This window comes from Corynebacterium sp. AOP12-C2-36 (assembly GCF_052379185.1).
GTDB lineage: Bacteria > Actinomycetota > Actinomycetes > Mycobacteriales > Mycobacteriaceae > Corynebacterium.
In genome coordinates, this window is sequence record NZ_JBQSYJ010000010.1 from 57466 (window position 1) to 113579 (window position 56114).

The 56114-nt window shown below is 67.2% G+C and carries 55 protein-coding genes, 4 tRNA genes and 1 pseudogene (2 of these 60 only partly in view); 18 read left to right on the forward strand and 42 right to left on the reverse strand.

Annotation, left to right across the window (positions count from 1 at the left end; genetic code table 11):
• From ACT3UN_RS10110 to ACT3UN_RS10160, 11 genes are all read right to left on the reverse strand, one after another.
• Positions 1-132: the 5' portion of an MFS transporter gene (locus tag ACT3UN_RS10110; protein WP_441578884.1), read on the reverse strand. It extends 1191 nt beyond the left edge of the window; 132 of the gene's 1323 nt are visible here — the first part of the coding sequence; it begins with the start codon at positions 130-132; its stop codon lies beyond the left edge, outside the window.
• A gap of 135 nt (positions 133-267) precedes the next feature.
• The gene (locus tag ACT3UN_RS10115; RefSeq protein ID WP_301442109.1) at positions 268-1602 is read right to left on the reverse strand and encodes an MFS transporter; all 1335 of its coding nucleotides are present in this window, start codon (positions 1600-1602) and stop codon (positions 268-270) included.
• Between the two features lie 3 nt (positions 1603-1605).
• Entirely contained in the window at positions 1606-2820 is a 1215-nt protein-coding gene (locus ACT3UN_RS10120; protein WP_441578870.1) for a 4-hydroxybenzoate 3-monooxygenase, read from the reverse strand.
• Positions 2817-3212, reverse strand: coding sequence for a 4-carboxymuconolactone decarboxylase (pcaC, locus tag ACT3UN_RS10125; RefSeq protein WP_444656979.1), 396 nt, complete (start codon positions 3210-3212; stop codon positions 2817-2819). Before pcaC ends, ACT3UN_RS10120 begins: the two co-directional genes overlap by 4 nt.
• Positions 3205-4503: a 3-carboxy-cis,cis-muconate cycloisomerase gene (pcaB, locus tag ACT3UN_RS10130; RefSeq protein ID WP_301442106.1), complete on the reverse strand. Its 1299-nt coding sequence runs from the start codon at positions 4501-4503 to the stop codon at positions 3205-3207. The genes pcaC and pcaB overlap by 8 nt, the downstream gene beginning before the upstream one ends.
• 1 nt (position 4504) lies before the next feature.
• A complete protein-coding gene (pcaG, locus tag ACT3UN_RS10135) occupies positions 4505-5185 on the reverse strand; it encodes a protocatechuate 3,4-dioxygenase subunit alpha (protein ID WP_301442105.1) in 681 nt (226 codons plus the stop codon).
• A 31-nt stretch (positions 5186-5216) separates the two neighbouring features.
• Positions 5217-5909 (reverse strand): protocatechuate 3,4-dioxygenase subunit beta, encoded by a 693-nt coding sequence (gene pcaH / locus ACT3UN_RS10140; RefSeq protein ID WP_301442104.1) that lies wholly within the window; start codon positions 5907-5909, stop codon positions 5217-5219.
• Between the two features lie 331 nt (positions 5910-6240).
• A complete protein-coding gene (locus tag ACT3UN_RS10145) occupies positions 6241-6906 on the reverse strand; it encodes an ATP-dependent Clp protease proteolytic subunit (protein ID WP_441582103.1) in 666 nt (221 codons plus the stop codon).
• 21 nt (positions 6907-6927) lie between these two features.
• Complete coding sequence (locus tag ACT3UN_RS10150; protein ID WP_301442121.1) at positions 6928-7530, reverse strand: ATP-dependent Clp protease proteolytic subunit; 603 nt, start codon at positions 7528-7530, stop codon at positions 6928-6930.
• 235 nt (positions 7531-7765) lie between these two features.
• Positions 7766-9166: a trigger factor gene (gene tig / locus ACT3UN_RS10155; RefSeq protein WP_441588188.1), complete on the reverse strand. Its 1401-nt coding sequence runs from the start codon at positions 9164-9166 to the stop codon at positions 7766-7768.
• 242 nt (positions 9167-9408) lie between these two features.
• A tRNA-Pro gene (locus tag ACT3UN_RS10160) sits at positions 9409-9482 on the reverse strand.
• Positions 9483-9654: 172 nt separating this feature from the next.
• On the opposite strand from ACT3UN_RS10160, the gene ACT3UN_RS10165 reads away from it, so the two are divergent.
• Positions 9655-9729: transfer RNA gene (locus ACT3UN_RS10165), tRNA-Gly, on the forward strand.
• Positions 9730-10277: 548 nt separating this feature from the next.
• Here ACT3UN_RS10165 and ACT3UN_RS10170 read toward each other — a convergent pair.
• Positions 10278-10571 carry a hypothetical protein gene (locus ACT3UN_RS10170; protein ID WP_444656980.1) on the reverse strand — a complete coding sequence of 98 codons (294 nt, stop codon included), beginning with the start codon at positions 10569-10571 and terminating at the stop codon, positions 10278-10280.
• A 214-nt stretch (positions 10572-10785) separates the two neighbouring features.
• On the opposite strand from ACT3UN_RS10170, the pseudogene ACT3UN_RS10175 reads away from it, so the two are divergent.
• A pseudogene (locus tag ACT3UN_RS10175) lies at positions 10786-12100 on the forward strand (ISL3 family transposase).
• A gap of 117 nt (positions 12101-12217) precedes the next feature.
• Here ACT3UN_RS10175 and ACT3UN_RS10180 read toward each other — a convergent pair.
• From ACT3UN_RS10180 to ACT3UN_RS10220, 9 genes are all read right to left on the reverse strand, one after another.
• Positions 12218-12436, reverse strand: coding sequence for a hypothetical protein (locus tag ACT3UN_RS10180; RefSeq protein WP_441582297.1), 219 nt, complete (start codon positions 12434-12436; stop codon positions 12218-12220).
• A 13-nt stretch (positions 12437-12449) separates the two neighbouring features.
• Complete coding sequence (locus ACT3UN_RS10185; protein WP_444656981.1) at positions 12450-12992, reverse strand: hypothetical protein; 543 nt, start codon at positions 12990-12992, stop codon at positions 12450-12452.
• A gap of 158 nt (positions 12993-13150) precedes the next feature.
• Entirely contained in the window at positions 13151-13462 is a 312-nt protein-coding gene (locus ACT3UN_RS10190; protein ID WP_444656982.1) for a hypothetical protein, read from the reverse strand.
• 42 nt (positions 13463-13504) lie between these two features.
• On the reverse strand, positions 13505-13924 hold the full coding sequence (locus ACT3UN_RS10195) for a hypothetical protein (RefSeq protein ID WP_441582294.1): 420 nt from the start codon (positions 13922-13924) through the stop codon (positions 13505-13507).
• Between the two features lie 171 nt (positions 13925-14095).
• Positions 14096-14335 carry a hypothetical protein gene (locus tag ACT3UN_RS10200; RefSeq protein WP_441582293.1) on the reverse strand — a complete coding sequence of 80 codons (240 nt, stop codon included), beginning with the start codon at positions 14333-14335 and terminating at the stop codon, positions 14096-14098.
• 55 nt (positions 14336-14390) lie between these two features.
• Positions 14391-14807, reverse strand: coding sequence for a hypothetical protein (locus ACT3UN_RS10205; RefSeq protein ID WP_441582292.1), 417 nt, complete (start codon positions 14805-14807; stop codon positions 14391-14393).
• Between the two features lie 81 nt (positions 14808-14888).
• Entirely contained in the window at positions 14889-15119 is a 231-nt protein-coding gene (locus ACT3UN_RS10210; RefSeq protein ID WP_441582291.1) for a DUF732 domain-containing protein, read from the reverse strand.
• 227 nt (positions 15120-15346) lie between these two features.
• A complete protein-coding gene (locus ACT3UN_RS10215; RefSeq protein ID WP_441582290.1) occupies positions 15347-15841 on the reverse strand; it encodes a hypothetical protein in 495 nt (164 codons plus the stop codon).
• 443 nt (positions 15842-16284) lie between these two features.
• Positions 16285-18045, reverse strand: a complete 1761-nt coding sequence (locus ACT3UN_RS10220; protein WP_444656983.1) for a pyruvate dehydrogenase — start codon at positions 18043-18045, stop codon at positions 16285-16287.
• Between the two features lie 263 nt (positions 18046-18308).
• Here ACT3UN_RS10220 and ACT3UN_RS10225 point away from each other — a divergent pair, with 263 nt between their 5' ends.
• Entirely contained in the window at positions 18309-18569 is a 261-nt protein-coding gene (locus ACT3UN_RS10225) for a hypothetical protein (RefSeq protein WP_301444172.1), read from the forward strand.
• Here the strand turns inward: ACT3UN_RS10225 and ACT3UN_RS10230 are convergent, their stop codons facing one another.
• The 4 genes from ACT3UN_RS10230 to ACT3UN_RS10245 all read right to left on the reverse strand — a co-directional run bounded on the left by ACT3UN_RS10230 (position 18570) and on the right by ACT3UN_RS10245 (position 20536).
• Positions 18570-19046 carry a ribose-5-phosphate isomerase gene (locus ACT3UN_RS10230; RefSeq protein WP_441582289.1) on the reverse strand — a complete coding sequence of 159 codons (477 nt, stop codon included), beginning with the start codon at positions 19044-19046 and terminating at the stop codon, positions 18570-18572. It abuts the gene before it with no gap.
• A gap of 204 nt (positions 19047-19250) precedes the next feature.
• On the reverse strand, positions 19251-19481 hold the full coding sequence (locus ACT3UN_RS10235) for a hypothetical protein (protein ID WP_301442328.1): 231 nt from the start codon (positions 19479-19481) through the stop codon (positions 19251-19253).
• A gap of 3 nt (positions 19482-19484) precedes the next feature.
• On the reverse strand, positions 19485-19709 hold the full coding sequence (locus ACT3UN_RS10240) for a hypothetical protein (RefSeq protein WP_301442327.1): 225 nt from the start codon (positions 19707-19709) through the stop codon (positions 19485-19487).
• Between the two features lie 185 nt (positions 19710-19894).
• Positions 19895-20536, reverse strand: coding sequence for a mycothiol-dependent nitroreductase Rv2466c family protein (locus ACT3UN_RS10245; RefSeq protein ID WP_444656984.1), 642 nt, complete (start codon positions 20534-20536; stop codon positions 19895-19897).
• Between the two features lie 124 nt (positions 20537-20660).
• Between ACT3UN_RS10245 and pepN the strand changes: the two genes are divergently transcribed.
• Entirely contained in the window at positions 20661-23342 is a 2682-nt protein-coding gene (pepN, locus tag ACT3UN_RS10250; protein WP_444656985.1) for an aminopeptidase N, read from the forward strand.
• Positions 23342-23731, forward strand: a complete 390-nt coding sequence (locus tag ACT3UN_RS10255; RefSeq protein ID WP_301442324.1) for a globin — start codon at positions 23342-23344, stop codon at positions 23729-23731. Before pepN ends, ACT3UN_RS10255 begins: the two co-directional genes overlap by 1 nt.
• 21 nt (positions 23732-23752) lie before the next feature.
• Here the strand turns inward: ACT3UN_RS10255 and ACT3UN_RS10260 are convergent, their stop codons facing one another.
• From ACT3UN_RS10260 to ACT3UN_RS10285, 6 genes are all read right to left on the reverse strand, one after another.
• The gene (locus ACT3UN_RS10260; RefSeq protein ID WP_441582288.1) at positions 23753-24481 is read right to left on the reverse strand and encodes a hypothetical protein; all 729 of its coding nucleotides are present in this window, start codon (positions 24479-24481) and stop codon (positions 23753-23755) included.
• Positions 24482-24510: 29 nt separating this feature from the next.
• The gene (locus ACT3UN_RS10265; RefSeq protein ID WP_444656986.1) at positions 24511-25014 is read right to left on the reverse strand and encodes an acyl-CoA thioesterase; all 504 of its coding nucleotides are present in this window, start codon (positions 25012-25014) and stop codon (positions 24511-24513) included.
• 114 nt (positions 25015-25128) lie between these two features.
• Positions 25129-26799 (reverse strand): energy-dependent translational throttle protein EttA, encoded by a 1671-nt coding sequence (gene ettA, locus ACT3UN_RS10270; RefSeq protein ID WP_301442321.1) that lies wholly within the window; start codon positions 26797-26799, stop codon positions 25129-25131.
• 230 nt (positions 26800-27029) lie between these two features.
• The gene (locus ACT3UN_RS10275; protein ID WP_301442320.1) at positions 27030-27959 is read right to left on the reverse strand and encodes a hypothetical protein; all 930 of its coding nucleotides are present in this window, start codon (positions 27957-27959) and stop codon (positions 27030-27032) included.
• Positions 27960-27993: 34 nt separating this feature from the next.
• Positions 27994-28578, reverse strand: a complete 585-nt coding sequence (locus tag ACT3UN_RS10280; RefSeq protein WP_301442319.1) for a single-stranded DNA-binding protein — start codon at positions 28576-28578, stop codon at positions 27994-27996.
• A 216-nt stretch (positions 28579-28794) separates the two neighbouring features.
• Positions 28795-30993, reverse strand: a complete 2199-nt coding sequence (locus ACT3UN_RS10285; protein WP_301442318.1) for a cytochrome c oxidase assembly protein — start codon at positions 30991-30993, stop codon at positions 28795-28797.
• Between the two features lie 80 nt (positions 30994-31073).
• Here ACT3UN_RS10285 and ACT3UN_RS10290 point away from each other — a divergent pair.
• The 3 genes from ACT3UN_RS10290 (at position 31074) to ACT3UN_RS10300 (ending at position 33001) form a co-directional block, all read left to right on the forward strand.
• Positions 31074-31147, forward strand: a tRNA-Arg gene (locus ACT3UN_RS10290).
• Between the two features lie 296 nt (positions 31148-31443).
• Positions 31444-32541, forward strand: coding sequence for a hypothetical protein (locus ACT3UN_RS10295; RefSeq protein ID WP_441582287.1), 1098 nt, complete (start codon positions 31444-31446; stop codon positions 32539-32541).
• Between the two features lie 160 nt (positions 32542-32701).
• The gene (locus tag ACT3UN_RS10300) at positions 32702-33001 is read left to right on the forward strand and encodes a hypothetical protein (RefSeq protein WP_301442316.1); all 300 of its coding nucleotides are present in this window, start codon (positions 32702-32704) and stop codon (positions 32999-33001) included.
• Between the two features lie 30 nt (positions 33002-33031).
• Here ACT3UN_RS10300 and ACT3UN_RS10305 read toward each other — a convergent pair whose 3' ends face one another.
• The 3 genes from ACT3UN_RS10305 to ACT3UN_RS10315 form a co-directional block, all read right to left on the reverse strand.
• Positions 33032-34318, reverse strand: a complete 1287-nt coding sequence (locus tag ACT3UN_RS10305; RefSeq protein WP_444656987.1) for an alpha/beta hydrolase — start codon at positions 34316-34318, stop codon at positions 33032-33034.
• Positions 34319-34369: 51 nt separating this feature from the next.
• The gene (locus tag ACT3UN_RS10310) at positions 34370-35533 is read right to left on the reverse strand and encodes an acyltransferase family protein (protein WP_441579072.1); all 1164 of its coding nucleotides are present in this window, start codon (positions 35531-35533) and stop codon (positions 34370-34372) included.
• Between the two features lie 108 nt (positions 35534-35641).
• Positions 35642-37303, reverse strand: a complete 1662-nt coding sequence (locus ACT3UN_RS10315; protein WP_444656988.1) for an SLC13 family permease — start codon at positions 37301-37303, stop codon at positions 35642-35644.
• Between the two features lie 347 nt (positions 37304-37650).
• On the opposite strand from ACT3UN_RS10315, the gene cmrA reads away from it, so the two are divergent.
• The gene (gene cmrA / locus ACT3UN_RS10320) at positions 37651-38481 is read left to right on the forward strand and encodes a mycolate reductase (RefSeq protein ID WP_301444133.1); all 831 of its coding nucleotides are present in this window, start codon (positions 37651-37653) and stop codon (positions 38479-38481) included.
• Positions 38482-38517: 36 nt separating this feature from the next.
• Positions 38518-39147 (forward strand): oligoribonuclease, encoded by a 630-nt coding sequence (gene orn / locus ACT3UN_RS10325; RefSeq protein WP_441579073.1) that lies wholly within the window; start codon positions 38518-38520, stop codon positions 39145-39147.
• A gap of 14 nt (positions 39148-39161) precedes the next feature.
• Here orn and ACT3UN_RS10330 read toward each other — a convergent pair whose 3' ends face one another.
• On the reverse strand, positions 39162-39881 hold the full coding sequence (locus tag ACT3UN_RS10330; RefSeq protein WP_301444131.1) for an O-methyltransferase: 720 nt from the start codon (positions 39879-39881) through the stop codon (positions 39162-39164).
• Between the two features lie 177 nt (positions 39882-40058).
• Between ACT3UN_RS10330 and ACT3UN_RS10335 the strand changes: the two genes are divergently transcribed.
• Positions 40059-40131, forward strand: a tRNA-His gene (locus ACT3UN_RS10335).
• Between the two features lie 133 nt (positions 40132-40264).
• Here ACT3UN_RS10335 and ACT3UN_RS10340 read toward each other — a convergent pair.
• The 4 genes from ACT3UN_RS10340 to ACT3UN_RS10355 form a co-directional block, all read right to left on the reverse strand.
• Positions 40265-40660 carry a VOC family protein gene (locus tag ACT3UN_RS10340; RefSeq protein ID WP_301442558.1) on the reverse strand — a complete coding sequence of 132 codons (396 nt, stop codon included), beginning with the start codon at positions 40658-40660 and terminating at the stop codon, positions 40265-40267.
• Positions 40661-40711: 51 nt separating this feature from the next.
• On the reverse strand, positions 40712-43132 hold the full coding sequence (locus ACT3UN_RS10345) for an oxidoreductase (RefSeq protein ID WP_444656989.1): 2421 nt from the start codon (positions 43130-43132) through the stop codon (positions 40712-40714).
• Between the two features lie 147 nt (positions 43133-43279).
• Positions 43280-43621 carry a CHY zinc finger protein gene (locus ACT3UN_RS10350; RefSeq protein ID WP_301442546.1) on the reverse strand — a complete coding sequence of 114 codons (342 nt, stop codon included), beginning with the start codon at positions 43619-43621 and terminating at the stop codon, positions 43280-43282.
• Positions 43622-43644: 23 nt separating this feature from the next.
• On the reverse strand, positions 43645-44121 hold the full coding sequence (locus ACT3UN_RS10355) for a MarR family winged helix-turn-helix transcriptional regulator (protein WP_444656990.1): 477 nt from the start codon (positions 44119-44121) through the stop codon (positions 43645-43647).
• 132 nt (positions 44122-44253) lie between these two features.
• On the opposite strand from ACT3UN_RS10355, the gene ACT3UN_RS10360 reads away from it, so the two are divergent.
• Positions 44254-45711, forward strand: a complete 1458-nt coding sequence (locus ACT3UN_RS10360) for an MFS transporter (RefSeq protein ID WP_444656991.1) — start codon at positions 44254-44256, stop codon at positions 45709-45711.
• A gap of 49 nt (positions 45712-45760) precedes the next feature.
• Here the strand turns inward: ACT3UN_RS10360 and ACT3UN_RS10365 are convergent, their stop codons facing one another.
• Positions 45761-47065, reverse strand: a complete 1305-nt coding sequence (locus ACT3UN_RS10365; protein ID WP_444656992.1) for a dicarboxylate/amino acid:cation symporter — start codon at positions 47063-47065, stop codon at positions 45761-45763.
• Between the two features lie 89 nt (positions 47066-47154).
• Between ACT3UN_RS10365 and ACT3UN_RS10370 the strand changes: the two genes are divergently transcribed.
• The 4 genes from ACT3UN_RS10370 (at position 47155) to ACT3UN_RS10385 (ending at position 51447) form a co-directional block, all read left to right on the forward strand.
• A complete protein-coding gene (locus ACT3UN_RS10370) occupies positions 47155-47655 on the forward strand; it encodes a hypothetical protein (RefSeq protein ID WP_301442550.1) in 501 nt (166 codons plus the stop codon).
• A 73-nt stretch (positions 47656-47728) separates the two neighbouring features.
• Positions 47729-49882, forward strand: coding sequence for a RecQ family ATP-dependent DNA helicase (locus ACT3UN_RS10375; protein ID WP_444656993.1), 2154 nt, complete (start codon positions 47729-47731; stop codon positions 49880-49882).
• A gap of 62 nt (positions 49883-49944) precedes the next feature.
• Positions 49945-51003: a lipoate--protein ligase family protein gene (locus ACT3UN_RS10380; protein WP_444656994.1), complete on the forward strand. Its 1059-nt coding sequence runs from the start codon at positions 49945-49947 to the stop codon at positions 51001-51003.
• A gap of 66 nt (positions 51004-51069) precedes the next feature.
• Positions 51070-51447, forward strand: coding sequence for a PH domain-containing protein (locus ACT3UN_RS10385; RefSeq protein WP_301442553.1), 378 nt, complete (start codon positions 51070-51072; stop codon positions 51445-51447).
• 102 nt (positions 51448-51549) lie between these two features.
• Here ACT3UN_RS10385 and ACT3UN_RS10390 read toward each other — a convergent pair whose 3' ends face one another.
• Positions 51550-52449, reverse strand: coding sequence for a cytochrome b/b6 domain-containing protein (locus ACT3UN_RS10390; RefSeq protein ID WP_301442554.1), 900 nt, complete (start codon positions 52447-52449; stop codon positions 51550-51552).
• Between the two features lie 1332 nt (positions 52450-53781).
• On the opposite strand from ACT3UN_RS10390, the gene ACT3UN_RS10395 reads away from it, so the two are divergent.
• The gene (locus tag ACT3UN_RS10395) at positions 53782-54576 is read left to right on the forward strand and encodes a VOC family protein (RefSeq protein WP_444656995.1); all 795 of its coding nucleotides are present in this window, start codon (positions 53782-53784) and stop codon (positions 54574-54576) included.
• A 5-nt stretch (positions 54577-54581) separates the two neighbouring features.
• On the opposite strand, the gene ACT3UN_RS10400 is transcribed toward ACT3UN_RS10395, so the two are convergent.
• The gene (locus ACT3UN_RS10400) at positions 54582-55391 is read right to left on the reverse strand and encodes a MurR/RpiR family transcriptional regulator (protein ID WP_444656996.1); all 810 of its coding nucleotides are present in this window, start codon (positions 55389-55391) and stop codon (positions 54582-54584) included.
• 135 nt (positions 55392-55526) lie between these two features.
• On the opposite strand from ACT3UN_RS10400, the gene ACT3UN_RS10405 reads away from it, so the two are divergent.
• Positions 55527-56114, forward strand: the 5' end (the start) of a protein-coding gene (locus ACT3UN_RS10405; RefSeq protein WP_441579459.1) for an ABC transporter transmembrane domain-containing protein. The gene runs 1218 nt beyond the window's last position; only the first 588 of its 1806 coding nucleotides appear in the window; it begins with the start codon at positions 55527-55529; the stop codon falls past the right edge of the window.

The window sequence follows — 56114 nt, forward strand, 5'->3', positions numbered from 1 at the left end:
CATCGCGGCGAGCACGGCGACTCCCGGCGAGGTGCCCTGCGGGAAGAAGAGGACGTTGATGACCAGCGCGGCGGCGGTGCCGTACACGGCGAAGTCGTAGTACTCCAGTGCGGAGCCGATCCAGCTGGACAGCGCCGCGCGCTTCGGGGTCTTCCCGGTCGGGTGTCCGCCCGTCTCGTCGGCGGTTGCCGGCGCGACGACGGCGGGTGTGGTGGATGATGAGGGTTTCACCGGATCCTCCTTATGGAGAGTAGACGGTCGGAGAGGTCAGGAGTGCACGGTGTCGGCGGCGTCCTTCTCCACCGCGGCAAGGGTGGACGGGCGCAGCGTACGGGAGAACGAGAAGATCGCGAAGCCGAGCAGGCCGACCAGCGCGAAGGCGAAGAAGCCCCACGGGTAGGCGATGCCGGCGGTGACCATCACGCCGCCGAGCAGCGGCCCGGAGATCGCGCCGAGGCGTCCGATGCCCGCGGAGAAGCCCATGGCCGTCGCGCGCACCGAGGACGGGTGGTTCTCGCCGACGAAGGCGTAGATCAGCACCTGGGAGCTGAACACGAACACACCGGTGAGGAACACGATCACGTACAGCCCCACCAACGGCAGGCGGATGGCCAGCAGTGCCAGGAACACCGCCGAGAGCAGGAACCACAGCAGTGCGGTGCGCCGCGGCGACTGCACGTCCGCCACGCGTCCGGCGATGAACAGGCCCACGACCGCGCCGACGTTGAGCACCATGAGGAAGGCGAGGGAGTTGCCCAGGTCGTAGTCGGCCGCGCGCATGATCTGCGGCAGCCAGGTGTTCAGCCCGTAGACCAGCAGCAGGCCCATGAACGAGGTGCCCCAGATCGCGATGGTGTTGAGCCGGAAGGTCGGCTGCAGCAGGGCACGGATACCACCGGAGTTGTCGCCCTCCTCCTGCGCCTGCAGGGTGTCCATCTCGGTGTCGACCTGCAGCCCGTAGGACGCCTCGATCGCCTCGGCCTGCTCCACCCGGCCGGTGATGCGCAGGTACGCCGGCGACTCCGGCAGCAGCAGGAACAGTGCAGGGGCCAGGATCAGGCCCGGGACGGCCCCGGCGATGAACATCGCGTGCCAGCCGGCGGCGTCGATGAGGAACATGCCCAGCAGGGCGGTCAGCACCGCGCCCACGTGGTAGCCGGTCATCAGGGTGGTGGACGCCGAACCGGCCTTGCGTCCGGAACGGAACTCGGTGACCAGGGAGATCGCCGTCGGCAGCGCGCCGCCGAGGCCCGCCCCGGCGAGGAAGCGCCACAGCGAGAACCAGGCGACGTTGGTGGTGAAGGCCAGGAACAGGGTGAACACCGAGAAGAGGAACACCGCGGTGATCAGCACGCGGCGGCGTCCCAGCTTGTCGGTGAGGAACCCGATGACCAGCGCGCCGATGGTCATGCCGACCAGGCCGATGGTGCTGATCTGGGTGGCCTGGGCGCCGGTGAGGTCCCAGCCGGGGTCGTCGAGCATCGACGGCAGGGTGGTGCCCAGGACCACCAGGTCGAAACCGTCGAGCAGGACGGCGATCCAGCACAGCACGGTCACGGTGGCGGTGGAGCGTGGTGTCGTGGTGTTCACGGTGGTGTTCACGTCTCAGACCTCGAATTCGGGAAGATCGCGGCCGACGTACTGTTCGGCCAGGTAACGGCGTCCCGCCTCGGAGGACAGGACGCAGGACAGTTCGGACAGGCGCCGACGCGACTCGAAGGTCGTGGCGTCCGGCGTCTGGTGCAGCATCGACGACATCCACCAGGAGAAGTGCTGGGCCCGCCACACGCGCGGCAGGACGATGTCGGAGTAGTCGGCGAGCAGGCCCGGGTCGCCGCGCAGCACGCGCACGAGTGCGGGGGCGAGCACGGCGACGTCGGCGATGGCGAGGTTCATGCCCTTGGCCCCGGTGGGCGGGACGGTGTGGGCGGCGTCGCCGGCGAGCAGCAGGCGGCCGCGTTGCATGGGTTCGCTCACCGCCGAGCGGAAGCGCAGCACCGCCTTGTCGAAGATCTCCCCCTCGCTGACCTGCAGGTCCGGGGAGTCCGCACGGGTGTGCAGCGCCTCCCAGATCCGGGCGTCCGACCAGTCGGCCACCGTGTCGGACGGGTCGCACTGCAGGTAGTAGCGCTGCACGGTCTCCGAGCGGGTGGAGATCAGCGCGAAGCCCTCCGGGTGGGTGGCGTAGATGAGCTCCTTCTGCGTCTTCGGCGCGTTGACCAGCACACCGAACCACGCGTAGGGGTACTCGTGACGGTGCCGGCCTGAGCCGGCTGTGCCGGACGTGCCGGACGCCGTGACGCTCGCGCGGTGCGGCGAGCCGGACCCGTCGGCGGCGACCACGTAGTCCGCGCGCAGTTGGCCGTGGCGTCCTGCGCCGTCGGTGTAGTCGACGACCACGGGCCCCTCGGCGGAGGCAGCGGACTCGGTCCCCTCGACGGCGTCCACGGTGGTGTCGAAGAGCACCGCGCCACCGTCGGCGAGACGCCGGGCGACGAGGTCGGTGAGGTACTCGTGCTGCGGGTACACCGCCACGGTGTGCCCGGTCAGCTCGGTCAACGCGATGCGGGTGCGTTCACCCTGCACGGAGATCTCGATGCCCTCGTCGATGTCGGCCTCGCGCTCCATGCGCTCGGCCACGCCGGTGCGGCGCATCAGCTCCAGGGTGCCCTGCTCCAGGATCCCGGCACGCACCGTGGTCTCCACCTCCGAGCGCGAACGCGACTCCAGCACCACCGACTCCACACCGTGGAGGTGCAGCAGGTGCGACAGGGTCAGCCCCGCCGGACCCGCGCCGATGATGGCGACCTGCGTCCTCACGTGAGGTCCTTCACTGCGGCGTCGAGCAGGGAGAAGCCATGGTTGGAGTTCGGCACGCCGGCGTAGACGGCGGTGTGCAGCAGCACCTCGCCGATGGTGTCGGCGTCCACCCCGGCGCGCAGGGCGGCGCGGATGTGCATGTCGAGTTCCCCGTCGTTGCCCACGCCGGTGAGTACGGCGATGGTCAGCAGGCGGCGCTGGGTGTGGTCCAGGCCGGGGCGTTCCCACACGTCCCCCCAGGCGGTGCGGGTGATGAAGTCCTGGAACTTCTCGGTGACCGGGGTCTTCTTCTCGATTGAGCGGTCCACGTGCTCGTCGCCGAGGACGGCGCGGCGGTTGGCCATGCCCCTCGCGTGCGCGGCGTCGCGGCCTGCCTGGTAGTCGTCAGCCATGGTGGGTGCTGCCTTTCCTGTCGTTGAACACGGCGTCGACGATGTCGCCGGCGTGCCCGGTGTGGTCCCCCGGGTCGGTGCTGAAACCGTGCTCCGCCCGGGCCTTGTCCATCAGTTCGCGCAGTGTGCCGCCGGCGACGGCGGCGTCGACCTCGGCGCGCGGGACGTATCGTCCCAATGCTTCGGCGAGCACCGCCCCGCCGGTGAGCTCGAGGTTGCGGCGCATCGCCGCGGTGTCCACGGTGATGCCGTCGATGCTGGCGCGGGTGCGGGTGACGGCCCCGGCGGTGGCGGCGACGAGGTCGCGCAGTGTCTGCCACTCGGCGTGCCAGGCGCCGGTAGCGCGCTGCATGCGCTGGTCCATGGCGTCGAGCATGGTGGCCGCCAGCGCCGGGGTGCGCCGGGCGTACCCGTCGGCGGCGACGGCGGCGGCCGGGTTGGCCTTGTGCGGCATCGCCGAGGAACCCCCGGGCGAGGCCTCGCGCAACTCCCCGACCTCGGTGGCGGAGAACACGATCACGTCGCCGGCGATCTTGCGCACCGAGCCGGCCAGCGCCGCCAGCGCGGTAGCGACCTGCACCAACGGCAGGCGGTCGGTGTGCCACACCAGCGGGGAGGACGCCAGGTCCAGTCGCGTGGCCAGCGCATCGTGCACGCTCAAACCATTCGGCGCGGTGGAGGCCAGGTTGCCGGCGGCCCCGCCGTACTGCACGGGCAGGACGCCCAGGGCATCGCGCAACGCCGACGCCGCGGCGTCGGTCTGGCGCAACCAGCCGGCGGCGATGACGCCGAAGGTCGTCGGCACCGCCTGCTGACCGAGCGTCCTGCCGATCACCGGGGTGTCACGGTGGGTGCCCGCCAGCTCGGCGAGGTCGTCGGTGAGTTCGGCGGCGGTGGCCAGGATCGCCGCGCCGGCGTCGCGCACGCACAGCACCAGGGCGGAGTCGATGATGTCCTGGCTCGTCGCCCCACGGTGCACCGCCGCGGTCTCGAGCCCGGCGTCCGTGGCCGCGGCCTTCAGCCGCTTCACCAGCGGGATCGCCGGGTTGCCGCCGGCGATGGACGCCTCGGCCAGCGCGGTCAGGTCCTCACCGTCAAAGGTGGTGGACGCGATGAGGTCGGCAGTGGCCTCGGCGGTGGCCGGATCGACGAGGCCGGCGTCGCCCACCGCATGCGCGAGCGCGGCCTCGACGTCGACCATGCGCGCGACGAACGCGGCGTCCGACACCGCGTCGGCGGCAGTGGTGTCGCCGGAGGCGACGTCGCTGTAGAGGGTGCGGGTGCTCGCCATGTCAGACCCGGAAGAAGGGGGTCTCGGCGGTGGCGTCCTCGTGCTGCAGGACGATGTCCATGCGGTAGGAGTCCTCCCCCACCTGCTCCATCACCAGGCGGGAACGACGGTCCTCCGGCACCACGGCGAGCACCGGGTCGGTGGCGAGATCGGAGTCACCTTCCGCTGGGAAGTAGGCGCGCGTGTAGAGACGCTCCAGGATGCCGCGGGCGAAGACGCTCACCTTCAGGTGCGGGGCCTCGGTGGCTGCTTCTCCGGCTTCCGCCGGCGTCGCGCCGGGACGGCGGGTGCGGAAGGTGACCTCCCCGTCCTCGTCGGCCATGCCCCGGCCCACACCCGCGCCGAGCAACGGGTTCCAGCCCTTGAGCGAACCCTCGTCGGAGCGTTCGTCCAACGGCGAGGGGTAGATGCCGTGGACGTCGGCCTGCCACAGCTCGATCATGGCGTCCTTCACGCGGTGCCCGGCACCGTCGGTGACCGAGAAGGTCACCTCCACGATCTCGCCGGCGGCGAAGGACATCGCGTCCTCGTCGACCATGTTCTCCGCGCCGGGTGTCGTGAGCCCGATGTGCACGTACGGGCCCACCGTCTGCGAGGGCATGATGCCGAACGGGGCGTCGTCCTGGTCGCGGACGGCGGGGGCGGGATAGCGGAACGGACCCGTCGGGTCACTGTCGATCATCGGTCTTCTCCTTCTTCTCGAACTGCTCGAACTACTCGAAGTGGGTGGCGTCGCGCCCGCGCAGCACGATGTCGAACTTGAAGCCCAGGGCGAAGTTCTCGCGGGTCTCGTCGTAGTCGAACGCGGCGATCATGCGCTCGCGGGAACCCTCCGGCACGGAGTTGTAGATCGGGTCCTGGAAGAACATCGGGTCCCCTGGGAAGTACATCTGGGTGACCAGACGCTCGGCGAACTGGCGGCCGAACAGGGAGAAGTGGATGTGCGCCGGACGCCAGGCGTTGCTGTGGTTGCCCCACGGGTAGGCGCCGGGCTGCACGGTGTAGAAGCTGTAGACGCCGTTCTTGTCGGTCATCGTGCGCGCCACACCGTTGAAGTGCGGGTCCAGCGGGGCGGGCCAGGAGTCGTTCTTGTGGCGGTAGCGTCCGGCGGAGTTGGCCTGCCACGCCTCGATGAGGGTGTCCGGCACCGGCTTGCCGTCCGAGCCGAGCACCCGGCCGTGCACGAAGATGCGCTGACCGATGGCCTCTCCCCCGTTGGCCTTGGTCATGTCGTTGTCCTCGGCACCGAGGGCGCCGTCGCCGAAGACGGGACCGGTGGTCTCGCCGAGACGCTCGGGGACCATCAGCAGGTCGTTGTTCGGGTTGCGGAGCACCGTGGTGCGGTACTCCGGGAAGTGCAGCGGTGCGAAGCTGCCGTCGACGGAGACGTTACTGATCGGAACCATGGACGTAACCCCTTCTGCGGGATTGCGGTGAACGTGATGTGCGTCTCACGGTATCCGCCCGTGCGCTGGCCGCAAAGCCGTTCGCAGGGTGAACTCGTTTTACCGACTGACAGGTCCGTGTGCTGGGGTTTCTTTCACGTCCTCGTGATATCGGGGGTCACCCAGGGTGGTGGTTCAGGGTTCCCAAAGCACGTGTCGGCAGCACTATCGGCGTTGCCGTGCATGCCCCACGCGCACGAAAAACCGCGGGGACGCGCCCCGCCGGATCCGTGATCCGGCGCGGCGCGTCCCCGCGGCGTCCTGCGGCTTCGCCGCAGCGTCCTACCCGTTCTTACTGGGTGGAGAGCTTGCGGTACTCGAAGACCTGGTCGATGATGCCGTACTCCTTGGCCCCCTCGGCGGTGAGGAACTTGTCGCGGTCGGTGTCCTTACGGACCTGTTCCTCGGACTGGCCGGTGTGGCGGGCCAGCGTGGACTCCATCAGACGACGCATACGCTCGATCTCGTCCGCCTGGATCTGCAGGTCGGAGACCTGACCCTGGGTGCCCTGGGTGGCCGGCTGGTGGATCAGCACACGCGAGTTCGGCAGCGCCGCACGCTTACCCTTCGTACCCGCGGCCAGCAGGACCGCCGCAGCGGAGGCGGCCTGGCCGAGGCAGACGGTCACGATGTCCGGGCGCACGTACTGCATCGTGTCGTAGATGGCCATCAGCGCGGTGAAGGAACCACCGGGCGAGTTGATGTACATCGTGATGTCCCGGTCGGGGTCGAGCCCCTCCAGGACGAGCAGCTGCGCCATGATGTCGTTCGCGGAGGCGTCGTCGACCTGGGTGCCCAGGAAGATGATGCGCTCCTCGAAGAGCTTGTTGTAGGGGTTGGACTCCTTGGCGCCGAAGGAGGAGTGCTCGACGAAGGACGGCAGGATGTAACGCGAGGTGGGCATCTGCCCGCCCGAGACCTGGCCGGTGAGTTCGCTGGCGTGGGTGTAACCGTTCATGTTGTTGCTTTCCATCTCTGCTTACTGCTCCTTCGCCGAGCTGATCACGCGGTCCACGAACCCGTACTCCAGTGCCTGCTGGGCGGTGAACCAGCGGTCACGGTCCGAGTCCTTCTGGATCTGCTCCAGCGGCTGGCCGGTGTGCTCGGCGATCAACTCGGCCATCTCGCGCTTGGTCTGGGCGAACTGCTCGGCCTGGATGGCGATGTCCGCGGCCGTACCGCCGACGCCGGCGGACGGCTGGTGCATCATGATCCGGGCGTGGGGCAGCGCGTACCGCTTGCCCTTCGTGCCGGCGGACAGCAGGAACTGCCCCATCGACGCCGCCAGGCCCATTCCGTAGGTGGCCACGTCGCACGGTGCGAACTGCATCGTGTCGAAGATGGCCATGCCGGCGGTGACCGAGCCACCGGGCGAGTTGATGTACAGCGAGATGTCCCGCTCGGGATCCTCCGCGCTGAGCAGCAGGATCTGCGCGCAGAGCTTGTTGGCGATCTCGTCGTCGACCTGGGTGCCCAGGAAGATGATCCGCTCGCGCAACAGACGCTCGAACACCGAGTCGTTGAGGTTCATCCCCGCGGTAGAGGCCATCTGCGCCTGGCGCAGCGCCTGACCGGCAGACATGTCGTTAGTGTTCACTTATGCTCCTCGCTCAAGTTCACGTGTTGGACTGTGCACCAGACTAGTCAACAGCATGGCGCCACGCCCCTCTCCGGGGCCCTGTTCGCTGACAGCGCACGGTCGGGTTGCCGCGGCGGCGTCCGGGCAGCGCGCCGGCGCGGTCCGGGTACGGAAAACCGCCGCCCCGTCGACCCGGAGGTCAGCGGTGCGGCGGTTCATTGCCCGAGGTGGACCCGACTCAGTTGTCGGACTTCTCCTCGGCGTCGGCGTCAGCCTCGACGACCTCGGCCTCGGCGTCGGCCGACTCGTTGAGGTCGGCCTCCTCACCGAAGTAGTCCTTCGGGTCAATGGAGTTGCCCTTGTCGTCGGCGACGGTCACCTTGCAGATGTTGATGGCCAGGGCCTTGCCGCGGCGCACGTCGGCGAACAGGTTCGCGATCTGGCCGGACTGCTGCAGCTGCATCACGAACTGGTTCGGGTCCATGCCGTAGCGCTGGGCCGTGAACAGGATGTGGTCGGTGAGCTCCTGCTGGGAGACCTCCGGCTTCTCGATGTCGGCCAGGGCGTCCAGGAACAGCTGGGTACGCACGGAGTCCTCGGCACCCTCGCGGGCGTCCTCCTCGAACTTCTCGCGGGTGATGTCCTGGGCGGCGAGCATCTGCTCGAAGACAGCCTCGTCGCCACCGAACTGGCTCACCAGCTGCTGGATCTGGCCGTCGACCTGCTCCTTGACGACGGACTCCGGAAGGGCGACCTCGGTCTTCTCGAGGGCGGCCTCCAGGACCTTGTCGCGGATGGCTGCGGCCTGCTGGCCCTTGAGCTGCTCCTCGACCTGGGACTTCAGGGAGTCCTTCAGCTCGTCGAGGGTGTCGAACTCGGAGGCCAGCTGGGCGAAGTCGTCGTCCAGCTCGGGGAGCTCGCGCTCCTTGACCGACTTGACGGTCACGGTGGCCTGCGCCTCGCTGTCGGCGTGCTCGCCGGCGACCAGCGTGGTGGTGAACTCCTTGGACTCGCCCTCGGAGAGGCCGGTCAGGGCGGCGTCCAGCCCCTCGACGAGGGAGGCGGTGCCGACCTCGTAGGACAGGCCCTCGGAGGACGCCTCGTCGACGGTCTCGCCGTCGACGCTGGCGTCGAGGTCGATGGAGACGAAGTCGCCGTCCTGCACGGCGCGCTCGACGGCCTTGAGGGTGCCGAAGCGGGCGCGCAGGTTGGTCAGCTCGGACTCGACGGACTCCTCGTCGGCCTCGAGCGCGTCGACCTCGACGGAGAGGTCGGCGAAGTCCGGCACCTCGATCTCGGGACGGACGTCGACCTCGGCGGTGAAGGTGACGTGGTCGTTGTCCTCGAGCTCGGCGATGTCGATCTCGGGCTGGCCGAGGGCCTTGACGTCGTTCTCCTCGACGGCCTGGCTGTAGCGGCTCGGCAGCATCTCGTTGAGAACCTCATTGAGGATCGACCCGCGGCCCAGACGGGCCTCGAGGATCTTCGCCGGCACCTTGCCCTTACGGAAACCGGGCAGGCTGACCTGCTGGGCGAGGGACTTGTAGGCGCTGTCGAACTCAGGCTTCAGTTCCTCGAAGGGAACCTCGACGGTGAGCTTGGCGCGGGTGGCACTCAGCTGTTCAACGGAGCTCTTCACGGATGCACACTCCTGTGTGTTCTTGGTCTGTGTACTTGCGGCCGGTGGGCCACGGGATCGTTCCGTCCGCGTCACCTCCGGGTCCAACCACCCCACCTGTACCCGGCCCGCCTGACGACGGACCACAGGGAGGGCGGGGACGGCCGGAGGCTGCCACCGGTAATGGTCGTTGACGATTTTATCGTGTTGCCGACGGCGGTTGTCAGCGGGGTCTCACCTAACCGACTTCCGATCCGTTCCCGTCGGGATAGCGGGATTTGAACCCACGACCCCTCGCTCCCAAAGCGAGTGCGCTACCAAACTGCGCCATATCCCGTCCGCGCGCCCGCCTCGACCGCAGGGCAGTCACCGGGGAGGCGCGCTTGCGCCGATGTTACGGGGTCCTGCAGGACGCGGCCAACAGTGGGGCGTGCTTACCGGACCTCCCCTGCCGGGCCTGCCGGTTTTCCTGCGTCGCCAGGGTGGTGTATCGTCGTCAGCGCAACAGCGGGAATGTCGTATAGTGGCTAATACCTCAGCCTTCCAAGCTGAAGACGCGGGTTCGATTCCCGTCATTCCCTCCATACTTGACCTGCATGATCGTCCGCATTCTGTCTCTGCGGCGCCCTGTAGGTCAGGACAATGGTCCGCACAGCCCAGAGTAGCGACCATGCGAGCGCTCCAGCGCTCCGAAACCGGCGCTACCCCCGTCGGACCGACCGAAGCCCCAGCCATTCCGGCTGGGGCTTCGGTGCTGCGCGGGGTCATGCGCCGGCGTAGGCGGGGATCTGCATCACGGAGTGCACGCGCCCCTCGCCTCCCTTCGGGTTACACAGGGCGATGGTCCAGCGGAGCGACGGATCCACAGGGGCGCTGTTGCCGTAGGCAGCCCAGTCAGACCGGGCCCGGTCGACCTCTGCGGGACTCAGGTGGCCTCCCGCGATCACTAGTGACCGGCTGGGGATGACCAGCAGGTCAAAGCTCGTTCGATTGCGCGTTCTATCGTCCGCCGTCCTCTTTGTCATCATCTGGCACCTTCCGTAGTTCCCTGACGAGGTCATCGATCACTCTAACCTGCAGGTCGGACAAGCCTGTGACGTCGACGCGAACAACACCAGCATTAGTCGAACTACTATTCGATATAGCCGCCCCATTCGACCTTCGGAACGCCCGCCGCACACAGAACATCCACCGGATCGAGCCCCACAACGCCAGCCAACTTCTTGTACTCGTAAGGCGGCAGCACGGTCGGCCCCTTACCGCGGAACCGCTCCCCGGTCTCCACCTCGCGCATCCACGCCCGGTACGAAGTCCCCTTGCCGAGCGCCTCCAGCACCGCAGCCTGGGCCACGCCCGCACCCTTGCGCGCCGATTCGATCATGCGCCCCACTCGACGGGACCGGAACAGTTCATCGTCCGTTGCCATTTTGACGATGCCACCACTTGCTAACACTAAAAAGCACACCCAAAAACCGGCCCCCACCTGCATAAACCATCAATGCAGGCAAACTGGCTCTTCGCGATACGTAGTGCATAGCTGACGGTGGAGCCGATGCGGTGTCGCACAACATATAGAGGCCCTGGCCGGTACAAGATGAGAGTTGCGAAGCAATCATCTGAACCGAACCAGGACCCTAGAAGTGCACACTACTGGCAACCTCGTCGCTGACACCATCTGGCGCACCGGAAGATATCGGATTGACCATCACTGACGCCGCGGACGCCGGCCCGTTCACCGTCATCGACGCCGCCCAGGTAGCCGTCGACGACCGGTGCCCTGGCTGCAAACATGCAGGTGTGTTGCGAGATCACGTCACCCAGCAGCTGGTGGACCTGCCCGTGGTCGGCTTCCCGACGCGACTCCACGTCCGTGTCCCGCGGTTCACCTGCACCAACGATGCCTGCGGCCGGAGAATCTTCCATGCTTCACTGGGTTGTGCTGACGACGGGGCGAAACTGACCCACCGGGCGACTCGTTGGATTCTGCAACGCCTGGCCGTTGACCGCATGAGTGTCTCGGCGACAGCGAAGGCCCTAGGTGTGGGGTGGCAGCTGGTCAACAAGATCGCGGTTCAGGCGTGCTGCAACCTTGTCTACGATTCCGGCGATCATCTGGCTGACGTGCGGATACTCGGTGTCGATGAGCATGTGTGGAAACACACCCGCCGTCCCGGCGAGCCCTCCTCGATGGTCACGGTGCTGGTGGATCTGACCCCGCTGGTCGACGGGCGCGGGCCGGCCCGGTTGATCGATATGCGACCCGGGCGCAGTGCGGAGGTGCTACGAACCTGGCTCAACGAGCGTGACCCTGGTTTCCGCCAGCGTGTGGAGGTCGTCACGATGGACGGCTTCGCAGGCTACGCCACCGCCGTGGACCACGCCTTACCAGCGGCGACGAAGGTGATGGTCCCATTTCATGTGGTGCACCTTGCAGCCGAGAAACTCACCGGATGCAGTCAGCGCCTGCAACGAGAGACGACCGGGCGGCGCGGACGCAAAGATGACCCGCTCTACAAGCACCGCCGTCACCTGATGACCAGGACGAACTATCTCACCGAGCGTCAGAAACAACGGCTGAATCTGCTGTGGACCACTGACGACGACTACGTCGCTCTGCAGGTCACTTGGGGCATCTACCAGGATCTCATCGCCGCGTACGGTGTTCCGGGCAAGTCACGGGGCAAGACGTTGATGGCCGGGTTGATCGGCACGCTGCGTAAGGAGCTGCCGAAGGGGTTGGAGGAGTTGGCGCAGTTCGGGCGCACGTTGTGGCGGCGTCGGGCCGATATCTTGGCGTATTTCCATGTCGGAGCGTCGAACGGGCCCGTCGAGGCCGTCAATGGGAGGCTGGAGGACCTGCGCGGGATTGCACTGGGGTTCCGAAATCTGGACCACTACATCTTGAGGTCGCTGATTCATTCCGGGCAACTCCGCGACCGGATCAACGCACTGTGAATCGCGAAGAGCCACATTAGGGGGTGTGGGGTAGTTATGCGCAAGGCCCCCGAGCCGCGAGGTGCGCGGTGGGGGCCTTGATGAGCTGGGGCGCGGGCGAGCATCCCAGTGGTGAGGTCAGTCGGCGGAGCCGCCTGTGTCAGCGCCTTGCTGTCGTCCGCTGCCCGTGATGCGGATAAGCGCGGCAACGATCAGTCCGACGGTGACGACTGCCGCTGCGGTGACCCATTCGGAGCTGCCTGCGGTGGATATGTACACTGCCGCGATGACAATGACGGCTGCGGCTGCGACCGTAAGGCTCATTCCTCCGGTGAATTCCTTGAATTTTTCGTTCATTTTTTTCCTCCTTCTATAGCAGGTATTCGACGAAGACGCCGCCACCGCATGAGATCGCGGCAATGAATCCGACTCGTCGCAGGACGAATTTCGCTGCCTTTTGCCAAGTATTGACTTGGGATTCGATAGCTGCCCATGCGCCGACGTTGGCGGTAAGGTCAATTCCGATGCAGGCCCCTACCGTCCTCTTTATTTCATCGGTGACACCCTTGGTCTGGACGAGCGACGCCTTTTCCAAGTCCTGCCCCTTGTCGATGGGAATGACGTCGCCATCCTTGTCCAGGACTACGATCTTGTCGCCGTTGAGGGTCAGAGCTGCAGCGCTCTTGGGAAGCGGGGAATACCCCAGTGAGGTCAGGCTTCTGTTAATGTCGGCCCTGTCCTTGGCGGTCAGGTTCTCGGTGTCACTGTTGGGGTACTCATCAGCGCCCGACTGCACGGCAGTCGCATCGCTGGGCACTGCCGTCGCCCCGTTTGCCACTGTGGGGAATAGGCCTAGCGGAAGGGCTGCCGCGAGAGAGAACACGGCGATTTTATTCCTGATCCCATTTTTCATTTTTGGAACTTCCTGTGAGGGGGGTGTGGTGACAAGAACGAGGTTATCTACGTGTCATGTCGGCACGCAACTGCGCGGAAGGAATCGTGATGGGATCGTTATCGAATAACCCATAGGGGTAGGGGTGGTCGTGATTCAGCTTCTTCGTTTGCGTCGATTCACCCCTCCACCACCTCCACGGGGCCGACGAGGCGGCGGACCATGCGCCAGCCGTTCCACTGGTTGGCGACTTGCCAGGCGGTGATCTCGGTGTCGGTCCATTCCCAGTCGTAGCCGGGGTACAGCTTGACCATGTGCCCGCCAGCGCCCTGTACCCCGTACTCGTAGGTGCAGGCGGCGATGGTGGCGCGCATTTCCGGGGCGGCGGGGATGTGCCAGTTGTCGATCAGTTCGTACACCTGCTCCCATTTGGCTTCCGACAGGTGCGAGTAGTCCTCCCACAGCGGCTCATGGTGGTGCGGGACGCGCACCAGCCGGGTGACCTCGTCGTGGGCGATGGGCGGAGTTCAGCTTCACTCGTCATCGGTGGGCTCCTCGGGCGTGTAGGCCACGGTGACGGGGCCGAACCTCGCCAGGAGCCCGTCGGCGGGGCTCTGCCAGTCGCGGAAGTCCCATGGACCGAAGGGGCGCTTCTGCCATGCGGCGCCGTCGCGTTCGACCACGACGGACATCGCGGGCAGTGCGTCCAGGTCCTCGGGCCGGTCGATGGCGCGGGCGGGGCGCTCGGCGGTCAGGCGGGCGACGAGGGTGATGCGCTCGGAGCCGACGGGGAGCGCGTTGCCACGTTCCCAGTAGACGATCCAGCCGGGCCCGTCCGCCTTGAATGCCGGGGCGGGTTCCCCATCATCGACGGAGACGAGCCACGGGCCACCGTCCGGCACGTCAGCGGGGTCGGGCAGGGCGGGCTGGAGTGCGGTGAGCTGAGACTGCACGAGGCTCCCTTCCGGAGTCGTATAGGCGCGGGTCTCGCGAGCTAGCTCTTGCGCTGCCTTGACCCGATCCAGGTCAGCGCGGGCCTCGTCGCATACATGGGAGAGGCACCCATTCTGGTCGGCCAAATGCCGGTTCCACTCAGATCCCTCCTCTGCCTCGCCGGTCAGCCGCTAGTTCTCCTCCTCCACGGCTTCCACACGATCAGCGAGGTAGACGCGCTGGTGCTTCAGCTTGAACTCCACCGGCAGCCCGGACGCCGCCTTCCGCAGCTCGTCGGCGAACGTCGGCGGCGGGACGGGCACCGTGGCGCGAAAGTGGCGGATGACCTTCGCCATCGGGGTCTGATTCGTGTCCGTAGGCGAGTGGGAGTCGCACCAGGCGTGCATCTTCCGGGCGTCGGATTCGGTCACGGTCGAAGTCTGGTCAGGCATTGTAGGCCTTCTGTCGGCTGGCTCGTGCTGCCCGTTATGCCAGGCGCTGCACGACGGTCTGCGGTAGCGGGTCGGGGGCCTTGGAGACGATGGCTTTCTTCACCACGGTGATCCGCTCGTCCGGCGCGACCTTCCACAAGCCGCAGCCGTGCGGGGACATCGCGTCGAGGTAGTCCGGCACCACATAGATGAACCGGTGGACGACCTTCTCCCACGCTCGGCGCTTCCAGTAGGTGTCGCGCTTGAAGTCGTCCGTGGTGACCTCGATCTCGAATGCGGTACGTACCAACGAGTCGAACATCAGGGCGTCGATCCGACGGCTGAACTTGTGCCCCTCTGGTGGCGCGGCCCCTGGTTGGTACCACTCCTCTGTGATCTCGTCGGCGTCCGGCAGATCGTGGTCCTCGATGGCGGGCTGACCTGCAGCGGAGTGTCGATCCCGAGCACACATTTTGCCGTTTAACCCGAGCCCGGCCCCCAGAAGAGACGGAGCGCCGCTTCAACTGGCGGGACGATGGCGGTTCAATTCGGATCAGTACGTGTAGTCGACATGCTGACCGCACTTGCCGACCACCGCGGCCTGCAAGATACGGGTGCCCCGCCACCCGGTTTCGCCTGTCGCTTCCTGAATAACTCCGAGCGCGTCAGCCTGCGCCCTTCCATTGTCGAAGGTGTCGCAAACCGACACGGACAACTGAGCGAACTCCCCGTTCGACACCTCAATCCCCTCGTCCCGCATCATCTGGGCGTAGATCTCGTCCATCAAGCCCGCCCCTGACGGAGCAGGTCGCGAGGAAGACGTCGGGTCGGGCTCGGGCTCCGGATCAACTGTCGGAGTTTCCGTGACGGTGACAGTCCTCCCTACGGTGCGATCCACCGTCTCCGTCACTGTCGATGGCGCGGCTACCTCGCCCCCTGCAGAACCACATGCCGAGAGCGCGAATGCCGCCGCGAGCGCAGTTACGGCCACAGACATCTTCAACGCTCTCATCACTGCTCACCGCCCGGGTACCACAGTTCCCCGCCCACGGTCTCCTGATACATCTCCGAGAACTCATCCTCACTCGGGCTGTGCTGAGGGCAGAAGACGTCCACGGTGGACTTGGGCAGCATGAAGTTGGGAAGTATGCCGTCTGGATCGAAAAGTTCCTGCATCTGCTCTAACAGCGTCGTGTTACCGCTGTCCATTCCCCAGCAGATGTTCCGTGCGTACCGGATGATGTCGCCTTCCGAAAGCGCTCCGTCCAACCGAACATTGGAGAGCCGCCATTCAACCTCGCCAGCAGCATCACGCTCGTCAGCCGTGTAGACGCCATCTATCACCGGGTCCTGGGCGATGCGTCCTGGACCGGGGTCATACTCCGTCCATGAATTGGCAGATTCTGACGTGGTCGTTGTCGAAGCCGCGCCTGTACGGGTGACCTCTTCTGCTTCAGTATCCCCTCCGCATGCGGCGAGGGTGAGCATGGCGAGTGTGGTGGCCACAGCGGTGGCTAGTTTCCTCAACGTCATTAGTACATCATATGTCAAACCATGTCTGCGCACAGAATTTACTCAGGTTAAGGTCGGCGATCCTCGCGGAAAACACAGCGAGCGACACTCCCCCTATCCCCGCCGCGCGGTGGATGCGGATGACGACGAAGCCGTGAAAACCCAAAAGGCTGATACGACTGCATGGCCCAGCAACTCAACCAGTACCACCAGGCTGACGCTGCCTGAACCGCGACCAACGGCGACAGCGCTCAGGTGGCCGATCTGGTCGACGCGAAGATCATCCTCCAGCCCGCACGACTTGCAACGTCGGCCCCGGCCCCTAGAGAGTGCACGCGAGGGCCAGCCTTCCACGCTAGAGACGCGGGATCGATTCCCGTCATTCCCTCCACGGAGAAACCCCCTCCGACCAGAGTCGGAAGGGAGTTTTCGGCGTCCTACAGGCCCTTGAAGCCGGACGGGCGCGGCACGTTGCGCAGGTTCGACTTCGCCATGGTGAACATCTTGCCCACGCCGCCCTCGAGCACGGTGCGGGTGGCCGCGCGGGCGAAACCGGCGACCTGCTCCAGCGAGATCTCCGGCGGGATGGACAGTGCGTTCGGGTCGGTGACCACGTCGACGACCACCGGACCGTCGTAGGCGAGCGCCTCGGCGAGCACCGGGCGGACGTCCTTCGGATCCTCGATGCGGAAGGACTTGATGCCGCATGCTTCGGCAATGTCGGCGTAATTGACCTTCTCGTGGTCGGTGCCGAAGTCGGGCATGCCGGCCACAAGCATCTCCAGCTTCACCATGCCCAGGGTGGAGTTGTTGTACACGATCGCCTTGAGCGGCACCTGGTGCAGCTTCAGGGTGAGCAGCTCACCCATGAGCATGCCCAGGCCACCGTCGCCGCACATCGCCACGACCTGACGCTTGCCCTCCACGGCCTCGGCCGCACCGATGGCCTGCGGCAGAGCATTGGCCATCGTCCCGTGCCGGAAGGACGCCAGCAGCTTGCGGTTGGCGGTCGGCGTCACGTAGCGGGCGTGCGACACATTGCACATGCCGGTGTCGGCGGTGAAGACCGCATCGTCGTCGGCGAGCTCGTCGAGCACGTAGGAGACGTACTCCGGGTGCAGCGGGACGTGCTTCTCGATGTTCTTCGTGTAGGCGTCGATGACGTGGCGCAGGTTCTTCTCCTGCGCGGCGAGCATCGAGGACAGGAAGGACGAGTCGTCCTTCTCGTCGAGCAACGGCAGCAGGTCCTCGATCGTCGCGGCGACGTCACCGGTGACCGGGTACTTCACCGTGGTGCGGCGTCCGATGTTGCGGCCCTTGATGTCCACCTGCGCGGTGTCGGTGTCGCGCGGGAGGAACTCGGTGTACGGGAAGTCCGTGCCCAGCAGGATCAGCAGGTCGGCCTCGTCGAAGGCCTCCGAGCAGGCACCGTAGCCCAGCAGGCCGGACATGCCCACGTCGTAGGGATTGTCGTAGTGCAGGTACTCCTTGCCACCGTAGGCGTGGCCGACCGGGGCCTTGATCTTCTCCGCCAGGGCGAAGACCTCCTCGCGGGCGTCCTTGCAGCCCGCGCCGCCGAAGATCGTGATCTTCTTGGCCTTGTTGATCGCCGCGGCGAGCGCGACCAGTTCGCTCTTGGCCGGGTGCACGGCAGGACGCTCCGCGGCGATGGCCGACTCCAGCTGCGGGGAGTCCACCGCCTCGTCACTGGCGATGTCGCCCGGCAGGACGAGGACGGACACACCGTTGCCTGCCATCGTCGACTGAATCGCGTGGTGCAGGATCGTGGCTCCCTGGGTCGCGGAGTTCACCATCTCGCAGTAGCCGGAGCACTCGGCGAAGAGCGCCTCCGGGTGGGTCTCCTGGAAGTAGTGCGACCCGATGAACTGCGAAGGGATGTGGCTGGCGATGGCCAGCACCTTCGCGCCGTTGCGGTGCGAGTCGTAGAGCCCCTGCACCAGGTGGGTGTTTCCGGGACCGCAGGAGCCGGCGCAGACCGCGAGGTTGCCGGTGACCTCGGACTCCGCACCCGCGGCAAAGGCGGCTGCCTCCTCGTTACGCACGTGGAACCACTCGATGCTGCTGCGCTTGACCGCGTCCACCACCGGGTTGAGACTGTCTCCGACGAGACCGAAGATTCTACGAACGCCCTGAGCCTCCAGGGCTGCGACGAGCTGTTCCGCGTAATTGCGAGCCATGTGGGCCACTCCTGTACATGAGAATTGTCGTTGACTACCTCTCCGACACTATGCCGGTGCGCGCAACCCTGCACGGAGAGGTTCATCACCCCGCCCAGCCCGGACGATCATGTGTGGATAACTAAAGTTCCGCCTTGCGGTTACCCCCGTCATGCGCCGCCCCCGGGGCAAGAATGACCTCAACAGCACCTTTGTCCGGCATGGGTGGTCGGATATGGCGTTGAGGCCACCCAATTGTCAAAGGAAAAGTACCGTAAGCGTCCATGAAGCCCACCATCATCGACGCGGACAGCGGTCGCGAGCTGTGGACGGCCTCAGAGTGCGCCGACCACGCCGGGACGTCCCGCGGCACCTTCACCAGCTACGCAGGTCGCGGCCGGGCCCCCGAACCGGCCGCCAAACACCACGGCCTGACCCTCTGGGACTCCCAGGAGGTCAAGGACTGGAACGCCGGACGCCAACGCCGGGCCCAGGAGGGTCAGGCACAGGAGAGTCAGGACCCGGAGGGCCCGACGTCATCCTGACTACTTGGCGTCCGGGATCCCCGGGGTCTGGCCGGTCTGCTCGTAGGTGTCGAGGATCTCGATGCGCCGCTGGTGGCGATCCACGCCCGACCAGGACTCGGAGATGAAGGCGTCGACGATGTCGAGGACCTCCTCCTCGGAGTGCATCCGCCCGCCGATGCCGATCAGCTGGGCGTTGTTGTGCTCGCGGGCCAGCTTGGCGGTCTCCACCGACCAGGCCAGGGCACAGCGGGCGCCGACGACCTTGTTGGCGGCGATCTGCTCACCGTTGCCCGAGCCGCCGAGCACGATGCCCAGGGAGCCCTTGTCGTCGACGGTCTTGCGCGCGGCTTCGATGCAGAACGCGGGGTAGTCATCCTCAGGGTCGAAGGTGTGGGCGCCACAGTCGATGACGGTGTGCCCCTCCTCCTTGAGGTGGTCCGCAATGACGTTCTTCATCTCGAATCCGGCATGGTCAGCACCGAGGTAAATACGCATGGCCCTGAGTTTATCCGACGGCGGCCCCCGACAGTGGACAACACCGGTAGTTGCACCCCGGATAACACCGGCACCCCTCAACCCGGGGTGCGCCGAAGGGACAGAAATCGAGCGTGGGATGGCTGAATCCGATGATTCAGCCATCCCACGCTCGATGTTCGCCCCTCCCCTACGGCCCTACGGCGAGGAGTGGGGGAACGTCACTCAGCCAACGACTTCCTCGCCCAGGGAGCCGATCAGTTGGGGCAAGGTTCCCGGCAGCTCGTCCTCGATACCGAGCGAACCGACGATGGAGCCGACGAGGCTGCCGCCGATCTCGCCGGCGGTCTCGTCACCGGCAAGCGAGCCGTCCGTACTCAGCACGGAGTTGTCCCCGCCGAGGATGCCGGTGATGAGCTGGATGAACTCCCAGATGGACCCGATAATCTCAGGCATGGCCTAGCCCTCTGCGCCGTCGCCCAGGGAACCGGAGATGGCGTCACCCTCGGCCAGCGAGCCGGTGATGTCGGACAGCGAACCGGTCAGGTCCCACTCGCTGCTGGTGTCGAAGACGCCCTCGAGGGAGCCCTCGGTGCTCAGCACGGTGAGATCGCCCCGGATCAGGCCGAGGGTGATCTGCAGGACCTCGCTGATGATGTCGGTGAAGTCTGAAAGTGAACCCATGGTGTTCTTATCCCTTGTGTGTGGTGGTGCGGAAAGGAAGAGGAGAGCTACTCGGCACCGGACGACACCGCGCCGCGCCGTGAACTGCCGATACGGCAGATACTATCCACAAGGAACGCTAACCACTACACGTTTCCCGGACCGCCCCACCCCCGGGGGTACCTGAGAGCAGGCCCCCTGGCGACTTACTCCGCGCTGGGGTCCTCGGTGCGGGACTTCTTCAGCTCGAAGAAGTGCTCGTAACTACCCAGGGTCACCGCAGCGTCGAAGATCTTCCCCGCCTCCTCCGAGCGAGGCGCCCGGGTGAGCACCGGGCCGAAGAACGCCCGTCCGTCCAGCTCGACGACGGGCGTGCCCACGTCGTCGCCGACCTTGGCGATCGCCGTCGACTGGTAGCTGCGCAACGTCGGCTCCCAGGCCTCCGGCGAGTCACCGCGCGAATGCGCGGCGTCGACGTAGTCGGCCGACAGGCCGACCTCCTCCAGGACCTCGGCGATGAGGTCGTCGTAGGCACCGTCGCCGGTGCGTCCTCCCTGTCCCTGGTCGTGGATGCGGGTGCCCAGGGCGGTGTAGAGCGCGTCGACCTTCTCCGGCTCACGGGTGTAGACGGCCGCCGCGACGAGCGCGGGGCCCCACGCCGCGGTCATGCGCTCGGCGTACTCGTCGGGGATGTCCTTGCCCTCGTTCAGCACGGCCAGGCTCATCGGGGCGAAGGTCACGTCGATGTCGCGCACGGCCTCGACCTCCTTGATCCACCTGCTGGTCACCCAGGCGAAGGGACAGGTCGCGTCGAAGTACAGGGTGACCGGTGTGGTGCTGGTGCTCATGTGTGCAACTCCTTGTCTGGCGTGTGCCTGGCATGCATGTCGTTGATCGCCCCACTGAGAATACGCGCCCCCGAACCGACCCATGTCCGGACAGGACGGTCCACGCCGACTATCGTGGTCCCCTATGAGTTCAACCAACCTGACCCGATCCGAGGCTGCCGAGCGGTCGGACCTGATCACGAACGTCCACTACGCCATCGACCTCGACCTCACCGAGGGCGGGGACATGGACCACAAGACGTTCTCGTCGGTGACCACCGTGACCTTCACCGCCACCACGGCAGGGTCCACCTTCATCGACCTGCGCGCCGACGAGGTGACCACCGTCGACCTGGACGGTGCGGACATCCTGCCCCTGGCCCTGCCCGGGGACGGGGAGGGTCGCTACGACGAGGCCCGTGGCCTCCAGCTCACCGACCTGACCGCGGGGCGTCACGAACTGACCATCGTCGCGGAGTCGCTGTACTCCGCCACCGGTGAGGGGCTGCACCGTTTCCTCGACCCGGCGGACGGCGAGGTGTACATGTACACCCAGTTCGAGGCGGCGGACGCCAAGCGCGTCTTCGCCTGCTTCGACCAGCCGGACATCAAGGCCACCTACGAGGTCACCGTCCACACGCCGACCACGTGGACCGTGGTCACCAACAACTCCGTGGAGACCACCACCACCGGCGGCGAGAAGACCGGGGAGACCTCCCACCGTGCGGTGGTGGACTACCCGCTGTCGACGTACCTCATCGCCTTCTGCGTGGGCCCCTGGTACCACGTCACCGACTCGTGGACGGGGTCGCTGACCCCCACCGCCGAGGTCGCCGGCGTCACCGACACCCGCCTGGTGCCCGAGGGCGAGATCACCGTGCCGCTGGGCCTGTTCGTGCGCCAGTCGCTGGCCGAGTACCTCGACGCCGACGTCCTGTTCGACGTCACCAAGTCCGGCTTCGACTACTACGCGGCGAACTTCGGGGTGGCCTACCCGTTCCACAAGTACGACCAGATCTTCTGCCCCGAGTACAACATGGGCGCGATGGAGAACGCCGGCTGCGTGACCATCCGCGACGAGTACGTCTTCCGCTCGGCGGCGAGCCACTACGAGTACGAGCGTCGGGCGGACACGATCCTGCACGAGCTCGCCCACATGTGGTTCGGCGACCTGGTGACGATGCGCTGGTGGGACGACCTGTGGCTCAACGAGTCCTTCGCCACCTGGTCCTCGGCGATGGCGCAGACCCACGCCACGTCCTACGACACCGCCTGGGTGACCTTCGCGAACAAGGAGAAGTCCTGGGCGTACGCGCAGGACCAGCTGCCCTCGACCCACCCGGTGTTCTCCGGGGCCAACGACCTGGTCGAGGTCGACGCCAACTTCGACGGCATCACCTACGCCAAGGGCGCCTCGCTGCTCAAGCAGCTCGCCGCCTACGTGGGCCTGGAGCCGTTCTTCGCCGGCATCCGCGCGCACTTCGTCAACCACGCCTTCGGCAACGCCACCTTCGACGACCTGCTCGGTGCACTGGAGAAGGCCTCCGGGCGCGACCTGTCCGACTGGGCCGACCAGTGGCTCAAGACCACCGGCATCAACACCCTCGGCACGGAGACGGAGGTTACCGACGGCACCTACTCCTCCTTCGCCGTGACCCAGTCCGGCGCCGCCCCGGGCGACGGCGAGACCCGCACCCACCGCCTCGCGGTGGGCCTCTACGACCTGCAGGACGAAGAGGACGCAGCGTCGGTCGTCCTGCGCCGCCGCGTGGAGACCGACGTCGCCGGGGCGTCCACCGACGTCCCCGAGCTCGTCGGCGAGAAGAAGGCCGACCTGGTGCTCGTCAACGACGACGACCTCGCCTACGGCTTCCTCGCCCTCGACGAGGACTCCCTGGCCACCGCCGTGGAGCACATCGCCGGCATCGCCGACCCGATGGCCCGCTCGCTGATCTGGTCGGCGGCGTGGCAGATGACCCGCAACGCCCAGATGCGCGCCCGTGACTTCGTCGCCCTCGTCGTGCGCGGCGCCTGGGCGGAGACGCAGCTCGGCGTGCTCGAGCAGATCCTCGCGCAGGCCATCGGCGCCGTCGAGAACTACGCGGCACCGTCGTGGCGTCCGGAAGGACGCGCCCAGCTGCTCGCCGGGCTGCGTGCCGGTGCCGAACGCACCGAGGGCCAGGCACGCCTGGCGTTCGTGCGCGCCTACGCCAACGCCGCGCAGGACGCCGAGTCGACCGTCTGGATCTCCGGGCTGCTCGGCATCGGCGACGTGTCCGCCGGCGACCTGCTGCCCGGCTTCACCGTGGACCAGGACCTGCGCTGGCGCCTGATCACCGCCCTCGTCGGCGCCGTCGACGTGCTGCCCGACGAGGACGCCGCCGAACTCGTCGAGGACGAGGAGCAGGCCGACCTGTCGTCGTCCGGACGCATGAACGCCATGAAGGCTCGCATCGCCCGCCCCGACATCGAGGTCAAGCGCAACGCCTGGAACGCCATCACCCTCAACGGGCGTGAGCTCGGCAACCTGGAGCTGCGCTTCATGATGGGCGGGCTGACCCACGTCGGCCAGGGCGAGCTGCTCTCCCCCTTCGGCCCGGAGTACGTGCAGCGTGCCGTGGAGATGTGGGAGAACCTGTCGTCCGAGATGGCGCTGCGCACCCTCGACGGGCTGTTCCCCTCCTGGGCCGGCTACGAGGACGTCGCCGACGACCTGCGCTCCACCGCCGCCGACGAGTCCACCCCGGCCGGCCTGCGCCGCGTCCTGTCCGAGGGCCTGTCGCGCGCCGACCGCGCCGCCACGGCCCGGGCCTTCGACGCCCGCTGATGACTCAACCCAGCAGCTTCTACGAGGCCGTCGGCGGCGAGGAGATCTTCCGCCGGATCGTGCACGAGTTCTACCGGCAGATCCCCGACGACGACATCCTCGGTCCCATGTACCCCGCCGACGACCTGGCCGGCGCCGAGGACCGCCTGCGGTGGTTCCTCGTGCAGTACTGGGGCGGGCCGCAGACGTTCACCGAGCACCGCGGCCACCCGCGCCTGCGCATGCGCCACATGCACTTCCCCATCGACGCCGCCGCCCGCGAGCGCTGGCTGGTGCTCATGGGCAACGCCCTGGACACCGTCAGCGACGAGGACCTTCCCGAGGCCCCGCGCGCGGCGATGTGGGAGCACATGGTCCGCGTGGCCGACATGCTCGTCAACAAGCTGTAGTAGACGAGCTGCAGGACGCCGCTAGCGCGGCGACGGGATGCGCGCCAGCCCGCCCGGGCGCGGCACGTAGGCGGTGCCGAACAACGCGTCGATACGGATCCACGAGCCTGTCGCGCTCACCCGGATCAGGTCGTGGGCGCGCAGGTCCTCGCGGCGCGGCTCCACCACCAGGCCCAGGGCCCCCAACGCCGCGACGACGCGTCCGGCGATCTCCACCGCCCCGGCATCGTCTGCATCACCGGTCAGACGCAGCAGCGGCTGGTCCAGCAGCGACGGCGGCAACCCCGCCGGCCCGGAGTGCTCGTCCGCCTCGCGCTGCATGCCCTCGAACAGGGAGCGCACGTCGGCGGCCGGGACCGTGTCGATCAACCGGAACCCCGTCGCCGGCGGCGCAGTCCCCGTCCACAGCAACGACACCACCCCGCCGAGACTCACCGTCCCACGCGTGGGGCTCTCCACCGCCCCGGCGAGCAGCCGCGGCACGGGCTCAGCCAGCACCACCGCGTCCGGCACCGAGGGCACCGCGTGGATCCGCTCGGCGACGATGCACCCCAGCGGCGTGGAGAAGATCACGTCCGACATCTCGTCGCCGACCTGCACCACCCGCGCCATCGCGCCGGTGTCCATGCGCAGCACGCGGGACGCCACGGCCGCCGTGCGGCGCAGCGCGGCGGCCTGCACGTCCGCCGGGCGGGTGAGGGTCAGGGTGAGCTGGGCGTCCTGCGAGGAGCCGGGGAAGTTGAGCACCATGACTGCCAGGGTATCGGTCCGCCCGCCGGCTAGCGCTGGCGCCCGCCGACCACGGTGCCGCCGTCGCGCGTGCCGTCGACCGCGGCCTCCTCCTCGTTCAGCGGGATGAGGAAGGTGTCGATGACCTTCAGGTCGTGTTCCGTCCACTCCCTGGTCTTGCCGGACATCGGGTCCACGCCCACGTTCACCGTGTCCACCACCGCCACCAGACGGTGCTGGCCGTTGCGGATGTACTGGCGCATCTTGAACGACTTCACGCCCACCTGGAAGATGAACGACTCCACCACCACCGCGACCTCGCTGGACGACACGGACTTCTGGTAGTCCACCGACGCCCACCGGACCACGAACGCCGGGATCGACATGTCGATCTCCGTGAGGACGTCGCGCACGAAGTCGATCCGCGCGTCCTGCGAGAACTCCAGGTACGCCGCATTGTTGACGTGCTGGAACTGGTCGAAGTCAGACCAGCGGAGGTTCACCCATGTGCTGTGGTAGCGGGCATCGGTGGCCTCGTGGTCAACGAAAGGCATCGAAGTCTTCTCCTTACGAGGGCGGGGCCCCAGCATGTGACGCTGAGGCCCCGCCTGAACGGTCCGCCCGAGAAGCGGGAACCGCAGTTGTCCTGTTTTGTCTCGTAGAGGATTCTATCGGGAAAGCCGGCGATGTGTTACCCGGGTGGGTCGGGCGGCGTCCGCACCGAGTCGCTCGACCTTGTTCTTCTCGTAGTCCTCGAAGTTGCCCTCGAACCAGAACCACTGGCCCTCGGCGAAGTTGCCCTCCCACGCGAGGATGTGGGTGCAGGTACGGTCCAGGAACCAACGGTCGTGGGAGATGACCACCGCACAGCCCGGGAACTTCTGCAGGGCGTTCTCCAGCGAGCTCAGGGTCTCGACGTCCAGGTCGTTCGTCGGCTCATCCAGCAGGATCAGGTTGCCGCCGATCTTCAGCGTGAGCGCCAGGTTCAGGCGGTTGCGCTCACCACCGGAGAGCACCTTCGCCGGCTTCTGCTGGTCGCCGCCCTTGAATCCGAAGGCAGACAGGTAGGCACGCGAGGGCATCTCGTTCTGGCCGACGATGATGTAGTCCAGGCCCTCCGAGACGATCTGCCAGACGGTCTTCTCCGGGTCGATGTTCTCCCGGTTCTGGTCGACGTAGCTCAGCTCCACGGTCTTGCCGACCTGCACCTCGCCGGCGTCCGGCTGCTCCAGACCCACGATGGTCTTGAACAGCGTGGACTTACCGACACCGTTCGGGCCGATCACTCCGACGATGCCGTTACGCGGCAGGGTGAAGGACAGGTCCTTGATCAGCGTGCGACCGTCGAAGCCCTTGGTCAGGTTCTTCACGTCCACGACCTGGTTGCCCAGGCGCGGCGGAGTCGGGATCTGGATCTCCTCGAAGTCGAGCTTCTTGTACTGCTCGGCCTCCGCCGCCATCTCCTCGTAGCGCTGCAGACGGGCCTTGTTCTTGGCCTGGCGTGCCTTCGCCCCGGAGCGGACCCACGCCAGCTCCTCCTTGAGGCGCTTCTGCAGCTTCTGGTCCTTCTTGCCCGCGACCTCGAGACGCTCGGCCTTGGTCTCCAGGTAGGTGGAGTAGTTGCCCTCGTAGGGGAAGAGCTTTCCGCGGTCGACCTCGCAGATCCACTGCGCGACATGGTCCAGGAAGTAGCGGTCGTGGGTGACGGCCAGGACCGCGCCCTTGTAGTTGGCCAGGTGGTTCTCCAGCCACAGCACGCTCTCGGCGTCCAGGTGGTTGGTCGGCTCATCCAGCAGCAGCAAGTCCGGCTCGCTGAGCAGCAGCTTCGCCATGGCCACGCGACGACGCTCACCACCGGAGAGGTGGGTCACCATCTCCTCGGGCGCCGGGCAGCGCAGGGCGTCCATCGCCTGCTCGATCTTGGAGTCGAGCTCCCAGGCGTCGGCGGCGTCGATCTTCTCCTGGAGTTCGGTCATCTCCTCCATGAGCTCGTCGGTGTAGTTCGTGGCCATCTCCTCGGCGATGGCCTCGTAACGGGTCTTGACCTCGAAGATCTCGCCGAGACCCTCCTCCACGTTGCCGCGGACGGTCTTCTCCTCGTTCAGCGGCGGCTCCTGCAGCAGGATGCCGACGGTGGCACCCGGGTCGATGAACGCCTCACCGTTGGACGGCTGGTCGATGCCGGCCATGATCTTGAGCAGCGAGGACTTGCCGGCGCCGTTGGGTCCGACGACACCGATCTTCGCCCCCGGGTAGAAGCTCATGGTGACGTTGTCGAGGACGACCTTCTCGCCGTGAGCCTTGCGTACGTTCTTCATCGTGTAGATGAACTCGGCCAATGTGTTCCCTCCGGTTTACCTGGCTGCGTGCGCCTGTGCGTCGAAGCCCTTGCATATACGTTGGACGAGCCTACCCCACCACGCCACGCTTCCCCGAAGATGCGCGTACCCCCTCCCCTGCCTCGGCGGGACCCGGTGTTCTGACGAAGACGGGTACCAAGTTGGACCTGGGAGCGTTGAGTTGGTCAACTCAACGCTCCCAGGTCCAACTTGGTACCCCTTGCCTCAAACTAACCCGCCGCGTACCCGCGGGTGGACCCTACCGCCGGGTGCCACCGCATGACGGCGTCCTCGTCACTCCCGGGAATCGCCGGGGACTGCCTGTTGATTCGTGGAAGCACAGCACGCCGGATGTCTCGGGCGACGCGCTCGGCCGCCCGTCTTATGCAGGCGTCGGTGTAGTGCTGCAGCACCCAGCCGTGGTGGGTGATCTCGTTGTCCTTCCACCGCTCCTTGACGAAGCTCCCCAGCGTGACACCTTCCCCCTCCGCCGCGTGATACCTGAAACTGTCGATCTCGACGGCCACCTGCGCCTCCGGGATTACGAGGTCATAGCAGTAGTTCCCGACCATCCGGTTGACCAATACGGTGACGGGGAGGTCCGCCAACGCCTCACTCACGATCTCGAAGGCCCGGCGCTCCAGTTTGCTCATTACACCGATCGGCGTCCCCTCGAGCAACACGACCGCCTGCTTCCTGCCCTTGACCAGCGACGCAAGGTCCAGTTCCAGGAGGTTATCCGCACCGATGCCGTGGTAGGCGTTCGCGAGGAAGCCGCGGAGTTCGCCGTCGGGAAGCTCAGCGTCGAGCGCGGCTTGCAGGGGACTGACCAGTGCGATTCCACCTGCCGTCCGGATCCGCTCCGGTACGCCACGGCGAAGTGAGTAGAGCTCTGAGCGACGCGCCTGACCCGTGCACCGTGCTTCCACGGGCCACCGGAAGGGCCGGTCGAGGTAGAGGCTCATCGCCGTACTCCCCGTGTACACCAGCCCCCGGAGTTCATGGAGCGCGACGAGAACCGTCCTGTCGTCCGGCTCCTCGTCGCAGTAGATCCCCTGGGCGAGGCGGAAGATTTCCCCGTCCCGGACCGCCGCCCGAATCTTCTTCGGTGTCTTGGTCCGACGCAGTTCGCTCGTCGTCATGAACCTGATGATTGCCACCTCCTCGACCTTCAGGCCACGCGTCCCCGGACGGTCAGAAGGAGGGCTCCGCGTCGCCGGCGGCGGCGACGAAGTCGTCGACCGGTGCCGAGTCGCCGTCGGTGCCTGCATCCCCGTCAGTACCGGACTCGCCGGACGCGCCGGAGGCACCGACGGCCGCGTAGCCGCCGAGGCTCTCCGACGGTGACTTCGATGCCGCCGCGTCCGCCGGTGCGTCCTGCGTCTGTGGTTCCTTGACGCGGTCAAGCCGCGACCAGGTCGACGGCGAGTGGCTCAGGTCCAGGCCGATGTTGGAGGCGGAGACCCGCCAGAGGGTATGGAGGATCTCCTTGCCCTCGTTGTTCGTGCGGGCGTTCTCCGGGGCGTAGGTGTAGGACGTCATCCGGCCGGTGATGACCAGCGGCGCGCCCTTCACCACGCTCTGCAGCACGTTCTGGCCGAGGCGTCCCCAGCACTGCACGTCGATGAACAGGGTGCCGGAGTCCTTCCATTCCCCGTTGTCGTTCCAGCTCGGCGTGGACGCCATGCGGAAGGTGACGAGCCTGTTGACGTTGTTGTGCCGCTGCGGGTGCGTCGCGGCGAAGCCTGTCATGGTCACGGACATCTGCTGTAGCGCCATCTCCGGCACGCTCCTCCCCCGGTCTCCCCCGGGTTGTGCGGCGGCCCCCGGCCGCCTCCCGGTGGTCGGTGGAGCCGTCCCCCACCTCGTTTCCCCGGTGGGACCATCATCCACAGCGTCCCCACGCCGGGTCAACGACCCTCTCACCGCCTGTGGACAACCCCGCCGGTTCCGGACGGAAGTTGTCCACAGCCTCCCTGCGAATTCCGTGACCTGCTAGGACTCGCCGGGGCCGCGGTGCCGCTGTTCGCGCTTGGCCTTCTCGGAGTGCACGTAGCCCTGCACCTCCTCGCTGCGGTACTCGGTGCGGTAGTAGGCGTCCGCGGCGTCGTCGCGTCCTTCCGTGAGGCCGGCGAGCATGGAGTTGTAGGCGTCCAGGTCGGCGTCGTTGTCGCGCTCGGCCTTGCGGTCGTAGCGGGCGGCCTCCTTGCGGTCCTGGCGCAGCCACTGCACCGCGTGCGCCGTGCTGACCAGTAGCAGGGGAAGCTCGCTGAGCCCCCAGGCGATCGCGCCGCCGGTGTGCTGCTGCTCCATGAGGTCCACGTCGAAGGGCAGTTGCAGCGACAGGTAGTAGGTCTCCGCCAGTGGCTGCGCCATCTGCATCATCGCGATGCCGAACCAGGCGTGGAAGGCCATGGACGCGAGCGTCATCAGCAGTTTCATGAACGGGCTGAGCTGGCGCGGCGCGGCGTCCACGCCGATGACCACCCAGTAGAAGAGGTATCCGGAGATCAGGAAGTGGGTCATCATGAACAGGTGCCCGGCGTGCTCGGAGGCCAGGTCGCTGAACAGGTCCGACAGGTACAGCGCGTAGAAACCGACCACGAACTGGAAGGACGCCACGATCGGGTTCGTCAGGAACCGTGAGACGGGGTTGTTGATGAAGACCACGAGCCACTCGCGGGGACCCTGCAGACCGTTGCGTCCGGCGGGGCGCAGCGCGCGCAGCAGCAGCGTCATCGGACCGCCGAGCACCCAGAACACCGGGATCAGCATGGTCAGCGCCATGTGCTGGAGCATGTGCGGGGCGAACATCGCCATGGAGTACATGCCGAGTCCGGAGCAGGTGACGAAGATCAGCACGAGGTTACCCAGCGTCCACCACACCAGCCGGCTGGTCTTCCACTCCACGCCGCGGCGTCGCAGCGTGATCCACGCCCACATGTACACCGCCTGCAGCAGCAGGGCGACGGTGCCGAAGACCAGGTCGAAGCGCCAGTTGGTGAGCACCGCCGCCAGGCTGAAGGGTTCGGAGACGTCGAAGCCCATGATCAGCTCGGCCGGGGTGATGTCGGCGACGGCCTCGACGGGTGGCGGAATGCGGGTCAGCGACAACGCGACGCCGACCGTGGCAGCCATGACGAAGATCTCAACCAGCGCCAGACGGACGAAGGGACGCCGCCACCAGGCGGTGGCCTTCACACCGGACGCCTCGGCCGCCTCGAGCTGCGGCACCGTCCAGCGCCGGTGGGCGAAGCCGAGGAAGGCCAGGATGAGCGTGAGCACGGCCTTCGCCACGATCACACGGCCGTAGTCGGTGGTGAACCACTCGGAGAACGACAGGCGGATACCCGCGTTGATCAGGCCGGACGCCGCGATGCCGATGATCGCGCACAATGCCACGAAGCTGTAGCGCCGGGTGATCTCGGCGAGGAAGGGGCCACGTCGCGCGGCGTGCGCGACCAGGGCCATCAGCCCGCCGATCCAGATGGCCGACAGGATGATGTGCCACAGCAGCGAGTTCACGCCGTAGTCGTGGTTGCCGCCGGCGGCGGAGTGCCCCTCGAGGGCGATCGGGATCAACGACGCCACCGAGAGGACGAAGAACACCGGTTGCCAGATCCACCGCCTGGTCAACAGGGACAGCACGGCGACCGCGCCGGCGATGCCGGCGATCCAGAGCATCGCCTTGGCGGTGGAGACCTGCGCGATCGCGACACCCCACATGTCGGGACGCAGCGTGTCCTTCAGCGGCTGGCCGGAGAGGTCGGACAGGTACAGCGGGACCAGCAGCAGGGCGCACAACGCCCAGCCGGCCATCGCCCAGGTGCCCGTGCGGGACGCCCGGTAGCCGTCGAGGCCGAGGTAGCCGTCCTTCCCCGGTTGCGCGCCGAAGGCGCTCATGAGGAATGAGCCGACGCCGAGGCACGCCAGGACGGTGCCCGTCCCCCGCACCAACGGCACGCCCCAGGATGTGACGGGACCGGGGTCGCTGATGCCGAGCGCCGCGAGCGACTGGCCGAGGAAGGCGTCGCTGATGACGGCGGCGACGAGCCCGGCCATGACGGCGGCGATGACGTAGATGGCGACTGGCGAGCCGATCCGTCCGGCAGGACGGGAGGGGCGGGACGGACGTTGCGGATCCCCTGTCGGGGATCCGCTGACTGATTCGGTGGCGGTGGCCGCGTCGGACATGCCCTGAACGTTACTAGCCGTGACCCCTGTACCCCGATTCCGTGTCCGTGGCCTGGCGTGCACTACGATGACTAGCGCAAGCCTCCGTAGCTCAGTGGATGAGAGCAACCGGTTTCTACCCGGTCGGTCGCGGGTTCGAATCCTGCCGGGGGCACTACACAGGTCGCCTACCTGCACGGACGTGCGGGAGGCGGCTTTCGTATTGCTACCCGAGCACCGGAGCGCGGTGTGGGTTGCAACGCAGGACGCCCGGACGGTGATGCTCGCCGCACACTGTCGGTCCACCCCGGAGCTTCTTCCCGTTCGAGGCGAGACGACCCCGGCCACCACCGCAACGGGTCGGCGAGGATCCTGGGTATCTTTCCCCGCCGAACCTGAGTTTTAGTGCGGTAACGTTTATGATCGCCCACAAGACGTTTCCCCCACGAAAGACTCACCTTGTTCACCACGATGACCCGCACCACCACCGCCGTGGTCGCAGCGCTCGCACTGACCACCCTCGCCGCCTGCGGGGACGATGCCGGCAGCACCTCGGACGCCACGTCGCCGACCGACACCACGACCGATGCCGACGACCCAAACGCCGAGCTCCGTGACCTCTACAACGAGGCCCTGGACGGCCTCAACCTCGACAACGACCGTTTCACCGACGAGGACAACGCCGCTCCGCTCTACGACCCGACCGGCGAGTTCGAGTACTCACTCGTCGACATCGACGGCGATGACACCCCGGAGATGCTGGTCGCGGCGATCGGAGATCCCTTCAAGATCTCCAAGGTCTTCGCCGTAGCAGATGGGTCACTGATCGAGACAGACCAACTTTTCGCCGACGGTGCCGCAACCGGCGGCGGTAGCCGGGCGGGATTCCACACCAGTGCCGAGCACAACGGAGTGTTCAAGACACTCGGCCGCAGCGGCAACGGCCAGTACGTCACGTCGCGCTGGTCGCTGGAGGGTGACCAGATGGTCGAGGGGCAGACATGGGAGTACAGGATCGACCAGATCCCCTCCGACCTCGATGCCGAGCAGGCCGAGATCCAGTGGACGTCCACCGACGACAGGTCGGCGCTGGACCACATCGGTGAAGCTGACGACGCAGACGGCGCAGACGACCAGGGCGACGGTCCGAATCCGGACCTCCCCGGCGCCACGAGCGACAGCGGCGACAGCAGCGGGTCCGCAACATCCGGCGGAAACCTGCCCCAGACGGACACCGCCTCCCCCGATCAGACAGGCACCGAATGCGGCACGGTCGACGGTGTGACGGTGACCGCCGGCAGTGCGACGAGCTGCGGTTTCGCGATGAACGTCGCACAGCAGGCCCTGCACCCAGGCAGTTGGGAGCCGGGCGTCGCCCCCGACGCCACAGTGACGCCACCGTGGGGACAAACGACGGTCACCGCGAGCAGTCCTGCAACCGGGCAGACGTACACGCTGAGCTGCAACTCCGGAACCGACCCCTTCTACGCCAATTGCAGTGGCGGAAACAACGCCAGAATCCAGTTCAACAAGACCGCCCAAGGCGGCCTGATGTACCTGCTCGGTTAAATAGCCGGACGCTCCGTTCGATGCGCAGGGCAGCGCCGCCGGCATGCACCACGTTCATGTCCGTCCCCTCCCCTATGATTGTTTTACCGGAGCAACCAGATGAGAGGACCGCCATGCGCACCACCACCATGATGAACCCCACCGCACTGCCAGGAAGGCCATGGCGATGTTCCTGACCTGCATGATCCTCTCGGCAGCCATCTCCGCTCTCGTCACCTGGCTGACGATGTGGCTCGTCCTCTCGATGGAAGAGAAGTCGAACGGAACGATCGAGGGGTTCGGGAGAAAACGCCGGACCGTCCAGCAGGCGGCAGCGAAGCAACTCGACGAGTGCCGCCACGTCTGGGGACAGTGGGAGACCATCCAGGAGGAGGCGACAGCTCCATTCACGGTCATCCAGCGGCGCGAATGCGAACTGTGCAGGAAACGGGCGCTGGACAGGGTGACTCTGACCGCGTGACGCGGCGTCGCCATCCCCGCTGCCGAGGCTCTACTGCAGGGACGAGGTCGGCGTGGAGCCTTCCGCACCCCTGCCCGGGTTGGCCTCCAGGTAGTCGGCCTTGGCCTTCTCGGTCTGCCCGCGGGCGTCGTCCTCGTTGAAGCCGAGCCCCTTGGCGATGACGGGCCAGGACTCGAACATGTCGTCCTGCCAGTAGGCCCACTGGTGCGTGCCCGTGGGGTGCAGGTTGTAGACGAGGTTGTTGGAGTCCTCGGTGATGCCGGCCTGGTCGGTCGTCGACTTCAGCAGCTGGGTGCACACGTTGCTGCCCGCCTCGATGGCAAAACCTTCGGTCATCGGCACGATCATGCCGATCCCGTTGCCGTTGAGGACGTCGCCGGACGTCACGTCGTGCTCACCGAGCAGTCCCGTGCCCGAGGAGACGTAGATGTTGTGCTGGTCGGACAGCTTGTCGGCATTGACCAGGGCGTCGTTCTCGCGGGCGACGGAGCCGTTGGGGTCACCCCACATCTGCTCGAACGAGGCGTTCCCACGGTCCAGGATCAGCTGGGTGGCCGCGGAGAACCGTCCGGACGTCGCCGCACAGCCGGAGTATGCGCCGACAGCGTCGTAGAAGCCGGGGTACTTCTGCGCGTAGACCAGCGAGGTGGACCCGGTCATGGACATGCCGATGATTGCCCGCTTGCCGTTGGCCTTCAGGTGCGACTCGATCGGCCCGGGGAGCTCCTGGGTCAGAAACGTCTCCCACATCTGCGTGCCGCCGTTGCCGTTGCCGTCGGTGTCCAGCGTGTCGTTCGGCTGCTGCCAGTCGGTGTAGTACGACATGCGCCCGGCCATCGGGATCACCACGTTCACGTCGCTGGTGCGCTTGCCGTAGAAGTCCACGGCGGTGGTCTGCTTCAGCCAGTTCGCCCCGCCCTCGCCACCGTCGGCACCGTTGAGCAGGTAGATCGTGGGCGCATTCTCGCTCTTCGCCCTGATGGTGACCACCGGGATCTCACGGCCGTCCATCGCCTCGGAGGTGACCTTGAGCTCCTCCATGCGCTCGAACCTCGCCCCACCGTCGGCGTCGTAGACGTAGTCGCGCCAGCCTGCCTTCGACTCCCCGACGTAGCCGTCGCCCTCTGCTTCCGAGCGCGAATCAAAACGGGTGACGATGTCCGCGGTGCCACTGAACGCCGAGGTCGGGACGGCGGACGTCTGGCCCGAAGCGACGGACGACTCGTCGGCGACCGCGGGGGACGCGCCGAGGACGGACAGGGGCAGGACGGCGGCCACTGCTGCGGCAGCCACGCGCGTTCGCGGATTGCGGGGCATAGAGATCCTCAGGAAAAGTCAGGGTTGATTCCATGAGGATACTAACAGGTCTTATTCCACCGAAAGGTATCGGCGCCGCAGCCACTGCGGCCGGCTGAAGAGCCAGGCGAACCCGCTCGCGGTGAGCACCTTGTGCAGGCCCAGGCTCAGCACCACCGCGATCACACCGAGGATCAGCGGCTGCAACGGAAGCCCCGGGTCCGCCGGAAGCAGCAGGTTGAATACGAAGATGACCGTGGCGAGCACCATGATGTGCATCAGGAACACCGGCAGCGTCCGCGAACCGACCTTGCTGAACGGCACCATGATCCGCCACGACTCCATGTAGGAGAACGCACTGATCACCGCGATGATCCCCACCGAGGCCAGGAAGACCTTCAACGGACCGTTGAGCCCGATGAGGAAGTGGTCGTTGGTGGCGTCGACCCACAGGGCCACCACGGTGTAGAGGGCCGTGGAGCCCCCGATGATCCACAACGAGCGCATCCGGGCCATGCGGTGGATCCACGGCGCCGCGTACATTCCCAGGAGGTAGAAGACGTAGGTGTGGAGGATGTCGTTCCACGGCCAGCCGAATCCCGCCATGGGGCTGAGCATGCTCACCGCACCGGCCACCACGATCTGAACCACCGGCGGAACCCGGCGTGTGAGCTTCGACAGCACCGCGAACAGCGCCAGCGCGTACAGGAACCACAGGTAGGACGGTGGCCCCAGCACGGAGCGTCCGATGTTCTCCAGCATCGGCAGCCAGTTCTGCGGGTCCGCTCCCCGCGGCGCGGGGATGTCCCCGCTGTGGCCGACGTTGGTGTCGGGGATCAGCGACAGCCAGATTTCACGGATCGGCACCCAGAGGACGAAGAGCCAGACCATGATCCACACCCGACGGTCCGCGAACTTCCGCCAGCTCTCCGACAACGCCTTCGCCGCGAACAGTCCGGACAACAGGAAGAACAACGGCATGCGCACGGGGCCGATCAACATGTTGATGTGTTCCCAGGCGCCGGTGGCGTAGCCGTTGTTGTTGAGCGTGATGATCGCGTGGCCGCTCACGACCAGCAGGATGCACAGCCCCTTGGCTGCGTCCACCCACCCGACCCTGCCGATCCGTCCGGCACCACCCACCCGGCCGGTTGTCCCGTCCTCCCCGGTCGGGCCGGCGTCGACGTCTGGCGAGCGCGTGGCCCCCGAGGTCGGGGAAACTGCTTCGGGGGGCATTACGATCCGCTCACTCTCTGCATAGCCTGGCACTCACTGCCTGACGCTACTATGCAGCTCCCCCCACAGGGAAACGCCCCGGGTGGGGCGCTCCGGTCAGCCGAGGGGTCAGCCGAAGGTCAGCCCGAAGACCGGGACGGCCAGGGCGAACACGGTGATCGTGATGAGGAAGACCGCGACGATGTTCAACCAGATACCGCCCTTGAGCATGTCCCCGGCCTTCACGTAGCCGGACCCGTAGGCGATCGCGTTCGGCGGCGTGGCCACCGGCAGCATGAAGGCACAGGTCGCGGCGAGCGCCGTCGGGATGACGAGGACCAGCACGTTGATCATGCCGTCGCCGGTCAGCCCGATGCCGACCGCGACGCCACCCATGATCGGGATGAACGTGGCGGCGGTGGCAGTGTTCGAGGTGAACTCGGTCAGCGCCAGGACCACGGCGGTGATAGCGACGACCAGGAGCACGATCGGCAGGGCCTCCAGCCCCTTGACCATCTCACCGATCCACAGCGACAGGCCGGAGGCGGTCACCATCGAGGACAGGGACAGTCCGCCACCGAAGAGGATCAGGACATCCCACGGCAGGGCCTTGGCGTGCTCCCAGTCGATGACGCGGGTGCCACGGTTGTTGACCGGGACGATGAACATCAGCACGGCGGCGGCCATGGCGATCGCGGCGTCGGCGATGGTGATCGACCACCACTCCACGTACTCGGCGAGCAGCGGGATGCTGATCCACGCCACGGCGGTGCACAGGAAGATGATGCCGGCGATGACCTCGGGCCGGGAGATCCTGCCCATGTCGTCGATCTCCTTGCGGATCAGCTCCTTGCCGCCGGGGATCTCCTTCATCTCGGGCTTGAAGACCGTGACGAGGACAAACCACGCCAGGAACGTGAAGACGAGCGCCAGCGGGAAACCGACCATCATCCACCGGGCGAAGCCGATCTCGATACCGTGCGTGGAGGACATGTAGGACGCCATGAAGACGTTCGGCGGGGTGCCGATGATCGTACCCAGCGAACCGATGGAGGCCGCGTAGGCGATGGCCAGCATCAGGGCCGTGGCGAACTTCTTCTGGTTCTCCCAGCCACCGACACGGTCGGCGGTGAGTGACAGGACCGAGATACCGATCGGCAGCATGACCACGGCAGTCGCCGTGTTCGACACCCACATGGACATGAACCCGGTAGCCAGCATGAAGCCGAGCACGAGTTGCTTGGGCTTCGTACCCACCGCGTAGACGACCAGCAGCGCCATCCGACGGTGCAGACCCCAGCGCTGGATACCCAGGGCAAGGATGAAACCACCCATGAAGAGGAAGATCGTCGGGTCCGCGTACGGGGCGGACACGTCGCCCATGGGGGCGACCTGCAGGATCGGGAAGACGACCAGCGGCACCATCGCGGTCGCGGCCAGGGGCAGGGCCCCGGTCATCCACCAGGCGCCCATGAGCACCATCACCGCGGCGGTGACGGCCATGGTGCTGAGCTCGAACGGTCCGTTCTCGTCGTCCGGGTACGCGTCGTTGACGAGGTCGGCACCGTTCGAGGGGAAGAGGAGGTAGATGAGGACGGCCAGGACGATGCCGACGCCCAGCCCGATGAACCGCTTGCGGTTCGACTTCCGTTCGGTGTCGGCGGCCTCAGCACTCTCGGGACCTTCGGCAGGCTGGGTGGGCTCTGCGGACTGGGTGGACTCGGTAGCGACCGGGCCCGACGGCTTCTCAGGCTCAGACGGTTTAGCGTCCTCGCCGGCTTTGGCAGACATGGTGTGTCCTCTCTCGGGGCAGTGAACGTCAGCTCCAGGGTAAACCTGGTAGTATCCCGGGGCTAATGATACGCGGGGCGGGGCTGAATGCGGGGGTGACGATGTTGTAAAAAGTCACCCCCGCCCGCGCGCTTGACCCGCCTACCGTAGTCAACTGAGTCGGGGAACACACAGTCGCCACCCCCGTTTCCCACACCGCAGGCCGGCCAGCCTCCCGCGACCACGCCCACCAGCACACGGGACGTCCCGCCGCGGGTCCTCAACTCCCGGGAGGCCACCGTGCTCCCATGTAACGTGGACGGGTATCACACCCGCGCCGCGCCAGCCCGTTCAGGAGTCCAATCACCGTGTTCCGTCGTCCCCGTCACCACGCACTGCCCGCACCCGGCCCCGACAGGGTCGCCGTCGTCACCGGCGCCTCGTCCGGAATAGGGCAGGCCATCGCCTCTGAGCTGGGACGTCGCGGCCACAACCTCCTGCTCGTCGCCCGCACCAGCGGGCCGATGGAGCGGATCCGCGACGACCTCGCCACCTCCCGTCCGGACGTCACCGTCGAGATCCGCCCCTGCGATCTCGCCGACGCCGACGCCCGCGGCGTCCTGATCGAGGAGCTCACGGGACGCGACGTCAGCATCATCGTCAACTCCGCCGGTGTGGCCACCTTCGGCCAGTTCCGCACGCTCGATCCGTCCTACGAGAAGGTGCAGTTCGAGCTCAACGCCACCGCGGTGTTCGACCTCACCGCCGCCGTCATCCCGGGCATGGTGGCCAGCGGGGACGCCGGCATCATCAACGTCGGGTCCGTCGCGGGCAACGCCGCGATCCCCAACAACGCCACCTACGTGGGCACCAAGGCCATGGTCAACACCTTCACCGAGGCGCTGCACTACGAACTGAGGAAGACCGGCGTGCGCTGCACCCTGCTCGCACCGGGGCCGGTGCGCGAGGAGGTCAAGGAGGACGCCGAGCGTACGATCGTCGACCGGGCGACCCCCGACTTCGTGTGGACGACCTACCCGGACTGCGCGACCGAGACGCTGGACGCCCTGGCCGCCAACAAGCTGCGCGTGGTGCCCGGCGGGCTGTCGAAGGTCGCGAACGTGATCTCCACCTACGTGCCCCGTCGCCTCACCGCACCGCTGTTCGGAGCGGCGTACTCACGCATGGCGCAGGACTAGAAGAACTCGAGGCCAGAAGGAATGGACAACACCGCAATGACACCGAACCAGATCGCCAAGAACGACCGGATCGTCTGGGCCGACTGCGAGATGACCGGGCTCGACCCCGACCGCCACGTACTCGTCGAGATCGCCGTGGTCGTCACCGACGCCGAGCTGAACGCACTGGACGAGGGGATCGACATCGTCATCCACGCCACCGACGAGGAACTCGCCGGCATGGACGACTTCGTCACCAAGATGCACGGCGACTCCGGACTGACCGAGCAGATCCGGCAGAGCCCCGTCAGCGTCGCCGACGCCGAGGCCCAGGTCGTGGAGTACCTGAAGAAGTACGTGCCGATCGCCGGTGCCGCACCGCTGGCCGGCAACTCGATCGCCAGCGACCGCAAGTTCATCTCCCGCTACATGCCCGACCTGGACGGCTTCCTGCACTACCGCATGATCGACGTCTCCTCGATCAAGGAGCTCGCCCGCCGCTGGTACCCGCGGGCCTACAGCAACCAGCCGGCCAAGGGCATGCAGCACCGCGCACTGGCGGACATCCGCGAGTCCATCCGGGAGCTCGACTACTACCGCCGGGCCCTGTTCGTCCCCTCCCCCGGCCCCACCAACGCGGAGGCGAAGATCTCCGCCGACGAAGCCACCGAGGCCCGCCCGGTCTGAGCCCTGCGACAGGGTCACACCTTCATGGACACCTCGGTGCCGCCCTGTCCGGGAACGGTCACCGACACGAAGCCGCCGCCGGACCGGCGGACACGCTCCAGATAGTCCGCGTACTCCCTGGCGCCCGTGACCACGTTGTCGCACACCACGAGTGCGCCGGGTCGCAGGTACGGTTCCACGATCTCCAACGCGGGCAGTGCCATGGGAATCCAGATGTCCATCAGCACGAAGTCCACCGCCCCACCCTGCGCCGCGAGGAGAGCCAGTCGTTCCGGGAGGGTCTCGCGCAGATCCCCGGCGAGGATCTCGGCGTGTTTCCCGAGCCCCGCGTCCCGCAGGTTCCGCTCGGCGTCCTCCACCTTCCCCGGCTCATGTTCGGTACCGATGACCACTCCGCCGGTCTCACGCACGGCCGCGGCGAGGTAGATCGTGGACACACCGTAGGACGTTCCGATCTCGACGACCGTGGCCGCGCCGGAGCTGCGGCACAACAGGTGGCACAGGGCGGCCTTCTCCGGCGCCAGCGCGACCATCTTGTCCGCCAGCATCTCCTTGCCGGAGTCCGTCTGCGTGGAGTCCCACGTGCCGTGACGTAGGCGGGCCTTCACCGTCTCGCGCAGGACCGGCAGGAGACTGGGAAGGATCTGTCTGGTGCTCCTTCGGTGGAGTCGCTCGACGACGCCGCGTGCACGTTCATCCAGCGGGGACGGGGCCGACCTCTCTACCTTTCCCATGACAGGACAGCCTAGCTTTCGTACACCGCCCCCGGAACCCCCCGAGAAAAACTCAGACCACCTCGGGGCATGTCGGGGCCGGGGTGTGCACTCAGTTTGGCGCGCTGGCCACAGGTGGTTTAGTATGAATCCCGCTGCAGCAACGACGCCGGGCCTGGTTGCCGTTGTGCATGCATGGTGGCTGTAGTTCAGCTGGTAGAGCACCAGGTTGTGATCCTGGGTGTCGCGGGTTCGAGTCCCGTCAGCCACCCCGAAGAGAAGACCCCGCACCGTCCCCCGCCTCGTTTCACGAGCTCGGACGGTGCGGGGTCTTCCGCATGTCCGCCCGCACCTAGCGCTGGTGCCTAGCGCTGGTGCCTAGCGCTGGTGCCTAGCGCTGGTGCCTAGCCCTGGTGCACCAGCTGGATGAGGTTGCCGCAGGTGTCGTCCAGCACGGCGGTGGTCACGTCCCCCATCTCCAGGGGCGGCTGAGTGAAGCGGACCCCGAGTGCGACGAGTCGGTCGTACTCGGCGGTCACGTCGTCCACGCTGAACTGGGTGTACGGGATGCCGTCGGTGTACAGCGCCTCCTTGAACGGCGCCGCCGCCGGGTGGCCGGAAGGCTCCAGGAGCAGCTCGGTGCCCTCCGGGTCCTTCGGGGAGACCACGGTGAGCCAGCGGTCGTCCGGCCCCTCCCCGAGCGGGATGTCGTGCTTCTTCACGAAGCCCAGCATGTCGGTGTAGAAGGCCTCGGCCTTGCGGGTGTCGTCGACGATAACGCTGGTCAGGGTGATCCGGATGCTGGGTGTGCTCATCGGCCCGAGACTACCTGCCGACAGCGGCCCGGGTATCTAGGAAAGCGTCTCGAAGCTGATCCCGGCCGCCGTGAGCCGGTCGATGAGGTTGTCCCCCATCGCCGCGGCGGTGGTCTGCTGCCCGGCGACGTCCGGGTTGTCGTCGAAGGCCAACGACAGGGCGGACTCCGCCAGCATCGTGGCCGTTTCGGTGTAGCCCGGGTCCCCACCACTCACCCGGGTGTGCACGGTGCGTCCACCGGCGGTGCCCACCACGTCGACGGTGAACCAGGAACCGTCGCGGCGCTCCTGCGACGGGCCCTCACCTGCGATGAAGCGTCCGGCGACGGCGCGGCGCAGGCGCGGCACCTGGATCGCCGCCACGCCCAGGACGAAGCCCAGGATCGACACGGGAACGGTCCTGAACCGCTTCGCCCCCGCGTTGTGGGTGTAGGTGAACTCCGGCCCGTACTCCTCGCGGGCCAGTGCGGAACGCACGACGACCTGGCCGTCGATCGTGGGCAACGGGATCAGCCAGGTGTCCGTGACCCGGTCACGACGCGGCCACCCCGTCCGCAGCCGGGACCGGCGCCCCACCGGCTGCGACTCCACGCGCCGACGTTCGGACGCCGTCTGCGCCATGGGACGCAGCCGGGACATCTGGGTCAACGCCGAATGCAGGGTGCCGGCGGAGAACTCCGCATTGGTCCGCACCACCCCGCGGACCTCGGTCGGGACCCCCTGCGGCAGTTGCCGGACGGTGTAGAGCACCCCCAGGTCGTGGGGTACGGAGTCGAAGCCGCAGGAATGCACGAGACGCGCGCCGGTGGCACGCGCGGTGGCGTCGTTCTCCAGGAACATCCGGTCGACGAACTCCGGTTCGCCGGTCAGGTCGACGTAGTCCGTCCCCGCCTCGGCGCAGGCGCCGACCAGCGCGGCCCCGTACTCGAGGTACGGGCCCACGGTGCTGACCACGACCTTCGTCGACCGCGCGACGTCGGCCAGGGAGGACGGGTCGGTGGCGTCGGCGTGTAGCAGGCCGATCTCCCGGCCGCTGCCGGCGAGCCGCCCGCGCACCGCCTCGAGCCGGTCCCGGTTGCGTCCGGCGAGGCCCAGGCGCCCGCCCTCGGGCAGGTTCGCGGCGAGGTAGTCGGCGGTGAGCCCACCGGCGAAGCCGGTGGCACCCAGCAGGACCACGTCGTAGGCACGTCGCGTCGGTGCGTCCGGCATCGTGGTCCTCCTTGATTTACTTCCGCGTGGGAGGACCGAGCGTACCCCGTGGCGCTTCGCCACGGTCCACAGCGCAGCCAGCCCGTCGCCACCGATGGAACGTCCGTCGGTGATGCGGTCCATCTGCATCTGGTACCAGGCGGTGCCGACCAGCGACTCGGTCACGTCATCGAGCGAATTCAGGTGGGTCGTGAGGCGGGGCAGACGCACCCGCTCGCGGCTACCGTGAACAATGATCTCGTTGGCAAGTTCCGGGATCAACACCATGGGGCGGGCCATGCCGATGAGGTCGCCCATGCCCTCCTCGAGACCCTTCTCGATGTCGGCGGCGCACCGGAATCCGCCCGTGACCATCACCGGGGTGTCGATGGCCTCATGGACACGACGGGCGTGGTCGCCGAAGAAGATCTCCCCGGTTGCGCCGCTGGCATCGAACTCATCGCCCTGCATGAGCGGTTCGACGTAGGTGCCACCGGAGATCTCGATGACGTCCACGCCGATCTCGGAGAGCTTCTTGGCGACCTCGAGGGACTCGTCCTCGGAGAAGCCGCCGGGGATTCCGTCGGTGGAGTTGATCTTCACCGACACAGGGAAGCTCTCCCCCACCTGCTCGCGGACCGCGCGGTAGACGTCGAGCAGCACGCGCATGCGCCCGTCAAGGTCACCGCCGTACTCGTCGGTGCGCAGGTTGGACGCCGGGGACAGGAACTCACTGATCAGATTGCCGTGGCCGGCCTGGATCTGCACGCCGGTGAAGCCGGTCTCCCGGGCGATCAGGGCGGTGTAGCCGAAGCGCCACACCAGCATCTCGATGTCGGAGACCGTGAGTTCACGCGGTTCACCGAAATAGCGGGCGATGCGCCCAGACATGGGCACGGCGCTGGGGGCGACGGGGAACTTGTTGATGCTGCGCGGCGACTGCCGTCCGGGATGGTCGATCTGCATCCACAGTTCCGTGTCATTCGCGGTACCCGCCGTGGCCCAGGCACGCAGCTTGTCCAGGTGCCGGTCGTCAGTGACGACCACGCTGTCCGGATCCGCGCGGTGCTCGGCATCAACCATCACGGCACCGGTGATCACCAGGCCGGCTCCCCCGTCCGCCCAGCGGCGGTACAGGTCGAGGTGCTGGTTCGACGGGCCCCACGATGCGGCGGCCAGTCCCTCACTCGTCGATGCCTTGACGAGGCGGTTCTTCAGCGTGGTGCCGCACGGCAGGTCCAGGGGCGCGGCGACCGTTGTAGGGGTCACGATGACTCTCCAAAAGTTCAGGTTTCCCGGTGATGATCCGGGGCGTGTCGGTCAGGGACCGCTCAGCGGTCCGTCACCCGCAGACTGTACCCGCCGATAGCCGCCGTTTTCTCATACCCCAGCGCACACCCCCTGCCGGGTGTCATATCACAGTGCCGCGGTGTCGAAGTACAGGTGTGCGTGCAAGGAGCAGCCGGGGTTGAACGCCGCGGCGCACGCGGGGCAGGACGATCCGCAGCCCAGGTACCCGTTGACCGTCATCCAGTGCCCGCACGCCCGGCAGAGGACGGCATCCCCGACGTCGAACCGTGCCGCCGGCCACGGCACGAGGGGGTGGTCCTCGTTTTCGTCGTGACAGTGCAGGCACGGGTAGGTCCGCCCGCAGCAGTGGAACCGGATCGCGACGACGTCCAGCGGCGTGCTCCAGTGAGCACACCCCACGCCGCCGACGAGTGCCGCCGGCCCGGCTGTGTCAGTTGTGTCGGTCATGGCCGCCGAGCCTAGCCACGATCTCAGCTATCGCGACGACGGCCCCTCTTGTCCAGCCGCTCACTGAATGCCTCCCCTGCAACGTTCCGGCGCTCGGAAATCTGTCTCAGGCACTCCGCAAGAGTGTCGGAGGCCTCGCCGAACGTAAGCCGCCCCTCGGCGGTGAGGCTGATCTGGAACGCACGCTTGTCATCTGGTGATTTCGAACGTTTCACCAAGCCTCGTTCCTCCATCTGGGTGACCAGTCGGGAGATTCTCGGCTGGGAACGCTCCACCGTCTCGCACACCACCGACAGCGGAGTTCCCCCTTGCCGCGCAGATAGGCACTGCATCACCTCATAGGCGGTCAGACACAGAGAATGCCGGTCGCCGAGAGCCGACTCAATGTCGTGCTGGGCGACCTCGAACGGATGTGACACTGCTCGCCATGCTGCGAGTGTCGCAGCAACGTCGGCCGTGTCAGCCAATCCCCCATGGTTTTCCGTCTCGCCGGCGGTCACTCCACGCCGGGAGGCTAGGGCTTCTGACAAGGCTTTTCTCCTCTACCGGTTGAAATGCATACCCGCGCATGTAGTCTAGCATCTGGCATATACATGCTCGGTAATATAAATACTCGAAGAACCGGAGACCTCGTGACCAAAGCCGAAGATCACACACAATCACCACACTCACCGCCTATCAACCCGACCGTGAGCTGGACGGCTCTGGCTATCGCCGGCATCGCCCAGATGCTCGTCATGCTCGACTCGACCGTGGTCAACGTGGCGCTCCCCTCCATCGGCGACGACCTCAACGCCTCTGCCATCACGCTGCAGTGGACCATCAGCGGCTACGTACTGACCTACGGCGCCCTACTACTGTTCGGTGGACGTCTTGCCGACACCATCGGACGTCGACGATCATTCATTGCCGGCCTATTGGTCTTCGGCTCTTCCTCCGCCGCATGCGGATTCGCCGGCACCGGAGAAATGTTGGTCGCCGGCAGAATCGTCCAGGGAGTCGGCGCGGCCCTGCTGTCCGCGTCAGCGTTGTCGATCATCGTAGCCACCTACGGCGCGGTGCAGGCACAGCTCAACATCGCGCTAGCAGCATGGAGCGCCCTGGGTGTGATCGGCGCGACCATCGGGGTGATCATGGGCGGCGTGATCGTTCACGCCTGGTCCTGGCAATGGGCGTTTCTGATCAACCTTCCGATCGTGGCCGTCGTCATCATCGCCGCGGTTGCCAAGCTCGATGCAATGCCCAGCCAGCTGCGCCAGAGCCTCAAGCTCCCCACCGCCATCGTCGCGACGCTCGGTGTCGGCCTGCTCTGCTACGGGATGAGCCGCTTCGAGGAAGGCTGGACAAACCCGCTGCCCTGGGCGTTACTGGTACTCGGCGTCGTTGTACTGATCGGACTATTCCGATTCGAGGACAAGGCCCTCGACCCGCTGCTTCCGGTCTCGCTGCTGAGAACCCCCATCTACGCCTGGGCGGGCTTCGGACTCGTCCTTGCCGCGACGTTGATGCTGGGGGCGCTGTATCTGGCGAGCAACTACCTACAGCAGGCGCACGGTTTGTCCCCGCTGAGTACCGGAGTCGCCCTACTGCCGCTGTGCGGCGGTTCGCTCATCTCGGCATTCGCAGTCCCCGGGATCGCCGGGAGGATCGGTATGGCCAGGCTCTATCTCGGTGGTGTTGTCGCGCAGTTGTTGGCCCTGACCATCATCATCGTGACCACCGCCGACGGCACAGGAAACTCCATCATCGTGATCTGTGCCCTGGCCGTGTTCGGCCTCGGTTTGCCCACGATGTTCGTGCCGCTGTACACCTTCGGATCCGCACCGATTCCGGCGGAGAAGTCCGGTGTCGGTTCCGGGCTACTGAACACGTTCAATGAAGCTGGTTCGGGTGTCGGTCTGGCGATCGTCGCCCCGGTTTTCGCTTCGACGGTCGCTTCCCACCTTTCCTCGGGTGGAGCGGCACCGCTTGCCTCCGCAGCAGGCACTCACGCTGGCTTCTGGGTGTTGGGTGGTGTCGCCTGTCTAGCACTGGTCACGGCGATCGTGCTCACGCGTATCCACTCACAGCCGGAAGACGTGAGTGGCTAACGAGTTCCTGCCGAGCACTCACACCTTCAGATGTCATCTGAGTCGCCGCTCATGCAGGAGAATCGCCTGATCTTGCCCTGGGGGACGGCTCAGATGACACGCCGGACGCAGCGTCCTGCGTGCGTCCGTAGTAGATGTCGCGGTCGATCTCGTCGTCGGAGGCGGCGACGAGCATCGCCACGAAGGTGTCGCCGTTGACGTTGAGGAAGGTGCGCAGGATGCCGGTGAACCAGTCCACCGCGATGAGCAGGCCCACCGCCTCCACCGGCAGGTCCAGCGAGGCGGCCAGGAACATCGCGACCACCGGGAAGCCGCCCGGCACGGTGATCGTGCCCATGTTCAGCATGATCGACAGGGCGACACCGAGCACGATCTGCCCGAAGCTCAGCTCCACCCCACCGGCCTGGGCGAGGAACAGGATCACGATCATGTAGTTGAGCACCGCGCCGTAGGAGCCCATCGTCAGCCCGATGGACAGGGTGAAGTTCGCGACCCGCTTGCTCACCCCGACCTTCTCCACCGTGTTGCGCAGCACCGTCGGGAAGGTGACCGCAGAACTCGTGGTCGTCACGGCGACCACTGTCTGCTCCACGAGCTTGCCGGGCAGCAGCCACACGTTCAGCCTGGTCCGCACCCAGATCACCAGCATGAAGAGCGCCATCAGGATCAGCACGCCGATAAGCGTGGCGACCAGGTACTTCACCGCCGAGGTGATCACGGCGACCCCCTGCTCACCGGTCAGCGCCGCCAGCAGGCAGAACACGCCGACGGGGGCGATGTACATCACGTACTGGATCATCGTCAGGACCACGGCCTGGATGCCCTCGAAGATGCCGATCAGGGTGCGGTTGCCGGTCTGCGCCATGTAGCGGTGCAGCGCGATGCCGAAGATCAGGGAGAACACGATGATCGGCAGCATGTCGGCGGTGGCCATCGCCTCGACGATGTTGGTGGAGACGAAGCCGAGAAGGGTATCCTGCCAGCTGCTGGCCTGCTCGGCCCCTTCCTCCAGCGACGGGTCGAGTTCGCCGGTGAAGACCATGCCGTCGCCCGGACGGATCAGGGTGCCGAGCACCCACGCCAGGACGGCGGCGACGAAGGAGAAGGCGAGCATCCAGCCGAAGGTGCGCGCGGCCATGCGTCCGGTGCCTTTGCCGCTCATCGACCCGGTCGCCACGATGACGGACGCCATGACCAGCGGGACGATGGACATCTGGATCAGCCGGATGAACATGTCACCGAGGAACTGCAGGTTCGCGGCCCAGTCGCCGACGATCAGGCCGAAGACCATGCCGGTGATCGCGGCGACTCCGATGTGCAGGGCGGGGTTGCGCAGGAGTGCGCGTCTTCTCATCGATGACATGCCGTCCGAACCTATTCGTCACGTGTTTCGCGCCGATGGCGTCGACGTTAAGCCGGAGGTTAACCCGCTAGGGTGGCGGGATGGACACCACGGACACGCTCGCCGAACTCGCCGACGTCGGCCGCGGCATGCTGACGGCCGGTGCCCCGCTGCTCCTGCTCTGCGCACTGCTGCTGGTGGCGGTGCACCTGGTCGAACGGCGCAGGACCACACCACGGCAGGACGCCCCGCTGGGTAACGTCCTCGCCGCGCTCGCCGGCGCCGTCACCGGTGTGGTGCTCTGGCTGGTGTGGTTCACGCTGGGGCTCCCGGGGGACCTGGAGGTGCTGATGTACGTCGGCGCGGCAGCGTCCTCCTTCGGTGCGTTGGTCTGGTTATCGTGGAGGACGCGATGGCGGTGGACCGGGCCGTTCTCCGTGGCGTTGGCCGGGCTGACGGGGTTCTCCACAGCTATGGCGGTGGCCTCCGGAACCGACGATGTCAGCGGTCTGTGGGTGGTGGGCTACCTGGTGACGACCGTGCTCGGCGTGTGCTTCCTTGCGGTGGTCACGCTGGGTGTGGTCGTGGTGCGGGAGAACTGAGCCGCCGGCGGCGTTCGAACGCCGGCGTTGATTGCTGACGTTCATGTCCGTGCCGTGTTCTAGGGTGGGGCCCATGCCGAGCAACCCCTATGACGACCGTCTCTTCGTCCGCGCCACCGAGATCCTGCGGGAGCTGACCGGACGCCCGGACGCCGCGTTCCGCGACGGGCAGTTCGACGCCATCGCCGCGCTGGTCGCCGACCACAAACGCGTCCTGGTCGTGCAGCGCACCGGCTGGGGAAAGTCGGCGGTCTACTTCGTCGCCGCCCGCCTCATCCGCGAGGGTTTCGGCAGCGCAGACAGCGCAGGCAGTGCCGGTGGGCCCACGTTGATCATCTCCCCGTTGCTGGCGTTGATGCGCGACCAGGTCGCCGCCGCCGAACGCGCCGGCGTGCACGCGGCCACGATCAACTCCGCCAACGCCACCGAGTGGGACGCGGTGCTCGACAGCCTCACCGCCGGTGAGCTGGACGTGCTGCTGATCTCCCCCGAGCGCCTGACCAACCCGAAATTCCGCACCAACGTGCTGGACGTGCTGCTCGATCCGTCGCGCACCGGGGTGGGGATGATCGTGGTGGACGAGGCGCACTGCATCTCCGACTGGGGGCACGACTTCCGCCCGGACTACCGGCGGATCGGCGCGCTGCTGGACGGGCTGCCCGCCGACCTCCCGGTGCTGGCGACCACGGCCACGGCGAATTCGCGGGTGGTCACGGATGTCGCTGCCCAGCTCGGCGACGACACGATGGTGGTGCGCGGGGCGTTGTCCCGCGACTCACTGCGCCTGGGTGTGGCCCCGACGGCGACGGCGGAGCACCGTATCGGCTGGTTGGCCCAGCATCTCGGGGACTTCCAGGGCGCCGGCATCATCTACGCGTTGACCGTGTCGGCGGCAGAGGACACGACCCGGGCCTTGGCCGAGGCCGGCTGGGACGTGGCGTCCTACACGGGCCGGACAGACGCCGAGGACCGCGCCCGCCTGGAGCAGTCGTTGAAGGACAACGAGATCAAGGCCCTGGTCGCCACCAGCGCGCTGGGCATGGGCTTCGACAAACCCGACCTCGGCTTCGTTGTGCACCTGGGTGCCCCGAGCTCCGCTGTGGCGTACTACCAGCAGGTCGGACGTGCCGGCCGTGCCACGGACAATGCCGACGTACTGTTGTTGCCCGGTGGCGAGGACCCGAACATCTGGGAGTACTTCGCCACGGCCTCGATGCCGGATGAGCAGGAGGCGCAGGCGGTCCTCGCGGCGTTGTCGGATGCGGCAGGCTCGGGGTCGGCCCTGTCGGTGCCGGCCCTGGAGCCGATGGTCGGGGTGAAGCGTTCCCGGCTGGATCTGCTGCTCAAGACCCTGCAGGTCGACGGCGCGGTCGACCGGGTGCAGGGTGGCTTCGTCGCCACAGGAACGCCCTGGACGTACGACGCCGAGCGCTACGCCGCGGTCGCGCAGGCCCGCCGCCGCGAGGCCGAGGCGATGCTGGAGTACGAGTCCGGCACCATGTGCCGGATGCGCTTCCTCTCCGAGACGCTGGACGACCCGGAGGCCCACGACTGCGGCCGGTGCGACGTGTGCGCCGGGCAGTGGTGGGACAGCGTGGTCAGCGAGGACAACACCTCCGGGGCCCGGCGGATCCTGTCCGGACTCGGTCTGCCGGCCGAACCGCGCGGCCAGTGGCCGTCGGGCATGGCCACGATCGGGGTGCCGCTGAAGGGGAAACTCCCCGCCGAGGAGAAGGTGTCGCCCGGACGTGCCGTCGCCAGGTTCACCGACCTGGGTGCAGGTCAGGTGTTGCGCGGCTTCCTCGCCGAGGGTGCGGAGGACTCCCCCGTACCGAAGAACATCGCCGACTGGTGCATCACTGTGCTCAAGGAGTGGGACTGGGAGGAACGCCCCACGGTCGTCGTCGGCATGCCGAGCGTGACCCGGCCGACGACCAGCGCGGACCTGGCGCGGGGACTGGCGCAGATCGGCCGGATGACCGATGCCGGCCAGCTGGCGTACACCCGTGCCCCCGGCTCGCCGGACGTCAACAGCGCATACCGGGTACAGAACCTCCACGAGGCCTTCCGCCTGGACCCGGCCACCGCCGAGGCAGTCGCCGGTCAGGTCGTGTTGCTCGTCGACACCGAGATCGGTTCCCGGTGGGCGGTGACCATGGCCGGCCGTGAGCTGCGCCGTGCCGGGGCGCGTGCGGTGCTCCCCTTCGCCCTGGCGCTGCGGGGCTGACCGGGCTGCGCCGCGCGTAGGCTGGTGCCCGGAAAAATCCCAGGGTGGAAAGGTGTCAGCAGATGCACGGAGAATACAAGGTCCCCGGCGGCAAACTCATCGTCGTCGACCTCGAGGTGTCGGGCGGCTCCCCCGGCACGTTGTCGGGCGTGCGCATCGCCGGTGACTTCTTCCTTGAGCCGGACGAGGCCCTCGACCGGATGACCGGAGCGCTCGAGGGTGCACCGGCCGACCTGAGTGCCTCGCAGGTCTCGGAGCGGGTCCAGGCATCGCTGCGCGAGGACGACGTCCTGTTCGGCATCACCGCCGACGGTGTCGGCGTGGCGGTGCGGCGCGCCCTCGGTCACGCGGTGAGCTGGGAGGACCTCGACTTCGACGTGATCCACGGCCCCAGTGTGGACCCGATGGTCAACGTCGCACTGGACGAGACGCTCACCGACGAGGTCGCCGCCGGACGGCGCAAACCGTTCATGCGGCTGTGGGAGTGGAATGCCCCGCAGGTGGTCATCGGTTCGTTCCAGTCCTACTCCAACGAGATCAACCAGGAGGGGGCGGACCGTCACGGGATCACCGTGTCGCGTCGTGTCACCGGTGGTGGGGCCATGTTCATGGAGCCCGGCAACTGCGTGACTTACTCCCTGGTGGTGCCGCAGGCCCTGGTGGACGGGTTGAGCTTCGCCCAGTCCTACCCGTTCCTCGACGAGTGGACGATGGAGGCGTTGGAGAAGGTCGGCATCCGCGCACGTTACGTGCCGTTGAACGACATCGCCTCGGAGCAGGGCAAGATCGGCGGGGCGGCGCAGAAGCGTTTCAGCAACGGCTGGATGATCCACCACGTGACGATGTCCTACGACATCGACGCGGAGAAGATGATGGAGGTCCTGCGCATCGGCAAGGAGAAGATGAAGGACAAGGGCCAACGCTCCGCGGTGAAGCGCGTCGACCCGATGCGGTCGCAGACGCAGATGCCGCGCTCGGAGATCCTGGAGGTCTTCTTCAACCACTTCCGTGACAAGTACGGCGCCACCGAGGGGTCGATCTCCGAGGCAGACCTGGAGATCGCCCGGGCACGGTGCGAGGAGAAGTTCTCCACCGAGGAGTGGACCCACCGGCTGCCCTGAGCCGCCCCTGCGGTTCACCGCCACAAGGTTTAACGCGGGAAGCTTTCGCCGTGTTATTAATCTCCCATGCCGTCAGAACTCAATGTCATCACCTCGTGGCTGTTCCAGGCCGAGGTCCCCATCCCGCAGGACATCGGCCCCATCCTCGTCAAGGGGGAACAGCCGATAGCGGCGTACAAGACCTTCCGGGATTCCGCGGTGTTCACCGACCGCAGGCTCATCGTCCGTGACGCCCAGGGCATCCGGGGCAAGAAGGTGGAGATGTACTCGCTGCCGTATTCCGCGATCAACATGTGGTCCTCGGAGAACGCCGGCACCCTGGACTTCACCGCGGAACTGGAGTTGTGGACGCGTGCGGGCAAGGTGAAGATCGAGCTGGGTCGCGGGGTGGACGTCCGGCGTCTCGACCAGTTGATCGCCAACGTGTTGCTCGCCGACAGCTGAACATCCCCACCACATGACGAAGCGGGGTCGATTTCCCTGAATTCCGGGAAACCGACCCCGCTTTTCGTACGCCCGGACGAGCCGGTAGGCGCTACCGTCGAACTAGCGTGCGCTGACCTGTCCGAAGCGCGAGGCAACCGGTGCGAGCACCAGCGGACGGGTGGCGAACAGGATGCCGATGGTGAGCAGCACGCCACCGAGCATCCAGAAGAATCCGCCCCAGCCGTCCACCGGGGTGCCGGCGAACATGTGGTTCAGGTTCTTGGTCATACCGGTGGCGAACACCAGGAAGACGTGGGCGACGATGAACAGGACGAAGAAGAGCATCGTCGGGAAGTGGATCTTGCGTGCCACCGGGGCGGGGTAGATCTTGTTGAGCTTGGTGGCGTTCTTCGGCCACCATTCGCTCATGCGCAGACCGGAGATGATCGCCAGCGGGGCGGCGATGAACACGACCAGGAAGTACATGATCTGCTGCAGGCTGTTGTAGTTGACCCAGCCGTTCTCCGCGGGCCACTGCATCGAGGCGTACTGCAGCATCGACGACAGCGCGTTGGGGAAGACCTCCCAGCTGGTGGGCACGATCCTGGCCCAGTGGCCGGAGACGAACAGCATGACGATGAACGCCAGGCCGTTGACCATCCACAGCACGTCGAGGGAGGTGTGCAGCCACAGGTGGATGCTGATCTTCTTGCCACCCTTCTTCGGCTGCCAGACCGCCGGCGGCTTCTGCTGCTGACGCACGCGCAGACCGGACTGGATGATCATCGCCATGAAGAAGAAGTTCAGGAAGTGGCTCCAGCGGGCCCAGGCGGGGAATCCGTCGTCGACGAAGTCGGGCAGGTGGTACTCACCGGGGTAGCGCTCCATCCAACTGGAGACGGCGTCGAGTCCGGTGAACCAGCGTGCGCCGAGGATGACCACGGCAGCCAAGACGGCGGCGCCGGCCAGGCCGATGCCGGCAAGCTTGCCCCACTGTCCGAGGGACTTCTCGCCGATCATGACCGGCTCGCGCTTCTTCTTCGGCTTCTCCTTGGTCGCGGTGCCACCAGCCTTCGGCTTGGCAGCGGCCGCGCCCGGGGTCGCCGGAGCACCGGGGGCACCGGGGCTTGCCGGGGCACCAGGAGCACCCGGGCTTGCCGGAGCACCGGGAGCACCGGGGCTCGCCGGAGCACCGGGAGCAGCAGGTGCAGACGGTGCGCCAGGGGCACTGGGTGCAGAGGGAGCGCCCGGAGCGCCGGGAGCCGCAGGAGCCGACGGGGCGCCAGGGGCACCGGGTGCCGAGGGAGCGCCCGGAGCTGCAGGTGCAGACGGTGCGCCAGGGGCACCGGGAGCCGCAGGAGCCGACGGGGCGCCTGGCGCAGCAGGAGCCGACGGCGCACCCGGAGCACCGGGGGCAGCAGGGGCAGCAGGGGCCGAGGGAGCAGCCGGGGCGCCAGGTGCTGCCGGGGCCGCAGGCGCGGAAGGCGCAGCCGGAGCGGAGGGCGCAGCAGGAGCGGAGGGCGCAGCAGGTGCTGCCGGAGCGCTGGGCGCACCCGGAGCACCGGGTGCAGAGAGCTTCATCGGAGCACCGGGGGACGCCGGCTCGGAGGGAGCTGACGGGGCCTCCTCTGCGGCAGGAGCCGCAGGAGCCGCAGGTGCGGCAGGGGCCTCAGGTGCTGCCGGGGCGGACGGCGCCTCAGCCGCAGCAGTGGTCTCCGGTTCAGCGGGAGTAGCCGGAGCGGCGGGCGATGCCGGGGCCGACGGCGCGGAAGGCGCACCGGGGGCCTGGGCGACTTGTGGGTCCAGCTTGATGGGCTGGGCCTGGTCGTCGTTGGACATTGTGTAGTCTCCTACTGCTTTCGCTCGTCAATAGCGCTGGTGAGTTGTGGAACTGCCGCACACGGTTCTTTCCTGCGGTCGCCGTCTTCCGTCACGAAGATCTTAGCGTCCGGCATCCCCGGTACTGCAGCAACTGTCGGGCGGCCTGAGTGCCGTTCACCTGACGGGACGTACGGGGCCTGGCACCCCGACCGCGTCGCCGTCGACGATGAGGTAAGAAGTCGCGCGGTGACCTCGCGGTGACCACGTGACCGGGAAACATACCCGGCAGGTGCGACGGAACTCATGTGACTTGGGCCTCTTCTGAAACGATAACTACCTCAGAGGACAGGATAGCGGACGTGTGCCGCGAGTCACGAAAAACCGCGAATTCGCCTCCGCCCGGCCCGTGCCGTCCCCACCACACCGTCTCACCGTCCCCGGTAGCCTGTAGACAGGCTTACCTCAGTCGCGCCTCACCACCTCACCGTCCCCACCACCACACCACCGACGCGGGAAGCGAGCACCCGACGAATGACCGACCACCCCGAACCGTCCTTCTCCTTCGACCACCTCATCCACGCCACCAACGGTCCCCACGCCACCAACAGCTTCGACGCCACGATGCAGGCCTACGACGCCGTCGGGCTCCCCACCCACGCCGCACTCACGATGCCGGGGTTCCGCAACGCCGCCTGGGGGATCGACGATGAACGCTACGTCGAACTCGCCGTCGTCGAGGACTGGGACGCCGTCGCCGACACACCGTTCGGTGATTCGCTGAGCCTGCTGCGCGCAGTGTTCGACGCCTCAGCCCCGGGCCTGGCCGCCTTCGCCGTCCACGTGCCCGACGCCCACGCCACCGCCGCCTCGCTGCGGGAGAACGGTCACGACGCCCACGTCGCCGACATCCGCCTCGAGGACAGGGACGCCGGATTCACCGAGGTCTTCGTCACCGACACCCCCGCCTGGTTCCCCTTCTTCATCAGCTACGACCCGCCACGGGCCACGATCGCCCGGATGCGTGCCGATCACCGCGTGGCCCAGGGCGGGAGTCCCGAACAACCCAGCACCACCGGCCCGGACATCAGCTGCCTGCTGGTCCGCAGCGACGCCCCGCACGAGGACGCCCACCGCCTCGCCGAGGTCCTGGACCTGCCCGTCCGCGACGACCCACCCGGCGCGACGGTCCCCCTGCCCGGCGCCGAGATCCGCTTCACCCGGGGCTCCCCGACCGGCCTGTACGGGTTCGGGGTCGTCCGCACCGGTCCCGACGGCCTCGCCGGCCCCGTCGAGATCGCCGGCGCCACCGTCGTCCCCGACGACTGAGCACGTCACCGGTCCAGCGCCCTGCGCAGGCGGTCCACCGTCGCCCCGGCATGCTCACTTTGTTCGGGACGTTTCGCCGCCGTCGCCACGACCAGCACCTCCAGCACCGCCACCGTGGGCACGTAGCTGGGGCTGAGTTCGGGGTCGCCGCGTCCTATCCCCAGCGCCACCGTGGCGCGCGGGTCCTCGCTCAGCGCCCCCTCGGTCAGCTGCACCACAGAAAGCCCGAGCTCACCGGCACGGTGGAAGAGTACGTCGCCTTCCGCGGAGGTGCCGTCGTAGGCGAGCATCAGCACCAGGTCGCCGGCGGTCACCGTGGCGAGCTCGTCGGCGAAACCGACCCCGGTGCTGCCGATCGCCACGGCCGGCAGTCCGGCCCGCAGGCACCGCGCCGCGGCGTACTCGGCGATGTGCCGGGAAGGCCCGAAGCCGACCAGGACGATCCGTGTGGCGTCCGCCATCAGTGCGACGGCGGCGACGAGGTCGTCCTCGGCGACGCGCTGCATCAGCGCGTCGGCACCGTCGGCGCGGCGTCGGACGGCCTGGGCGACCTCCCCGTCGCGCAGCGAGGATCCCATGCGTCCGCGCCGCGACAGGTCCTCGGCGAGCCGTTCGCGCAGGTCGTCGAGCCCGACGAAACCAAGTTTGCGCACGGTGCGCACCACGGTGGCGTCGCTGACGCCCACCGCGCCGGCGAGTCGCAGGGCCGAATGGTGCCCCACGCTGTGCGGATTCGTCGCGATGAACTCCGCCACCTTGTCCTCGGCGGGTGAGAGCTTCCCGCGCCGCGCCTCTATCGTCTCGACCAGGTCCATGTCGTGGACACTACCGTCTTGCGGTGTGCGGACTGCAGCGACGACACGGCAGGTGAGGTGAAGCTCACTTACGGCATGCTAACCTACGGTCCTGCCCACGACTCCGCGCCCCGGATCAAGGAGTAACCCCCTCACATGACCCGCCCCGCCCCGGCCGAGCGCTCCACCGAGCGTCCGGTCGCCTCCGACGGCGAATCGCTGCGCAGCCACGCCTTCGGCGTCCGCTGGCCGTTGTTCCTGCAGGCGCCGCAGCGTCCCCGCGTCGCCGACCCGGTCGTCTACGACGACGACCCCTCCCCCGCCCGTTTCACCTGGCGGGTGATCCTCGGCGCCAAGCGGTTCACCCTCCCCGGCGGTGGCCTGCTGATCGTGTCGAACATCGCCGCGGCCGCGCTGCCGGTCATCGCCGGCGTGGCGATCGACCGGGGCATCGCCGCCGGTGACCTGGGACAGCTGCTGCTCTGGGCGGCGGTGCTGCTGCTCGACGTGGTCGTGATGTCGCTGACCTTCCGCTTCGGCGGACGCCTGGGCTTCTTCGGCATGCAGACCGTGCAGCACCGGCTGCGCATGCAGGTCACCGACCGTCTGCTGGACCCGGCGGGCATGAAGGACCGCCGCCTCGGCGGGGCGATGCTGTCGGTGGCCACCGGCGACGTCTTCCGTCTGGCCGGCACCATGGCGTTGGGCATCTACCCGGTCGGCGAGATCGCCGCGATCCTGGCC

Excerpts from the sequence above, each read along its gene's own strand:
- ACT3UN_RS10220 (WP_444656983.1), bottom strand. The coding sequence starts at position 18,045 with ATGGCTCGCAATTACGCGGAACAGCTCGTCGCAGCCCTGGAGGCTCAG.
- ACT3UN_RS10255 (WP_301442324.1), top strand. The coding sequence starts at position 23,342 with ATGACTCAACCCAGCAGCTTCTACGAGGCCGTCGGCGGCGAGGAGATC.
- ACT3UN_RS10280 (WP_301442319.1), bottom strand. The coding sequence starts at position 28,578 with ATGGCGCTACAGCAGATGTCCGTGACCATGACAGGCTTCGCCGCGACG.
- ACT3UN_RS10365 (WP_444656992.1), bottom strand. The coding sequence starts at position 47,065 with ATGAGAAGACGCGCACTCCTGCGCAACCCCGCCCTGCACATCGGAGTC.
- ACT3UN_RS10265 (WP_444656986.1), bottom strand. The coding sequence starts at position 25,014 with ATGCCTTTCGTTGACCACGAGGCCACCGATGCCCGCTACCACAGCACA.
- ACT3UN_RS10230 (WP_441582289.1), bottom strand. The coding sequence starts at position 19,046 with ATGCGTATTTACCTCGGTGCTGACCATGCCGGATTCGAGATGAAGAAC.
- ACT3UN_RS10240 (WP_301442327.1), bottom strand. The coding sequence starts at position 19,709 with ATGGGTTCACTTTCAGACTTCACCGACATCATCAGCGAGGTCCTGCAG.
- ACT3UN_RS10170 (WP_444656980.1), bottom strand. The coding sequence starts at position 10,571 with ATGGCAACGGACGATGAACTGTTCCGGTCCCGTCGAGTGGGGCGCATG.
- ACT3UN_RS10385 (WP_301442553.1), top strand. The coding sequence starts at position 51,070 with ATGCCGTCAGAACTCAATGTCATCACCTCGTGGCTGTTCCAGGCCGAG.
- ACT3UN_RS10395 (WP_444656995.1), top strand. The coding sequence starts at position 53,782 with ATGACCGACCACCCCGAACCGTCCTTCTCCTTCGACCACCTCATCCAC.
- pepN (WP_444656985.1), top strand. The coding sequence starts at position 20,661 with ATGAGTTCAACCAACCTGACCCGATCCGAGGCTGCCGAGCGGTCGGAC.
- ACT3UN_RS10330 (WP_301444131.1), bottom strand. The coding sequence starts at position 39,881 with ATGGGAAAGGTAGAGAGGTCGGCCCCGTCCCCGCTGGATGAACGTGCA.
- pcaH (WP_301442104.1), bottom strand. The coding sequence starts at position 5,909 with ATGGTTCCGATCAGTAACGTCTCCGTCGACGGCAGCTTCGCACCGCTG.
- ACT3UN_RS10245 (WP_444656984.1), bottom strand. The coding sequence starts at position 20,536 with ATGAGCACCAGCACCACACCGGTCACCCTGTACTTCGACGCGACCTGT.
- ACT3UN_RS10180 (WP_441582297.1), bottom strand. The coding sequence starts at position 12,436 with ATGAACGAAAAATTCAAGGAATTCACCGGAGGAATGAGCCTTACGGTC.
- ACT3UN_RS10185 (WP_444656981.1), bottom strand. The coding sequence starts at position 12,992 with ATGAAAAATGGGATCAGGAATAAAATCGCCGTGTTCTCTCTCGCGGCA.
- ACT3UN_RS10375 (WP_444656993.1), top strand. The coding sequence starts at position 47,729 with ATGCCGAGCAACCCCTATGACGACCGTCTCTTCGTCCGCGCCACCGAG.
- ACT3UN_RS10300 (WP_301442316.1), top strand. The coding sequence starts at position 32,702 with ATGGCGATGTTCCTGACCTGCATGATCCTCTCGGCAGCCATCTCCGCT.
- ACT3UN_RS10400 (WP_444656996.1), bottom strand. The coding sequence starts at position 55,391 with ATGGACCTGGTCGAGACGATAGAGGCGCGGCGCGGGAAGCTCTCACCC.
- ACT3UN_RS10380 (WP_444656994.1), top strand. The coding sequence starts at position 49,945 with ATGCACGGAGAATACAAGGTCCCCGGCGGCAAACTCATCGTCGTCGAC.
- pcaC (WP_444656979.1), bottom strand. The coding sequence starts at position 3,212 with ATGGCTGACGACTACCAGGCAGGCCGCGACGCCGCGCACGCGAGGGGC.
- ACT3UN_RS10145 (WP_441582103.1), bottom strand. The coding sequence starts at position 6,906 with ATGAACGGTTACACCCACGCCAGCGAACTCACCGGCCAGGTCTCGGGC.
- ACT3UN_RS10150 (WP_301442121.1), bottom strand. The coding sequence starts at position 7,530 with ATGTCTGCCGGTCAGGCGCTGCGCCAGGCGCAGATGGCCTCTACCGCG.
- ACT3UN_RS10305 (WP_444656987.1), bottom strand. The coding sequence starts at position 34,318 with ATGCCCCGCAATCCGCGAACGCGCGTGGCTGCCGCAGCAGTGGCCGCC.
- ACT3UN_RS10370 (WP_301442550.1), top strand. The coding sequence starts at position 47,155 with ATGGACACCACGGACACGCTCGCCGAACTCGCCGACGTCGGCCGCGGC.
- ACT3UN_RS10210 (WP_441582291.1), bottom strand. The coding sequence starts at position 15,119 with ATGGACGAGATCTACGCCCAGATGATGCGGGACGAGGGGATTGAGGTG.
- ACT3UN_RS10390 (WP_301442554.1), bottom strand. The coding sequence starts at position 52,449 with ATGATCGGCGAGAAGTCCCTCGGACAGTGGGGCAAGCTTGCCGGCATC.
- ACT3UN_RS10350 (WP_301442546.1), bottom strand. The coding sequence starts at position 43,621 with ATGACCGACACAACTGACACAGCCGGGCCGGCGGCACTCGTCGGCGGC.
- ACT3UN_RS10295 (WP_441582287.1), top strand. The coding sequence starts at position 31,444 with ATGACCCGCACCACCACCGCCGTGGTCGCAGCGCTCGCACTGACCACC.
- ACT3UN_RS10315 (WP_444656988.1), bottom strand. The coding sequence starts at position 37,303 with ATGTCTGCCAAAGCCGGCGAGGACGCTAAACCGTCTGAGCCTGAGAAG.
- ACT3UN_RS10260 (WP_441582288.1), bottom strand. The coding sequence starts at position 24,481 with ATGGTGCTCAACTTCCCCGGCTCCTCGCAGGACGCCCAGCTCACCCTG.
- ACT3UN_RS10285 (WP_301442318.1), bottom strand. The coding sequence starts at position 30,993 with ATGTCCGACGCGGCCACCGCCACCGAATCAGTCAGCGGATCCCCGACA.
- ACT3UN_RS10205 (WP_441582292.1), bottom strand. The coding sequence starts at position 14,807 with ATGTGTGCTCGGGATCGACACTCCGCTGCAGGTCAGCCCGCCATCGAG.
- ACT3UN_RS10310 (WP_441579072.1), bottom strand. The coding sequence starts at position 35,533 with ATGCCCCCCGAAGCAGTTTCCCCGACCTCGGGGGCCACGCGCTCGCCA.
- orn (WP_441579073.1), top strand. The coding sequence starts at position 38,518 with ATGACACCGAACCAGATCGCCAAGAACGACCGGATCGTCTGGGCCGAC.
- ACT3UN_RS10235 (WP_301442328.1), bottom strand. The coding sequence starts at position 19,481 with ATGCCTGAGATTATCGGGTCCATCTGGGAGTTCATCCAGCTCATCACC.
- pcaG (WP_301442105.1), bottom strand. The coding sequence starts at position 5,185 with ATGATCGACAGTGACCCGACGGGTCCGTTCCGCTATCCCGCCCCCGCC.
- pcaB (WP_301442106.1), bottom strand. The coding sequence starts at position 4,503 with ATGGCGAGCACCCGCACCCTCTACAGCGACGTCGCCTCCGGCGACACC.
- ACT3UN_RS10225 (WP_301444172.1), top strand. The coding sequence starts at position 18,309 with ATGAAGCCCACCATCATCGACGCGGACAGCGGTCGCGAGCTGTGGACG.